Raw genomic sequence first — 56,229 nt, forward strand, 5'->3', positions numbered from 1 at the left:
GCCCCACCCTGCGCGCACATGCGGTAATCTGGTCGCTTTGCCCGACAGGAGCCAAGCGGTGAGCCGTTACTGGAGCAACATCGTTCAGCAACTCGTGCCTTACGTGCCGGGCGAGCAGCCTGCGCTCGCACACCCGGTCAAGCTGAACACCAACGAGAATCCCTATCCGCCGTCGCCGCGCGTCGTCGCGGCGATCGCACGCGAACTCGGCGAGACCGGCGACACGCTGCGTCGCTATCCCGACCCGGTTGCGCGCGCGCTGCGCGAAACGGTCGCGGCCCATCACCGCATCGAGCCCGAGCAGGTGTTCGTCGGCAACGGCTCCGACGAGGTGCTCGCGCACACGTTCCAGGCGCTGCTCAAGCACGACCGGCCGCTGCGCTTCCCCGACATCACGTACAGCTTCTATCCGACCTATGCGCGCCTGTACGGCGTCCAGACGTCGATCGTGCCGCTCGCGGACGACTTCTCGATCCGCGTCGACGACTATCTCGACGACGCCGGCGGCGTGCTGTTTCCGAACCCGAACGCACCGACCGGGCGCGCACTGCCGCTTGCCGACGTCGAGCGGATCGCAGCCGCGAATCCGTCGTCGGTCGTCGTGATCGACGAAGCGTATGTCGACTTCGGCGCGCAGTCCGCGATTACGCTGATCGACCGCTACCCGAACCTGCTCGTCGTCCACACCACGTCGAAGGCGCGCTCGCTCGCGGGCATGCGCGTCGGTTTCGCATTCGGTGACGCAGCGCTGATCGACGCGCTGAACCGCGTAAAGGACAGCTTCAACTCGTACCCGCTCGACCGGCTCGCGCAAGTTGCCGCGCAGGCCGCCTATGAAGACATCGATTATTTCAACGCAACCTGCGGGCGCGTGATCGACAGCCGGACGCGTCTGACGCATGCACTGGACGCGCTCGGCTTCGACATCGTGCCGTCGGCCGCGAACTTCGTGTTCGCGCGCCATCCCGCGCACGACGCGGGCGCGATCGCGGCGAAACTGAAGGAACGGGAAATTTTCGTGCGGCACTTCCGGCTGCCGCGGATCGACCAGCACCTGCGCATCACCGTCGGCACCGATGCCGAATGCGACGCGCTCGTCGCGGCGTTGCGCGAACTGCTGACCTGAACGAGAGAACCGGCGCCGGGCGGCGCCGATCCGAATGCGTGACGGGCGTGCCGAAGGACTCGAGCGCGCGCGCCACTACGGGGTCACGACGCGTCGTCGCCTTTATCGGCGATCAACGCGTGATACTTCTCCATCAATTGCGCGTGCGATTCGTCATGCTGCGGATCGCGCGGAATGCATTCGACCGGACACACCTGCTGGCACTGCGGTTCGTCGAAATGGCCGACGCACTCGGTGCACTTGTTCGGGTCGATCACGTAGATGTCCGGGCCCATCGAAATCGCGCCGTTCGGGCACTCGGGCTCGCACACGTCGCAATTGATGCACTCGTCGGTAATCATCAAAGCCATACTGATCTCACTTCTTCAGGCCGGCGGCCGGCTTCGCAACGAAACCGGCCGGCACCGCATTACGCGGCAGGGCCTCCGATCGCAGCGACTTTCTCGGTCAGCCACTTCTCGACGGACGGAAACACGAACTTGCTGACATCGCCGCCCAACTGCGCGATTTCGCGCACGATCGTCCCCGAGATGAACTGGTACTGATCGGACGGCGTCATGAACATCGTCTCGACGTCGGGCAGCAGGTAGCGGTTCATCCCCGCCATCTGGAACTCATATTCGAAATCGGACACGGCGCGCAGGCCGCGCACGATCACGCGCGCATTGTTGGTGCGGACGAAATCCTTCAGGAGGCCGGTGAAACTCATCACCTTCACGTTCGGATAATGGCCGAGCACCTCGTTCGCAATCGTCAGACGTTCTTCGAGGGAGAAGAACGGCTTTTTCGCGCGGCTGTCGGCGACACCGACCACCAGCGTATCAAAAATGCTCGACGCACGCCGCACGAGGTCTTCGTGCCCGCGCGTAAGCGGATCGAACGTACCGGGATACACGGCGACTACCATGTCGCTCCTCCTGTCATCACGCAAACGGGATGGCAGCCGTGCGATGCACGCGCCGCTGCCGAGATGGGCATACGTCGCCTTTGCGGCGCGCCGCCTCGTATGGAACGCGCATTATTCATCATTTTCGCGCCGCAGCAAATGATAGTGAACCGCACCGGCCTTGCCGTGCTTCACGACCTGCCAGCCTGCGAGCGCCTCGTGCGCGGCCGGATCGAGTTCCGCCCCCGTCTCGACGTACAGCGCGCCGCCCGCCGCGACGAGCGGCGCCGCCAGCGCAATGGCGCGCTCGAGGACGGCCTGATCGTCGAACGGCGGATCGAGAAACACGACGTCGAACGCGCCCGGTGTGAGCCCGGCCGCGAGCCGCAGCGCGTCCGCCTCCGCGACCTCGACCGCACGCGCGCCGAGCTTGTCCTTGATCGCACGCAGCTGCTGCGCCGCGCGCGGATGGCGCTCGACCATCACGACGCTCGCCGCGCCGCGGGACGCGGCCTCGAAACCCAGTGCGCCGGTGCCCGCGAACAGGTCGAGGCAGCGCCGGCCCTCGAGATCCTGGCCGAGCCAGTTGAACAGCGTCTCGCGCACGCGATCGGGGGTCGGCCGCAGGCCGTCCAGGTCAAGCACCGCGAGCGGCGTGCGTTTCCAGTCACCGCCGATGATGCGGATCGTGTGCGGCTTGCCGCGGCCGGAAGGGGCCGCCGGGCGGCCGGGAGAGGAACGGGACATACGGAATATCGACGACGGAGGGACCGGGCGCGCGCGGGGGCGCACCGCCAAACAGGCGCACGTTACCACAGCGGCGATGCACACTGGCGCGAGCGCCACGCCGCACTGATAAAATGCACGGTTTCGGCCGCCGTGCGCCGCGCCCGCGCGAACGCAGAACGGCCCGTCCGGTGCCCGCCCCTCACGGCGGCCCGCCCTCTTCCCGACGTCAGACCATGTTCAGCTTCTTCAAACGATTCAAGAAAACGCAGGAGCCCGATCCGGCGGAATCGCAATCGGCCGACGCGCAGCAAACGGACGAGCCGTCCGACGCGCCCGCGGTCGAGGCCCCGCCTGTGGCCGACGTGCCGCAAGCGCCCGCACAACCGGCCGCGCCGGCCGTCGTGATGACGGTCACGCCGACCAACGACGGCCGCGACGAAGTCGTCGAGACGGTCGAGATCGTCCCGCCGCCGCTGCAGGACGCCACCGCGAAGAAATCGTGGCTTGCGCGCCTGAAAACGGGGCTCGCGAAGACGGGCTCGAGCATCACCGGCGTGTTCGTCAACACGAAGATCGACGAGGATCTGTACGAGGAGCTCGAAACCGCGCTGCTGATGTCCGACGCGGGCGTCGACGCGACCGAGTACCTGCTCGGCGCGCTGCGCGAAAAGGTGCGCACCGGCCGCCTGACCGACCCGCAGCAGGTGAAGGCCGCGCTGCACGACCTGCTCGTCGAGCTGCTGACGCCGCTCGAGAAATCGCTGATGCTCGGCCGCGCGCAGCCGCTCGTGATGATGATCACCGGCGTGAACGGCGCCGGCAAGACGACCAGCATCGGCAAGCTCGCGAAGCATCTGCAGAGCTTCGACCAGTCGGTGCTGCTGGCCGCGGGCGACACGTTCCGCGCGGCCGCGCGCGAACAGCTGGCAGTCTGGGGCGAGCGCAACAACGTGACGGTCGTGCAGCAGGAAAGCGGTGATCCGGCCGCGGTGATCTTCGACGCGGTCAGCGCAGCGCGCGCGCGCAAGATCGACGTGATGATGGCCGACACGGCCGGCCGCCTGCCGACGCAGCTCCACCTGATGGAAGAGCTGAAGAAGGTGAAGCGCGTGATCTCGAAGGCGCACGACGGCGCGCCGCACGAGGTGCTGCTGGTGATCGACGCGAACACCGGCCAGAACGCGCTCACGCAGGTCAAGGCATTCGACGACGCGCTCGGCCTCACCGGCCTCATCGTCACGAAGCTCGACGGCACCGCGAAGGGCGGGATTCTCGCTGCGATCGCGCGTCAGCGTCCGGTGCCGGTCTACTTCATCGGCGTCGGCGAAAAGGTCGAGGATCTGCAGCCGTTCAGCGCGGTCGAATTCGCGGACGCGCTGCTCGGCTGAACATCGCCTGCACGCATCGCACAGGGCGCCTTCGGGCGCCCTTTTTCATGCGGGCCCGGTCATGCGTGGCCGGGGCGCGGCACGCTCATTCGGCGTCGGGCTGCACGCCGGGCTCGGCGGCCTTGAACGCATCGAGCGTCGACGCATGGTCGACGATCCGCTGGATCGTCGGATAGCGCGTCGTGTCGATCGAGAAGCGGTTCGCGTTGAACACCTGCGGCACGAGGCACACGTCGGCGAGCGTCGGCGTGTCGCCGAAGCACAGCTTGCCGGTGCGCGGATCGCTCGCGAGGCGCGTCTCGAGCGTGTCGAAGCCCGCCTCGATCCAGTGCCGGTACCACGCGTTCTTCGCTTCTTCGGGCACCTGCAGCGTGTGCTTCAGGTACTTCAGCACGCGCAGGTTGTTGAGCGGATGGATTTCGCACGCGATCTGCAGCGCGACCGCTCGCACATACGCGCGATCGACCGGCTGCTTCGGCAGCAGCGCCGGTTCCGGATGGGTTTCCTCGAGATATTCGATGATCGCCAGCGACTGCTGCAGCGTCGCGTCGCCGTCGGTCAGCGTCGGCACGACCGCATCCGGATTCAGCGCGCGATACGCGTCCTTCAGTTGCTCGCCGCCGTCTCGCAGCATGTGCACGGGGACATAGTCGAACGGCAGCTGCTTCAGGTTCAGGGCGATCCGCACGCGGTACGACGCGGAACTGCGGAAATAGCTGTAAAGCTTCATGGGATGTCTCTCGTAGTCGTATTCGGCCGGCGACGGCACGGGCGCGGCGCAGCCGGCGCGCATCGCCGGGAATCAGAGTGTAGCGCGCCGCGCGGCCTCGCCTGGCGACAGCCGCACCCGTGCGATACTCGGGGCATTCCTCACCGCTCACAGCGCGGCCCGACGCCGGCCGCCCGCCCCACGCCCCGATGACCGCCTCCCACGATCCCGCCGCCGCTCCGTTCCCTTGCGCCCGCTTCATCAAGGAAATCGGGCGCGGCCCGAACGGCGCGCGCGCCCTGTCCGCCGAGGACACGTTCGAGCTCTATCGCGCCATGCTCGACGCGCGCGTGTCGGACGTCGAACTGGGCGCGATCCTGATCGCCTATCGGCTGAAGGGAGAATCCGCCGACGAGCTGGCCGCGATGCTCGCCGCCGCGCAGGCGTCGTTCGAGCCGGTGCACGTGCAGGATGCCGCGTTCCGCCCCGTGTCGATCCCGAGCTACAACGGCGCGCGCAAGCAACCGAACCTCGTGCCGCTGCTCGCGCTGCTGCTCGCGCGCGAAGGCGTGCCGGTGCTCGTGCATGGCGTCGAGCGGGATCCCGGCCGCGTGACGAGCGCGGAGATCTTCTCGGCGTTGTCGATCGCGCCGTCGACGTCGCACGATGCAATCGAGGACATGCTCGCCGAGCGCCGCGTCGCGTTCGCGTCGATCGAGGTGCTCGCGCCGCGCATCGCCCGCCTGCTGTCGATGCGCAGCGTGCTCGGCGTGCGCAACTCGACGCACACGCTCGTGAAGATCCTGCAGCCGTTCGCGCCGGCCGGCCTGCGGCTCGTCAACTACACGCACCCGCCGTACCGCGACAGCCTGGCGCAATTGTTCCGCGACCATCCGGACGCCGCGCTCGGCGGCGCGCTGCTGGCGCGCGGCACCGAGGGCGAAGCCGTTGCCGACACGCGGCGCCAGGTGCAGGTCGACTGGCTGCACGACGGCGTGTGCGACACGCTGATCGAGGCCGAACGCTCGTCGACCGACGCGCCCTCTGTCGCGCTGCCCGAATCGCGCGATGCGGCCACGACGGCCGCGTGGACCGACGCCGTATTGCGCGGCGAAGTGCCGGTGCCCGACACGGTCGCCCGGCAGGTCGCGACGATCGTCCAGATCGCCCGTATCGCACGCTGAAGGCGCGCTCGCGAGCCGGCCCCGATCGCAGGGCATTTGACACGCGAGCGCATCCTGGCATAGAGTTGTCCTCATGCGTTCCTTTCCGAACACCCTCCGAATTACCTCCGGCCGCCTAGCGCGGCCGCTATCGCTACGACTAGCCTAAGGCTGTCGTAGCGCCGTGTGCTGTCCGCACGGTCCCTCCCAGCAGTTCCTCGCAGTACCCCTCTCGTAGTTTTTACAACCCGAAGTCGTCAGCATTCGTCCGTCTATCCGTCGGCCGACTCGCGAAGATCATCCGCATCCGCAGCGCGTTCACGTGCCGCGGAGCGAGGCAGCGCCAACCGTCGCCCATGCCGCCCGTCTTCGCTCGCGACTTGAGACCCGAGGTCCAGAAGATGCAGCGCAATCCGCAAGACAAGTACCGTCCGTTCGAGCCCGTCCGCCTCAATGGCCGCAAATGGCCGTCGCGCACCATCGAGCGCGCGCCCGTCTGGATGAGCACCGACCTGCGCGACGGCAACCAGTCGCTGATCGAGCCGATGAGCATCGAGCAGAAGCTCGAGTTCTTCGAAATGCTGGTCGCGATCGGGTTCAAGGAGATCGAAGTCGGTTTTCCGTCGGCGTCGCAAACCGACTTCGATTTCGTCCGCAAGCTGATCGACGACAAGCGGATTCCCGACGACGTGACGATCGAAGTGCTCGTGCAGGCGCGCGAGGACCTGATCGCCCGCACGTTCGATGCGCTCGAAGGTGTGCCACGCGCGATCGTGCACCTGTACAACGCGGTGTGCCCGTCGTTCCGCCGCATCGTGTTCGGGATGTCGAAGGCCGACGTGAAGGCGCTCGCGATCGACGGCACGCGCATCATCAAGGAACACGCCGCCGCGCGCCCCGACACGCAGTGGACCTTCCAGTACTCGCCGGAAACCTTCAGCATGACCGAGCTGACGTTCGCGCGCGAGATCTGCGACGCGGTCGCCCAAACCTGGCGGCCGACCCGCGATCACAAGATGATCGTCAACCTGCCGGCCACCGTCGAGGCCGCCAGCCCGAACGTGTTCGCCGACCAGATCGAGTGGATGGACCGCAACCTCGCGTACCGCGACAGCATCGTGTTGTCCGTGCATCCGCACAACGATCGCGGCACCGCGGTCGCGGCGGCCGAACTCGCGTTGCTCGCGGGCGCCGACCGCATCGAGGGCTGCCTGTTCGGCAATGGCGAACGCACCGGCAACGTCGATCTCGTCACGCTCGCGCTGAATCTCTACACGCAGGGCATCGATCCGGGCCTCGATTTCTCCGACATCGACGCGGTGCGCCGCGTCGTCGAACGCTGCAACCAGATTCCGGTGCATCCGCGCCACCCGTACGCGGGCGACCTCGTGTTCACCGCGTTCTCGGGCTCGCACCAGGACGCGATCCGCAAGGGCTTCGCGCAGCAGCGCCCCGACGCGGCCTGGGAAGTGCCGTACCTGCCGATCGACCCGGCCGACCTCGGCCGCAGCTATGACGCGGTGATCCGCGTGAACAGCCAGTCCGGCAAGGGCGGCGCCACGTTCCTGCTCGAACGCGGGATGGGCTTCACGCCGACGCGCCGCGTGCAGATCGAATTCAGCCGCGCGGTGCAGACGCTCGCCGACGCGTCCGGCGAGGAAGTGACGGGCGATGCGATCTGCGCGCTGTTCGCGCGCGAATTCTTCGACACCGACGGGCCGGCCGCGCGACACGGCAACGGCGCGCGCTGGCAGAACCGCGAGATCGCGGCAGCGCCCGCGGCAGATACCCCGCCCGACGAGGCGGTGCGACATTTGGCCGCGGGATTCGCGGCGGCCGCCGGCGCGGCGATCAACGTCGCGTCGTGCGAACACACCCGCACGACGGACGGACGGATCGCGGTATCGGTCGGCTGCCGGGTCGGCGATGCGCCGCTGCGGCACGGCGTCGGCCTGCATGCCGATGCGTCGAGCGCCGCGCTCGATGCGGTCGTCAGCGCGATCAACCGCTCGGCCTGGCACTGCGCGGATCGCCGCGCGGCGGCCTGAGCGCCCGGTTCGGTTTCAGGGTTCAAACGTCAGCGAGCGGGGCGTGACCGCCCGTGCGCCGCGCGATCCGCGCCGCACGAGGCAGTAAAAAGCGGCCCAGAAGGCCGCTTCGGTCGGGACATGAAAAGGAACGCCACGCGCGCTCATGTCTCGGTCGCGCACCGCGTCGCCTGCCACGCGAACAGGCTCCAGCGGCCCTGCTCGTGGGTATGGACCGAGGTATAGGCAATCGGGAAGACCAGGCCGCCGTTGTTCGTTTCCATCTCGATCAACGCGCGCCCGGTGACGACGCAGGTTTCATCGCCGACGGGCAGCACGTCCTGCGACTGGATTTCGATCTGGCGATAGCGGCGGCGGCCGGCGACGATGGCGTCGATGAACTGCTGCTTGGTTTCGCGTTTGCCGTTGGTGTGCACGAAGAACACCTTGTCCGACAAAAGCGTGTCGAGCGCCTCGCCGTCCCCGTCCACCATCGCCCGGAACCGATCGCGCTCGAGCGCGCGGATCGCATCGACCACCTTCGCCATCGCCTGACTCCTCGGCAACGCGCACGCCGTGCGCGGGCGTGCGGATCAGAAGTTGTACTGCAAGTAGAACTGGTGGAAATTTATACCAGGATTCGGCTCTTTGATACCCGCGTTAGACACATGTTCAAAACGGTAGCCGACCTGATACTGTTGCCGTTGGCCGAACTGCACGCCCACCCCCGCCGTCGGCGCGAACTGGAACGCGGTGCCCATCGAGAAGCGATCCGAGATCGTCGGGTGCGTCAGCAGCCTGACGCCGCCGCCGGCCTCGATGAACGGGCGGACCTCCCCGGCGCTCTTGATGAAGCGGAACATCGGCGTCACGCCGAATTCGCCGATGTTGCCGTGGACGTTCCCGCCCGTGTGCCAGTAGCCGGCATGCCCTTCCACGACGAACGCGAAGTGCCAGCCGCCGATTTCCCACCAGTTCCAGCCCGGATCCCACACCACGCCGAGGTCGGCCTTGTCGACCCCGTGGCGATCCGAAAAACCGCCGCCCGCCTGGATCCCCCATCGATCCGCGCATGCCGCGCCCGATCCGCCCAGAAGGGACGCCGCCAGCATCGCGTGCAGCGCAAGCCGGCTGCGGGGCCGGCGATTCTTCTTATTGTTCATCTGTCACTCCAACTTTGGGGGTTGAATGGAGCCAGCCGCTTCGGCCGGCTCGAGCGAACTGAATGGTATGGTAAAGGACTTTTCGGATCGGCATCACAAAGCGAAATGGCTTGCTTCCAAAACGACAAAAATTGAAATCGTCTACCGATTCCCATCAGAAACAACGGCTTACGGAACTTCGCTCCGCGCCCTCTGTCGCAGAATAGACTATCGACTCGACTTGCTCGATAGAAAAACGGGAACTCCGATGCCCACGCTTGCTCTAAGGAATTAGCACTCGGTTTCCGGGAGTGCTAAGATGGCTCCCGGAATCTCATCCGAGACCGGGGGTTTGTCCCTGATTCCAAAGGAGTTTTTAGTGAGCAACGCCCTGACCCTCCCGAACACCCTGAGCCCGACGCCGGCCAAGGCCGCATCGGCAGGCTCGCTGGCGCTCGCAGCCCAATCGATGTTGCCGGGCCAGCTCGGCAACATCGACGCGTATATCCAGGCCGTCAACCGCATTCCGCTGCTGACGGTCGAAGAGGAACGCCAGTACGCGACCGAATTCCGCGAAAGCAACAACCTCGACTCGGCACGCCGCCTGGTGCTGTCGCACCTGCGGCTCGTCGTGTCGATCTCGCGCAACTACCTCGGCTACGGCCTCCCGCACGGCGACCTGATCCAGGAAGGCAACATCGGCCTGATGAAGGCGGTGAAGCGCTTCGACCCGGCGCAAAACGTGCGCCTGGTGTCGTACGCGATCCACTGGATCAAGGCAGAGATCCACGAGTACATCCTGCGCAACTGGCGCACGGTGAAGGTCGCGACGACCAAGGCGCAGCGCAAGCTGTTCTTCAACCTGCGCAGCCACAAGAAGGGCCTGCAGGCGATGACGCCCGAGGAAATCGACGGCCTCGCGAAGGAACTCAACGTCAAGCGCGAAGACGTTACCGAAATGGAAACGCGCCTGTCGGGCGGCGACATCGCGCTCGAAGGGCAGGTCGAGGACGGCGAGGAATCGTACGCGCCGATCGCCTACCTGGCCGACTCGCACAACGAACCGACCGCCGTGCTGGCCGCGCGTCAGCGCGACACGCTGCAGACGGACGGCATCGCGCAGGCACTCGGCGCACTCGACGCGCGCAGCCGCCGCATCATCGAGGCACGCTGGCTGCACGTCGACGACGACGGCTCGGGCGGCTCGACGCTGCACGATCTCGCTGCCGAGTTCGGTGTGTCGGCGGAACGCATCCGCCAGATCGAAGCGAGCGCGATGAAAAAGATGCGCACTGCCCTCGCCGAATACGCGTAAATCGCTGCGATTTAGAGCGCTTCATCAAAAACCGCTGCCCGACCGGCAGCGGTTTTTTTTCGCCCGTCATTTCCGCTGCTTCTCATTCGCTTCTTCGTACGTTTTTCGGCCCGTTTCAGTGCGGATTAATTGACCTGATTCGTCAGGTAATAGGCCGTTTGCGGGCCCCTTCCGCATAACCTTGATCTGCCTCAAGTTTCGGCCCGTGTTTCGCGACGGTCTGCCGCAGCGCAGCACTCGGCATCGGAAAGCCGTCATTTTAAAATTGGCATGTCAGGCGCAAAAGGATTAAAACAGCTTCACGGCCGTCATAAATCCGACGTAAAGTCGCCCCAAATCGCACCTAAATCGATTCAGGATAATCACCTTGATCTCGATCAATAAAGAGCCTGCGCCTCCGCCGCGGCCGGCCGGAACGATCGGCTGGCGCGCGCGCATTGCCGCGTGGGCACGCGGCCCGACCCTCGCCCGCGACATCACCCTGGTGCTGATCGTCAAGCTGATCCTCCTGATGTCGCTCAAATACGCATTCTTCAATCATCCGCAGGCCGAGCACATGTCGTTGCCGCCTGCCGCCGTCGCCGAGAAGCTGCTCTCGGTACCGGCGCCTGCATCCACCGAGGGAGACCACCATGATAAGTAGCGAAGTCGTCGATCTGTCGCGTCTGCAGTTCGGCATCACGGCGCTCTACCACTTCCTGTTCGTGCCGCTGACGCTCGGCCTGTCCTGGCTGCTCGTCATCATGGAAGCCGTATACGTGATGACCGGCAAGCAGGTCTACAAGGACATGACCCAGTTCTGGGGCAAGCTGTTCGGGATCAACTTTGCGATGGGCGTGACGACCGGCATCACGCTCGAATTCCAGTTCGGCACGAACTGGTCGTACTACTCGCACTATGTCGGCGACATCTTCGGCGTGCCGCTCGCGGTCGAAGGCCTGATGGCGTTCTTCCTCGAATCGACCTTCGTCGGCCTGTTCTTCTTCGGCTGGAACCGCCTGTCGAAGGTCAAGCACCTGATGGTCACGTTCCTCGTCGCGCTGGGCTCGAACCTGTCCGCACTGTGGATCCTGGTGGCGAACGGCTGGATGAACAACCCGGTCGGCGCCGAGTTCAACTACCAGACGATGCGCATGGAGTTGACGAGCCTGTTCGACGTGCTGTTCAACCCGGTCGCGCAGGTGAAGTTCGTGCACACCGTGTCGGCCGGCTACGTGACGGCTGCGATGTTCGTGCTCGGCATCTCGTCCTGGTACCTGCTGCGGAAGCGCGACGTCGACTTCGCGCTGCGCTCGTTCGCAGTGGCAGCCGGTTTCGGCCTCGCGGCCACGCTCTGCGTGATCGTGCTCGGCGACGAGTCGGGCTACACGACGGGCGAAGTGCAGAAGATGAAGCTCGCCGCGATCGAATCGGAATGGGAAACGCAACCGGCACCGGCATCGTTCACGCTGATCGGGATCCCGAACCAGAAGGAAGAACGCACGGACTACGCGATCAAGATCCCGTACGCGCTCGGCCTGATCGCGACGCGCTCGATCGACGAGCCGGTGATCGGCCTGCGCGAGCTCGCGAAGCACAGTGAAGAACACATCCAGAGCGGGATGGTCGCGTACGGCGCCTTGCAGAAGATCAAGGAAGGCGACAAGAGCGACGCGACCCGCGCGCTGTTCGACCAGCACAAGCAGTATCTCGGCTACGGACTGATGCTCAAGCAGTTCACGCCGAACGTGATCGATGCGACGCCGGAGCAGATCAAGGCCGCCGCGAAGAAGACGATCCCGCCGGTCGCGCCCGTGTTCTTCTCGTTCCGGATCATGGTGTTCCTCGGCTTCCTGTTCCTCGCGACCTTCGTCGCCGCGTTCTGGTTCTGCGCGCGCCGGCAACTGCTGCAGGACAACCGCCGCTGGTTCCTGCGCTATGCGGTGTGGGCGATCCCGCTGCCGTGGCTCGCCGCGGAATTCGGCTGGGTCGTCGCCGAGCTCGGCCGCCAGCCGTGGACGATCGCGGGCATCCTGCCGACGCATCTGTCCGCGTCCAGCCTGACGGCAACGGATCTGTACCTGAGCCTCGCCGGTTTCATCGCGTTCTACACCGCGCTGTTCGTCATCGAGATCAAGCTGATGTTCAAGTACGCACGCCTCGGCCCGTCGTCGCTGCATACCGGCCGCTATCACCACGAACTCGCCGCCGCCGGCGAGCGGGCCGCGGTTTGAGCACGCTGTCGCAACCGAACAAGGAATCGCTATGGACTATGCAACTCTCAAGCTGATCTGGTGGCTGCTCGTCGGCGTACTGCTGATCGGCTTCGCCGTCACCGACGGCTTCGACATGGGCGCGACCGCGCTGCTGCCGTTCCTCGGCAAGACCGACGAGGAACGCCGCATCATCGTCAACACGGTCGGCGCGACGTGGGAAGGCAACCAGGTGTGGCTGATCACGGCCGGCGGCGCGATGTTCGCGGCCTGGCCGCTCGTCTACGCCGCGTCGTTCTCCGGCTTCTACTTCGCGATGCTGCTCGTGCTGTTCGCGTTGTTCTTCCGGCCGGTGGGCTTCGACTACCGCAGCAAGCGGCCGGACCCGCGCTGGCGCGCGGGCTGGGACTGGGGCCTGTTCGTCGGCGGCTTCGTGCCGGCGCTGGTGTTCGGCGTCGCGTTCGGCAACCTGCTGCAAGGCGTGCCGTTCAAGTTCGACAGCGACCTGCGCGTGACCTACTACGGCGGCTTCTGGGCGCTGCTGAACCCGTTCGCGCTGCTGTGCGGGCTCGTCAGCCTCACGATGCTCGTCGCGCACGGCGCCGCCTTCATCAAGATGAAGACGGAAGGCGTGATCGCGCGCCGCGCGTCGGTCGCACTGCGCGTAGCGTCGTTCCTCGCGGTCGTGCTGTTCGTGCTGGCCGGCGTGCTGATCGCGTCGTATATCGGCGGCTTCCACATCACGCACGCCGCACCGACCGACACCGTCGCGAACCCGCTGCTCAAGGACGTCGCAGCCGGCTCGGGCCTGTGGCTCGCGAACTACGGCGAGTATCCGTGGATGATCGCGGCGCCCGTCGTCGCGATCGCCGGCGGCCTGCTCGCGCTGCTGCTCGCCGGCTCGAAGCAGGAAAAGACGGCGTTCTTCTGCACGGGCCTGATGATCACGGGCGTGATCCTCACCGCCGGCTTCTCGATGTTCCCGTTCATCATGCCGTCGTCGCTCGACCCGCGCAGCAGCCTGACCGTATGGGATTCGACGTCGAGCCACATGACGCTGCAGGTGATGCTGTTCGCGGTGATCGTGTTCCTGCCGATCATCCTGCTCTACACGAGCTGGGTGTACCGCGTGATGCGCGGCAAGGTCACGCGCGAGGTGATCGAAGAGAACAAGCATTCGATGTATTGATGCTTTGAACCGGGCCGGGGCGCGCATGTGCCCCCGCCCACCGTTTCGCAAGGAGTCGGATCATGTGGTATTTCAGCTGGATTCTCGGTATCGGCGTCGCGCTGTCGTTCGGCATCGTCAATGCGATGTGGCTCGAAGCGCGGCAGAAGACGCAGGAAGCACGCGTTCGCCACGACTGACGCGCGCGGCCGATCGCGCCGCCGCCATCCCGAAGGAACCTCGCCTCGCGCGAGGTTTTTTTTCGCCCGGGGCCGGCCGGACAGGCCCGTCACACCGATGCCAATTTAGCGCCAGATTGATACCACTTGAATACCAATAAAAGGTTTCATAAGATCTTTGGACACGGCCGCTGACAGGCCGAATCCTTCCGGGTGGGGGAGACATGCGAATCCCGTATGAGGCGCGCGACTGCGCGCCGTCTCGTCGTCTGCACGCGGCGGCCAGTTGTGCGCCGTCGGCGAGCGCGACCGTCTTCGACCGTGCAGGCCGCGCACGCGCCTTGGCCCATGGGCACGTCATCACGACATCAACATCAGCAGCAGCCGCTGCCGTGCGCCGCCGATGAGGACGCACACCCGCCCGCGCCGATCCGACCGGCACGCCTGCCCGCCACCCGTTCCGTAACGCACGCGCCCGCGTGCCGACACAGCGCGGGCAGCCGCATCGCCCGCGCACCCTGTTGTCCCCGCAGCTCCGTTGCAAGACCCGTTCGCAGCGACGTCATCCCGTGACGCCGCTACGCCCCCTTTTGTCTCAGGAGTCCGCATGAACCGAACCTTGTCCACCCTGTTTGCCGGCCTGCTGATCGCGGCATTGTCGCCGGTCGCGCCCGGCGCGCTGCCGGCGTCGAGCGCGGCGGTCGCAACGGCCGGCACCGTCCGTCCACCCGTGCCGCCGGCCGATCTCGCGGCGCTGCTGTCGAACGGACTCGCGCTGCGCGTCGCCGTCGACAACAATCACGCGGCCGCGTCCGGCGTGCCGTGCGCCGATCTCGGCGCCGACGGCGCGGCCTGCGCGACCGGCCGCCTGATCCTGCAGAACCGCGGCCATCAGGCGATCGCCGACGGCGGCTGGAAGCTCTACCTGCACAGCATCCGCCGCCTGCTGCGGATCGACCGCCCCGGCTTCGCGCTGCGGCGGCTCACCGGCGACCTGTACGAACTGACGCCGCAACCGGGCTCGGTGCGGCTGGCACCGGGCGAGCGCATCGAGCTGCCGTTCGTCGCCGAATACTGGCTGCTGCGGTACAGCGACGTGATCCCGCGCCCGTACGTGGTCGTCGATGGCGCGCCGGCCGCCGTGCTCCGCTACAACGACACCGACGACGAGCTGCGCTACGTCGAATCGCTGCCGGCCGACGCGCAGAACAACTCGACCGGCAATGCGCCGCCCGTCGCCGCGCGGCCCGACGCGAGCCGCGCGCTGCCAAGCGTGAAGCGCGAGCAGCCGCTGCCCGGCACACTCGACCTGCGCGGCGTCGAGCTCGCGCTGCCGAACCTGCCCGACGCGCAGGTCGCGGCACTGCGCGAACGCGCAAGCACACTCGGTCTCGACGGTGCACGCGTGCCGGTATGGGGTGTGGTCGCGCCGCGCCGACTGCCGGCCGACATCGCGACGCCGGGCGGTTACCGGCTCGCGATCGGGCCGCGCGGTGCGTTCATCGAAGCGTACGATCGCGCCGGCCTCTACTACGGCGTGCAGACGCTCTACTCGCTCGCGCCCGTTGGCGGCGGCGCGATCCCGGCGATGCTCGTCGAGGATGCACCGCGCTTCACGCATCGCGGGATGCACGTCGATCTCGCGCGCAACTTCAAGCATCCGGCGACGCTGCGCCGCCTGATCGATCAGATGAGCGCGTACAAGCTCAATCGCCTGCACCTGCATCTGTCCGACGACGAGGGCTGGCGCATCGAGATTCCCGGCCTGCCCGAACTCACCGAGATCGGGGGACGCCGCTGCCACGACCCGAGCGAGACGCGCTGCCTGCTGCCGCAGCTCGGCTCCGGCCCGGACAACCGCTCCGGCGGCGGCTACCTGACGCGCGACGACTACGTGTCGCTGGTGCGCTACGCAGCCGCGCATTTCGTCGAGATCATCCCGGAGATCGACATGCCCGCGCATGCGCGCGCGGCCGTCGTGACGATGGAGGCACGTTACAAGCGGCTGCATGCGGCCGGCCGCGAGCAGGAAGCGAACGCATACCGGCTGCTCGATCCGCAGGACACGTCGAACCTGACGACGGTGCAGTTCTACGACCGGCGCAGCGACCTGAACCCGTGCGTGCCGGGCGCGCTCAATTTCGCGTCGAAGGTGATCCGCGAGATCGCGGCGATGCATACGGACGCGCAGGCGCCGCTTCACACCTGGCACTACGGCGGCGACGAGGCGAAGAACATCTTCCTCGGCGGGGGCTTCCAGCCGCTGAACGGCACCGACCCGAACAAGGGGCGCATCGACCTCGCCGCGCAGGACAAGCCGTGGGCGCGTTCGCCCGCGTGCACGGCGCTGCTCCAGCGCGGCGAGATCAAGTCGATCGACGAGCTGCCGACGCGTTTCGCGCAACAGGTGAGCGCGGCGGTCAACGCGAACGGGATCGACACGATGGCCGCGTGGCAGGACGGCATCAAGCATGCGAACGGGCCGCAGGACTTCAGCACGCGCCACGTGATGGTGTCGCTGTGGGACACGATCTTCTGGGGCGCATCGGACAGCGCACGCGACCTGAGCGGCAAGGGCTACCTGACGGTGCTCGCGCTGCCCGACTACCTGTACTTCGACTTCCCGTACACGCTCAACCCGCGCGAGCGCGGCTACTACTGGGGCTCGCACGCGACGGACGAGTACAAGGTGTTCTCGCTCGCACCGGAGAACCTGCCGCAGAACGCCGAAGTGATGGGCGACCGCGACGGCAACGCGTTCGAGGTCACGGGCACGGGCCCGGCGCCGCGCATCGAAGGCATGCAGGGGCAGGCGTGGGGCGAGGTGATGCGCAACGACACCTTCCTCGAATACATGGCCTATCCGCGGCTGCTCGCGCTCGCCGAGCGCGCATGGCACCGGGCCGACTGGGAACTGCCGTATGCGGCCGGCGTGCGCTTCAAGCGCGGCGACACGCATCACGTCGACACGGCCGCACTGCAGCGCGACTGGGCAGGTTTCGCGACGCTGCTCACGCAACGCGAATTGCCGAAGCTCGACCGGGCCGGCGTCGGCTACCGGAAGCCGACCTTCACGCTGACGAATCCGTGACCGGCTGAGCGGTTGCACGGCTGCGCGACGGCGCGACGGCGCGACGCAGGCGAACGCGTCACGCCGTCGCCCGCACCAAGGAAAAACGGCTTGCGACGCATCGCAAGCCGTTTTCGTTTTGCCGGCCGGCCCGAACCCGCAGCGCGGATCTGGACGGCTTCATCGCATCCGCATCAGGCCGGTTGAGCAGCCGCCCCGCTGCCCGACGGCGGCAGGCGCGCACCGAGCTGTTCGGCATAGCGTGCGGCCGCGTTGCCGCAGACGATGTGGAACGTGTCGAGCGACACCCACGCGACGTCGAGCGCACCGAGACGATCGCGATCGACCGCCGACGGATCGCGCACGACCACACGCAGGCGCGTGGTGGCCACCGCATCGAGCGATACGACGTTGGTCGCACCGCCGAACACCGCGAGCCAGCGCGTCGGCTCCGGATCGAGCGGGCCGGCGGCCGCGCCCGTGACAGGCTGTGCGGCGGCGGCCGTCGCCGTCGATGCCGCCCCTGCCGCGCCGCTGCCGATCGCGGCACGCATCTCGTCTGCAATGATGTCGGCCTCGGGCCCGATGATCACCTGCACGCTGTTGCCGCCGCGCTTGAGCACGCCGCGCGCGCCGATCGACTTCAGCTCCGGCTCCGACACCTTCTCCGGATCGACGACGGTCAGGCGCAGGCGCGTCGTGCACGCGTCGACGACCGACAGGTTGCCTGCCCCGCCGAGCGCGGCGATGTAGCGTTGCGCACGCGGCGCGGCAGCCGTAGCCGCGGCACCGGCCGCCGGTGCGACGAAGCCGCCCGATGCGTACGATTGCTCGGCCGCATCGGCCGATGCCGGCTCACGGCCCGGCGTGGCCATGTTGAACTTGCGGATGAAGAAACGGAACAGCCCGTAGTACGCGGCGCCGTACGCGATGCCGAGCGGGATCGCGATCCAGCCCTTCGTCGACAGCCCGTAGTTCAGCACGTAGTCGATCGCGCCGGCCGAGAACGTGAAGCCGAGCTTCACGCCGAGGATCTGGCAGATCGCGAGCGACAGCCCCGTCAGCACCGCATGGATCACGTACAGCACCGGCGCGAGGAACATGAAGCTGAATTCGATCGGCTCGGTCACGCCGGTCAGGAACGACGTGAGCGCCATCGAGAACAGCAGGCCGCCCACCATCGCGCGGCGTTCCTTCGGCGCTTCGTGCAGCATTGCGAGACACGCGGCCGGCAGGCCAAACATCATGATCGGGAAGAAGCCGGCCATGAAAGTGCCCGCGGTCGGGTCGCCCGCGAAAAAGCGGTGCAGGTCGCCGTGCACGATCTCGCCGCCGGCGGGCGGCGTGAAGTTGCCGAACACGAACCACGCGAGCGAATTGATGATGTGGTGCAGGCCCGTGACGAGCAGCAGGCGGTTCAGGAAGCCGAACACGAACGCACCGATCGCGCCCGCCGTCGTCAGCCACTGGCCGGCCGCGTCGATCGCATGCTGGATCGGCTGCCAGACGTACCCGAACGCGATGCCGAGTATCACGCAGACCAGCCCCGTGATGATCGGCACGAACCGCTTGCCGCCGAAGAACGCGAGGTAGTCCGGCAGCTTGATGTCTTTATAACGGTTGTACAGCAGCCCCGCGACCACACCCGCGATGATCCCGGACAGCACGCCCATGTTCAGCTTGGGATCGATGTCCTTCATGATCGCGGTTTCGATCAGGTAGCCGATCGCGCCCGCGAGCGCTGCCACGCCGTTGTTGTCCTTCGCGAAACCGACCGCCACGCCGATCGCGAACAGCAGCGGCAGGTTGTCGAAGATCGCACCGCCGGCGTCGGCGATCATCTTGATGTTGAACACGTCCGGCTGGCCGAGCCGCAGCAGGATGCCGGCAACCGGCAGCACCGCGATCGGCAGCATCAGCGCCCGGCCCAGGCCCTGTATTTTCAGAAACGGATTCCCGTTCATTCAGTCCTCCAATCCTTGTCTCGTCATTAATCGTCGTTGACCTAATTGCTTTCGTCTTGAAACCGGTCGCGAACCTGCCGTCGACGCTCAGTCGAGCGGCCAGACCTCGCGGCTTGCTGCCCTTACCGCCTGTGCCGAATCGAGCGCGAGCAGATCCTGCGCGCGCTGACGGCACAACTGGTAATCGAGACGGCGCACACGCGCCTTGATGCCCGGCACCGATACGGGGTCGACCGACAGTTCGGTCACGCCGAGGCCCACCAGGATCGGCACCGCGAGCGGATCGCCGCCGAGTGCGCCGCACACGCCCACCCACTTGCCGTGCTTCGCGGCGCCGCGCACCGCGATGTCGATCAGGCGCAGCACGGCCGGATGCAGGCCGTCGGATTGCGCCGCGAGATCGGCCTGGCAGCGGTCCATCGCGAGCGTGTACTGCGTCAGGTCGTTGGTGCCGATCGACAGGAAATCCGCGTGCTGCGCGAGCTGGTCGGCCAGCAGCGCGGCCGACGGCACCTCGATCATCACGCCGACCTCGATCGGCTCGGTGCGGCCCTGCGCACGCGCGAATTCGTCGATGCGCTTGCGCAGCCGCACGAGCTCGCCCGCGTCGGTCACCATCGGCAGCAGGATGCGCACCGCGCCGAACGGCTTCACCGCGAGCAGGCCCTGCAACTGATCGTCGAGCAGATCGGGGCGCACCTGCGCGAGACGGATGCCGCGCAGGCCGAGCGCCGGGTTCGGTTCGGGCGGCAGCGTCAGGTAGTCGACTTCCTTGTCGGCGCCGACGTCGAGCGTGCGGATGATCGCCGTGCGGCCCTGCAATGCGTCGACGATCGACTGGTAGCTCTGCTGGTGTTCGACCGCCGTCGGTGCGGCCTGGCGATGGATGAACATCAGCTCGGTGCGCAGCAGGCCGACTGCGTCGGCGCCGTTGTCGACCGCGGTGTTCGCGTCGTCGAGCGTCGCGATGTTCGCGGCGACCTCGATCGCGCGACCGTCGACCGTCGCAGCCGCTTCACCCGCCAGTTGCCGGTTCGCCTCGCGCACGCCGTCCAGACGCTGGCGCTCGTGCCGCGCGCGCTCGACGTCGAGCGCGGTCGGTGCGTGTTCGAGCCGGCCCGCGCTCGCATCGACGACGACCTGCGTGCCGTCCGGAATCGCGTACAGCGCATCGCCGACCGCAACCAGCGCCGGGATGCCGAGCTGCCGCGCGATGATCGCCGCGTGCGAAGTCGCACCGCCGCGCGCCATCACGAGCGCGGTCACGCGCTGGCGATCGAGCGACGACAGGTCGGACGGCGTGAATTCCTCGGCCGCGAGCACCGCTTCGTCGGGCAGCACACGCGCGGCGCCGTTCGTATGGCCGAGCGCACGCAGCACGCGCTTCTCGATGTCGCGCAGGTCGGCCGCGCGTTCGGCAAGCAGTGCATCGTCGAGCTTCGACAGCGTATCGATCTGCGTGCGGATCGTCGCGCGCCATGCGAAGCCTGCGCTCTTGCCGAGGCTGATCAGGTCGCGCGCCGCGTCGATCAGCGTCGGGTCCTCGAGCAGCACACGGTGCACCGCGAAGATGCCCGCTTCGCCGACCGCGCCGCGCGCCGATGCGTTGCGCACGGTTTCGGCGAGTTCGGCGTCGACCGCCTTCAGCGCCCGGTCGAGCTGGCGGCTTTCCGTGGCCGGCGTGCCGGCGGCCTGCTCGGGCGGCACGATTTCCGCATCGTCGAGACGCACCAGCGTGCCGACCGCGATGCCGGGCGCCGCGCACACGCCTGCGAGCGTGTTGGGTTCGACAGGGGCACCGACGTTGCGTGCGACCGTCTGCGGCGCGGGCGACTTCAGCCGCGCCGGTTGCTCCTCGACTTCGCCGTGCGCTTCGCGCAGCAGCTCGTGCTCGACCGCATCGACGGCCTGCTGTGCATGGGCGCCGCGACCAACGAGCTCGACCGTCGCGCCTTCGCCGGCGCCGAGGCCGAGCAGGCCGACGACGCTCGCGATCGACGCCTTGCGGCCGTCGAACAGCACGTCGACGGTCGCGTCGAACCCGCGCACGGCTTCGCGCGCCCGCGCGGCCGGCCGCGCATGCAGGCCGCCCGGTTGCGCCAGCACGATTTCACGGCGCACTTCGTTCTGCGCCGCGGCGCCGGTTTGCGCCGCCTGCACGGCCGCTTCGCCCTTGCCGCGCAGCACGAGCAGCGGCGTCTTGCCGGCCGTCGCGAAGCCGCTGGCACGATCGACGACCTCGAACGCATCCGAGTTGGCGATCGCGATCACCGACACGAGCGAATGCGCGCTGCGCGCCACCGCGTCCTGGTCGAACTCGATCAGCAGCGTGCCCGCCTCGACACGCGCGCCCGCCTCGACGTGCGCGATGAAACCCTGTCCGTTCAGCTCGACGGTATCGATGCCGATGTGCAGCAGCACTTCCGCGCCCTGCGGCGTCGTGATCGTCACCGCGTGGCCCGTGCGTGCGAGATGCGACACGACGCCCGCGCACGGTGCGACGAGCTGGCCCGCGAGCGGGTCGATACCGATGCCGTCGCCGAACATCCCGCCGGAGAACACCGGATCGGGCACGTCGGCCAGCGCGACGATCGGCCCCGTCAACGGGGAAAGCAGGACGATCTGATCGTGGGTGGGGCTCTTCAACTGGGACTCCTCGGCGCGTCTCATCGGCGGTCTCGGCTATCAGTGCGTTTCGGTGACTTTGTTCAGGTGGCGCGGCGTGTCGGGATTGCGGCCGCGCGCAACGGCGAGATCCGCCGCCATCACGTAGAACGAAAGAATGGCGGCGATCGGGTCGAGCGCCGAATGGGCGGACTGCGCAAGCGGCAGCGTCGCGCCGGGTATGCCGGCGGGCGCCGCGAGCAGCACGGCGGCGCCGCGGGCGCGCATGTCTGCGGCAAGCTGCAGCAGGCCGGCCTGCTCGGGCCCCGGCGGAGCGAACACGAGCAGCGGATAGTCGCGGTCGATCAGCTCCATCGGGCCGTGACGGACTTCGGCGCTCGAGAACGCCTCGGCCTGGATGCCGGACGTTTCCTTCAGCTTCAGCGCGGCTTCCTGCGCGATCGCGAGGCCCAGGCCACGGCCGATCACGATCATCCGTTCGACACCCGCGAGCGCGGCCACCGCCTGCGACCAGTCGAGCCGGCCGGCCTGCGCGAGCACGTCGGGCAGGCCGCGCAGTGCGGTGATCAGCGCGGCGTCGCGCTGCCAGTACGCGACGATCTGCGCGGACAGCGACAGCATCGCGACATAGCTCTTCGTCGCGGCGACCGACAGTTCGGGGCCGGCAAGCAGCGGCAACTGGTGCTCGCACGCGTCGGCGAGCGGCGACGGCAGCACGTTCACCGCGGCGACGGTGCGCGCGCCGGCTTCGCGCAGCGCGGCCATCGTATTGACGAGATCGGGGCTCTTGCCCGACTGGGAGAAGGCGATCGCGAGCTGGTCCTGCACCTTCAGCGGCGCCTGCTGCAGCGTCGCGACCGACATCGGCAGCGATGCGACCGGCACGCCGAGGCGGCTCATCGTCAGGCTCGCGAAATAGCTCGCGGCGTGATCCGAGCTGCCGCGTGCGACCGTCAGCGCGACGGCCGGCGGGTGGTCGAGCAATTGGCCGGCGAGCGCTTCGACGCGCGTGGTGTCGGCGAGCTGCGCGGCGACGACCTGGGCGGACTCGCGCGCTTCCTTAAGCATATTCGACAATCGATTCTCCTTCGACGTAGGTCGCGGTGAGGTTCAGGTCGCGGTCGAACACCGCGAGGTCGGCCCATGCGCCGCGCTCGAGGCGGCCGCGATCGGCGACGCCGAGGTAGTCGGCCGCGTAGCGCGACATCCGGTTCGACACGTCCGCGATCGGCAGGCCGAGCGACACGAGGTTGCGCAGCGCCTGGTCCATCGTCAGCGTGCTGCCGGCGAGCGTGCCGTCGGCGAGGCGCACGCCGCCGAGGCACTTCGTCACGTGCTGGCTGCCGAGCCGGTATTCGCCGTCGGGCATGCCGGTTGCGGACGTGCTGTCGGTCACGACGTACAGGCGCGGGATCGCGCGCAGCGCAGCACGAATCGCGCCCGGGTGGACGTGCAGCAGGTCGGGGATGATTTCCGCGTATTCGGCGTGGGCAAGCGCCGCGCCCACGAGGCCCGGGTTGCGGTGATGCAGCGGCGACATCGCGTTGAACAGGTGCGTGAAACCGCATGCGCCGTGCTTGAGCGCGGCCACCGCGTCGTCGTAGGTCGCGAGCGAATGGCCGAGCTGCACGCGCACGCCGCGCGCGGCCATCTCGCCGATGATCTCGATGTGGCCGGCGATTTCCGGCGCGAGCGTGACGACGCGAATCGGTGCGATCGACAGGTACTTCAGCACTTCGTCGAGCACGGCCGACACGGCCGCGTCGGGTTGCGCGCCGAGCTTGCCGGGGTTGATGTACGGGCCCTCGAGGTGCACGCCGAGCACGCGGGCGCCGCCCGGCGTGCGGGTGCGCGCGACGGTGCCGAGGTTCGCGACGACCTGCATCAGTTCGTCGCGCGGCGCGGTCATCGTCGTCGCGAGCAGGCTCGTCGTGCCGAATTGCGCGTGCGTGCGGGCGATCGTCTCGATCGCGTCGCCGCCTTCCATCACGTCGGCGCCGCCACCGCCGTGCACGTGCAGGTCGATGAAGCCGGGCAGGATGTAGGGCGCGTCGTTCGTCGCGGGATCGACGGGCTTGCCGTCGAGGGTCGTGATGCGGCCGTTCTCGCTATCGAGCGAACCGTGAATCCAGCCGTCGGGGGTAAGGATGTTTCCAGTCAGCATGACGTTCTCTTGATGATCTGGTGACGCGGGCATCCGCGTCGTGATTTGCAAATCCGTGTCGTTGCTTCACGCGTGTCGCGCGCGGGCAGTCTCGCGCGTCAGCGTTTCAGTTCGGCGACGAAGTCGTAGTAATCGTCGCGGCAATACGTTTCGCTCACTTCGATCGCGCGCTGGTCGGCGCCGTAGCCGATCCGCGTGATCACCAGCAGTGCCGAACCCGGCTTCACCGCCATCCATTTCGCGATCGCGTGCGTTGCGTTCGCCGCGCGAAAGTGCTGCAGCGCGCGCACGACGGTCATGCCGCGCGCTTCGAGGTATTCGTACAGCGACGCACCGAGCGCCTGCGGATCGGGCACCACCGCGGCCGGCAGCGTCGAGTGCTCGACGGCCATCACGATGCCGTCCGCGCGGCGCAGCCGTTCGAGCCGCGCCACCGTCGCACCGGGCGCGAGGCCGAGCCGCGTGATCTCGTCGCGGTTTGCGGCACGCAGCGTGCGCGACAGCCACACCGAATCGGGCACGAAGCCGCGCTGCTGCATCTTCGCTGTGAAGCCGACGAGACGCGACAGCGGATCGGCGACGCGCGGCGTGATGAAGCTGCCCGCCCCGCGCGCCCGCTTGATCAGCCCCTGCTCGACCAGCAGCGCGAGTGCGCGACGGGCCGTGATCCGCGACACGCCGACCGACACCGACAGCAGCCGCTCCGACGGCAGCGCCTCGCCGGCCCGCCACGCGCCGGCGTGGATCGCGCTCGCCAGGTTGCGGGCGAGCTGCAGATAAAGCGGCGTGTCGCTGAGGGGATCGGGCGCCAGTTCGGACCAGCCGGTTTCCATGTGCCTCCGGGTGTCGGACGACGATCCACGACCGTCGAAAGTGAACGCATTATATAACCACCATAATACCAGTCAACGAACTGGTATTAGCTATGCCGAAATCGCCGTAAGCCTTGCCCGGCAAGCGTTTTAGTCCTCATAAACCCTTTGTTTACAACGAAGTACGGGATAGGGATTTACCCGGATTGGTATGCAAGGGGACAGTTCCGGTACGCGGTTCGTCCGGGTTTTAGGCGGGAATATGAGACCTGGATAGGACCAATTGAGCCGACTGGTATGCACGGTTGGCGAGGCACCGCGCGTTCGGCGGCGCGCGCCGGTCGCGTCAGTGGAATTCGCGGCTCGACGTGCGCAAGCCGCCGAGCAGCGGCGTCAGATCCTCGAAGTGCTGCACGACGAGATGCCTCACGTCGCTCGCGACCTGCCACACGCCGGACGCGGCAAGCAGCCGCGAATCAAGGGTTTCGCGGCGCTGCCGCGCGAGCAGCTCGGGCCGGACGATCAGGTTCACGCAGCCCGTTTCGTCCTCGAGCGTCATGAACATCACGCCTTTCGCGGTGCCCGGCATCTGCCGTGCGGTCACGAGCCCGCACGCACGCGCGAGCCGGCCGTCGGGGCGGTCGTGCAATTCGGCCGCGGACGACAGCCGCCGCGCGCGCAGTTCGGGCCGCAGCAGCGCGACGGGGTGGCGGTTCAGCGTGAGGCCGGTGGTGTGATAGTCGGCGAGGATGTCGTCGGCTTCCGACGGCGCGCCGAGTGCGGGCTGCTCGGGTTCGTCGATCGGCGCGGTCGCGAGCAGGTCGCGTTCGGGGGCGGCGGCAACCGCTTGCCATAGCGCATCGCGGCGATGGCCGGCGAGCGTCGCAAGCGCATTCGCGGCGGCGAGCGCTTCGAGATCGCGGCGTTCGAGTTGCGCGCGACGCGCGAGGGTATCGACGTTGTCGAACGGGCCGGCCGCCGTGCGGGCGGCTTCGATGCGGCGTGCGGCGGCTTCGCCGAGGCCGCGCACGAGCGACAGGCCGAGCCGCACGGCCGGCTGGCCGTGCGGAGGCGGCTGGTCGGGCAGCGCTTCGAGCGATGCTTCCCAGTTGCTTTGCGTCACGTCGATCGGCAGCACCCGCACGCCGTGCCGCTTCGCGTCCTGCACGAGCTGCGACGGCGGGTAGAAACCCATCGGCTGGCTGTTCAGCAGCGCGGCGAGGAAGATCGCCGGTTCGTGGCATTTGAGCCAGCTGCTCGCGTACGCGAGTTTCGCGAAGCTTGCTGCGTGGCTTTCGGGGAAACCGTAATCGCCGAAGCCCTTGATCTGTTCGAAGATCTGTTCGGCGAAGTCGGGCGGATAGTCGCGCTCGCGCATCCCGTCGACGATCTTGCTGTGATATTTCTCGAGATTGCCCTTGCGCTTCCACGCGGCCATCGCGCGGCGCAGTTCATCAGCCTCGCCGGGCGTGAAGCCTGCCGCGATCATCGCGATCTGCATCACCTGTTCCTGAAAGATCGGCACGCCGTACGTACGTTCAAGTGCAGGCTTCAGGTCCTCCTTCGGATAACTGACCTTTTCGAGTCCCTGGCGGCGTTTCAGATAGGGGTGCACGGCCCCGCCCTGGATCGGCCCCGGCCGCACGATCGCAACCTCGATCACCAGATCGTAGTAAGTCTTCGGACGCAGGCGCGGCAGCATCGACATCTGCGCGCGCGATTCGATCTGGAACACGCCGACCGTGTCGGCACGGCAGATCATGTCGTAGGTCGCCTTATCATCCTGCGGAATGTGCTTCAGCGTGAACGGCTCGCCACCCGGCTCCGGCGGCCCGCGCCACGCGGTGCGCATGTCGAATGCGCGATGCAGCGCCGACAGCATGCCGAGTGCGAGCACGTCGACCTTCATCAACCCGAGTGCTTCGAGATCGTCCTTGTCCCACTGGATCACGCGCCGCCCGTCCATTGCCGCGTTCTCGACCGGCACGAGCCGCGTGAGCTTGCCGCGGCTGATCACGAAGCCGCCCGAGTGCTGCGACAGGTGGCGCGGGAAGTTGAGCAAGCGGGCGGCGAGTTCGGCCCAGGTGCGGATCAGCGGCGTTTGCGGGTCGAGCCCGGTCGACGAGAATTGCTGCAGCAGGTCGCGGCTGCCGTCGAACCAGCGATGCCCCTTTGCGACGCGATCGACCAGCATCGGATCGACACCGAGCGCCTTGCCGGTTTCGCGCAGCACGCCGCGCGGGCGATACGTCGATACGGCGGCCGCGAGCGCGGCGCGATCCTTGCCGTATTTTTTGTAGATATGCTGGATCACTTCCTCGCGTCGCTGGTGCTCGAAGTCGACGTCGATATCGGGCGGCTCACCACGCTCCGCGCTGATGAAGCGCTCGAACAGCATCGTGCTCTGGTCGGGATCGACCTCGGTGATGCCGAGGCAATAGCAGACGACCGAGTTCGCAGCCGAGCCGCGGCCCTGGCACAGGATGTTCTGGCTGCGCGCGTATTTGACGATGTCGTAGACGGTCAGGAAGAACGGCTCGTATTTCAGCTTCGCGATCAGGTCGAGTTCATGGCGGATCTGCTTTTCGACCTTCTCGGGAACACCCTGCGGATAACGATCGGCCGCGCCCGCCATGGTTTCCTGTTCCAGGTAGCTCGTCGGCGTATGCTCCTCGGGCACGATCTCGTCGGGATACTCATAGCGCAACGAATCGAGCTCGAAATCGCACGCATCGAGCATCGCGCACGTCTCCTCGATCTCGTCCGCCGAAAACAACTTCGCGATCCGCCCGCGCGTACGCAGATGCTGCTCTGCATTCGGCGCAAGCGCGTACCCGCATTCGGAGACGGGCATCCCGACGCGAATCGCCGTCATCACGTCCTGCAGCGGCTTGCACGAGCGCACGTGCATCGTCACGTCGCCGAGCGCGACGATCCGCACGCGTCGCCGCTCACCGGCCTCGCGAATCTCCTCGCGCTGTGGGCCGTCCAGCGCCCGCTGCAACTGCACGAGCCCGAGCCGCGCACGCTCGCCGAACGTTGCGCGAAACCACGCGACCTGCGCATCGAGTACATCAGCACGCACCGGATACGCGGGCACGAGAATCGCGAAGCAGTCGGGCATCCCGCGCAGGTGTGCGAATGCTTCGGGCGGCCTCGACAGCATTCGCGACGTCAGCGTGTAAGTGCCCTTCGGCGAGGCCATCCGCCGCCACGAAATCAGCTCGGAAAGATTGCCGTAGCCCTCGCGATTCTGCGCGAGCAGCACGAGCCCGAACGCACCAGGGCCGGGATCCTGGCCGGGCGCGACTTCGTCCGGCGTGATGTCGAAATACGAACCGATGACGAGCGGCAGCCCTTTCGCCTTCGCAGCGATGTGCATGCGCGGCGCGCCGGCGAGCGAACATTCGTCGGTGATCGCGATGCCGCGATAGCCGAGCTCGACCGCACGCTCGGCCAGTTCCTCCGCATGCGACGCGCCATGCAGGAACGAAAAGTTCGAACGGCAGAACAACTCCGCGTAATCGGGCAGCCCGCTGAAATCCGCCATCATCGTCGTTCACCCGAACAGGCCGTGCAGGAACCAGTGCGGATTCGCCTGGCTGCTCGTCCGCTCCCTGAACACCCAATAGCACGCGCCCTCTTCGTCCTGCGCGACGTGGTAATCGCGCGCGACGAGCTGACCGTCGAACCACCCCGCTTCGATCCGCTCGGGTGACGACATCATCCTGAGCGGCGTACGGAATACCGGCCGCTCCCCGCGCATCAGCAGCGGCAGCGGTTCGGCCAGCAACCACGCGGGACGCGGCGGCACGGCCGGCAGCCCGCCGGCCGGCTTGCCCGCTTGCGCATCGAGCGGCAGCCAGCGGTTCGCGGCCTCGGGCCGGTGATCAGCGACGGGCGCCGCACGCAATACGTTGTCCGTGCCCAGCCGCGCGGCCAGCAGCTCGATGAGCCGCGCACGCGTCTCCTTCGTGCCGCCCGGCTCGGGGAAAAGATCGTCGGCCGGCGGCGCGACCGATTCGACGCGCGTGGCCTTCAGACGCACCGCGATCACCGCGGCCGGCAGCTCGACGCGCGCGAGCCGCTCGCCGAGCAACCGCATGAAATGCGCCTCGTCACGCACCGGCGACGCGAACGCGAGCTCGAGCGGCGTCGGCGGTACGGCCTGGCAACCGCGCTCGTGTTCGAGATCGAACGTCATCGCAGCCAGCGACAGTTGCCGCGCGGCCAGCCAGCCGCACAGCTGCACGACGAGCCGCCGCGCAACGAACAACACGGCTTCGGCGTATTCGACGCGCTCCTGCAATTCGAGCCGCACGTCGAACACGGGCGGCACCGCCATCCATGCAAGCGGCTCGACCGCGTCGCCATACGCACGATCGAGCGCGGCCAGCAGCGCTGGACCGCAACGACGCTGCAGCCCCGCGCGCGGCAGCCCGCGCAGATCGGCGAGCGTGCGGCAACCGAGGCCGTCGAACCAGCCCGCATACGGACGCGCGTCGGGCAGCAGCACGCAGGGCAGCCTGTCGAGCACACGGGCAAGCGAGGCCGGGCTCGCGACGCGGCGCCGGATGCGCGCACGAGCCGACACGCGCGCGAGCAGCCACGCGCCGCCCCCGGTCGGCGCGGCGGACAGGCGTGCCGCATAGCCGAGCGCCGCGAGCGTCGCACGTACCTGGCGGCACAGCGACGGCAACCCGCCGAACAGGCGCAGGCTCGGGCCGACGTCGACGAGCAGCGTGGCTTCGTCGCCGAGCGCGACGCACGGCGAGAAGCGCAGCAACGCGAGCGCGACCGCGCGCAGCGCATCGGCCTCGCGCGCGGGATCGCGTTCGACGAGTTGCGTGTGCGGCGCGAGCGTGAGCACGCCGCCGCGCTTCATGCCCGCGCGCACGCCCTGCCGGCGCGCGGCCGCGTCGGCGATCAGCACGACACCCTGCTCGAGCACCGCACAGCCTGCGCCGCCAGCCTCGCCCGCCTCGCCGTCAGACGGAAGCGCGACGCACACGTCGAGCGGCAGGCGCGGCAGATGGATGCCGAGCAAGACGCGCATAGCGGCTCTCCACGATGGGCGACGGCAGGTCGAGCACGAGCGGCTCGCTGCGGGCGGGGCCACGCCGCTTGACGATGTCGAGCGACACGCCGCCCGGCACCGGGTACAGCGCGACGCGCAGCACGGCCGGCGATGGTTGCCGCTCGGCCGACAGCGGGCGCAGCATCACGAACAGCGTGTCGCCCGTGCGCGCGGCCGCGAGATGCAGGCGCCGCAGCGCATCGGGCCGCGCGTCCTGCCACAGCAGCAGCGCGCCGCAACAACCGGTCTTGAGTGCCTGCTCGGCAGCCCACAACGCATCGGTGTGGCTGCCGGCACGCAGCCACAGCAGTGCGTCGGACGGCACGCCGAGACTGGCGAGCGCGGTCGCATGCGGCGACTGCGGCGGCGCGACGAGCGCGAGTGGCCGCCGGGCGCTGACGGTGCGTGCGAGCGCGGGCGCGAGCAGCCGCATCTCGCCGCAGCCTGGCTGCGCGGCCAGCAGTTCGACGAGCCCGCCGACCGGCCAGCCGCCGCCCGGCAGCTCGGCCGACAGCGGCGCGAAGCCGGTCTCGATCGTGCGCGGACCGCCGCGCGCGAGCTGCGAGCCGCGCCACAGCGACGGATGAAGAGATTCGGGAGAAATGGAGGATGCGAGCATGATGCCACCCACAACTGTATGGATATACAGTATATGGCAATGCGCTCGCGTCGCACAGCACCGGTGCAAAACCGGTTTTCTTCAGAGGAAAAACGACGGGAAAGCCGGCGCGGCCGTCATGTTACGCCGCACCGGAGCAGGCGTGGCCGGATCGTGTCGCCCGGCCGGGCCTGCACGCCAACCCGCCGGCGAACCGGCACGATGCAACACCCCGCACCGCGCCGGCCCGCCGGCCGCCCGTCAGCCGAGCAGCAACGCGTCGTCGTCGAGCTGCTCGTGGCGCACCTTCTCGAACATCTGCAGCAGGTCCGGCACGTCGAGCCCGCGACGCGCGTCGCCCGACACGTCGAGCACGACCTGCCCCTGGTGCAGCATCACCGTGCGGTCGCCGTAGTCGAGCGCCTGCCGCATGCTGTGCGTGACCATCATCGTCGTCAGCTTGCTCTCGGCGACGATGCGCGCGGTCAGCTCCAGCACGAACGCGGCCGTCTTCGGGTCGAGCGCGGCGGTGTGCTCGTCGAGCAGCAGGATCCGCGACGGCCGCAGCGACGCCATCAACAGGCTCACCGCCTGCCGCTGGCCGCCCGACAGCAGCCCGATCCGGTCGGTCAGCCGGTTTTCCAGCCCGAGGTTCAGCAGCCGCAGCTTGTCGCGGAACAGCTCGCGCGACGGCCGGTCGAGCGCGGCCCGGAAGCCGCGCCGCGCACCGCGCGCCATCGCGAGCGCCATGTTCTCCTCGATCGTCAGCGCCTCGCAGGTGCCGGCCATCGGATCCTGGAACACGCGCGCAACGAGGTGCGCACGATCCCACGCGGCCTTGCGCGTCACGTCGGTGCCGTCGATCGAGATGCGTCCCGCATCGACGGCCTGGTCGCCGCTGACCGCATTGAGGAAGGTCGACTTGCCGGCGCCGTTCGAGCCGATCACCGCGACGAACTGGCCGTCGGGAATCTCGAGCGACAGCCCGCGCAGCGCGCGCGTCTCGATCGGCGTGCCGGGATTGAACGTGAGTTTCAGGTCTTGTGCGGACAGCATGTCAGGCCCCTCCGTTCTTGCGCGCGAACAGTTTCTTGCGCGTCGCCGGCAGCACCAGCGCGATCGTGACGAGCGCGGCCGTCACGAGGTTCAGATCCTGCGCCTTCAGCCCGATGAATTCGCTGTTCAGCGCGAGCGCGATGAAGAAGCGGTAGACGATCGCGCCGAGCACGACCGCGAGCGTCGTCAGCACGAGCCGGCGCGCCGGCAGCAGCGTCTCGCCGATGATCACGGCGGCCAGCCCGATCACGATCGTGCCGATCCCCATCGAGATGTCCGCACCGCCTTGCGTCTGCGCGAACAAGGCGCCTGCGAGCGCGACGAGCGCGTTCGACAGCGCCATCCCGGCGAGCGTCGCACGGCCGGTCGCGATGCCTTGCGCACGCGCCATCCGCGGGTTCGCGCCGGTCGCGCGCATCGCAAGGCCGAGCTGCGACGAAAAGAACCAGTCGAGGCCGAGCTTCGCGACCACGACGACGATCGCGAGCAGCGCCGGGCGCAGCACGTAGTCGGGCATCCAGTCGGGCTGCAGCACGGTGAAGATCGTCGGCTCGGTGATGAGCGGCACGTTCGGCCGGCCCATGATCCGCAGGTTCACCGAATAGAGCGCGATCATCATCAGGATACTGGCGAGCAGGTCCATGATTTTCAGGCGCACGTTGAGCCAGCCGGTGATGAAGCCGGCCACCGCGCCCGCGACGATCGCGATGCAGGTCGAGCTGAACGGGTCGTAGCCGGCCGAGATCAGCGTCGCGGCGACGGCGCCGCCGAGCGGAAAGCTGCCGTCGACGGTGAGGTCGGGGAAGTTGAGGATGCGGAATGAAATCAGCACCCCGAGGGCGACGAGGCTGAAGATCAGGCCGATCTCCAGTGCGCCCAGAAACGAGAACAGAGACATGATGGGGAAATCCTGTTGCTTCCCGGCCTCACGTGTACGGCCGGGCGAAGCGAACGGGCGGCCCCGGGTGGGAGCCGCCCGTCCGGCGGTGTCGTTCAGGCCCGGATCGGGCCCGCAAGCGCGGCGGTCGGGCCGCGGCTTACTTGATGACCGTCTTCGCGTCCTTGAGCAGATCCGGCGACAGCGTCACGCCCTGCTTCGCGGCCGCGCCCGTGTTCGCGAACAGTTCGAGGTTGCTGCTCGTCTCCGACGCGATCGCGCCCGGCTTCTCGCCCTTCAGGATGCGCGCGACGACCTTGCCCGTCTGGCGGCCGAGGTCGCCGTAGTTGATGCCGAGCGCCGCGATGCCGCCACGCTTCACGCTGTCGGTGTCGCCGGCGACGAGCGGGATCTTCGCTTCGTTCGCGACCTTCACGAGCGCTTCGTACGCGGATACGACGTTGTTGTCGGTGTTCGTGTAGATCACGTCGACCTTGCCGATCAGGCTTTTCGCGGCCGGGCCGATGTCGACGGTGCGCGGCGCGGCCGCTTCCTTCAGCGTCATGCCCTGCTTCGCGAGGATCTCCGCGAGCGCCTTCACGACGACGACCGAGTTCGCCTCGCCCGGGTTGTAGACCATCCCGACCGTCTTCGCCTTCGGCACGACGCGCTTGATCAGCGCGACCTGGCGATCGAGCGGCAGCTTGTCGGATACGCCCGTCACGTTGGTGCCCGACGGGCCCCAGCCCTTCACGAGCTGCGCGGCGACCGGATCGGTCACGCCCGAATAGACGACCGGCACGCTCTTCGTCGATGCAACCACCGCCTGCGCGGCCGGCGTCGCGATCGCGACGATCACGTCGGGCTGGTCGCCGACGAACTTGCGCGCGATCTGCGCGGCCGTGCCCGTGTTGCCCTGCGCGCTCTGGTATTCCCACTTGAGCTTGTCGTCGCCGTAGCCTTCCGCCTTCAGTTCGGCACGCACGCCGTCGCGGATCGCGTCGAGCGCCGGATGGTCGACGATCGACAGCACCTTGACGGTTTGTGCATGCGCGGCGCCGGCCAACGCGAGTGCGGCCACGCCGGCCGTGATCGAACGGATCGCGAAAGTCTTGAAACGCTTCATGGGTGTGTCTCCCCCGTATTTGTGTCGGTTCTGGATGATGGATTTCCGCCGCCGTCGGGCGGGCGCCGCCATGCGTACGACGCGCTGGCGAACGGCCCGCGCACGCTCCGGGAAAGCGCGCAGCGGCGAACGCACGAGGATACCATTTCCGCAGACCACCGCCTGACTCCGCGCTTTCGCGGCATGCCCCGGATCGCCGCGCCCGCCGAAGCCCGCGAACGCGCGCGAAGCCCGGCCGGCGGCGGTTTCCGTCGGCCTCGGCGCAACGCGTCAGCCGCGCTCGCGGCTTTACGTTATGCTGTCGACCGACCCCATCCACGCCATCGGAGGGCACATGAAACGGGGAGTCAGAGCCATCGCATTCGCGGCCGTCGCGCTGGCGTTGCCGGGCGCGGCGTTCGCGCTGACCGACGGCAGTGCGCAATACGACGACTGCATGCTCAATGCGCTGCGCGAAAGCCGCAACGGTGCGGCGGCGCAACTGATCCAGCGCTCGTGCGACGCGCTGTATCGCAACAACGCGATGCTGCTGCCGCGCGAGCGGCGTTTTCACGAGTGTGTCGTGCAGTCGCTGCCGGGCGTGCGCGACAACTATGCGATCCAGCAGATCATGTCGATCTGCTCACGGCGCGGCGAGATGTGACGCGGCGTTGAACGCGCCACACCGCGCGGCCGTCGCCGATCGGCCGCGCCAATGAAAAAGGGCCTGCGCGATGCAGGCCCCTTGCGTTCAACGGTCCGACCGGTGTGCGGCGTTCAGAACGACGCGACCATCGAGCCCTTGAACTGCTTCTTGATGAATTCGCGTACTTCCGGCGACTGGTACGCCTTGACCAGCTTCTTCACCCACGGCTGATCCTTGTCCTTCGCGCGCACGGCGATCACGTTTGCATACGGGCTCGTCAGCGATTCGAGCGCGATCGCGTCCTTGGTCGGCTGCAGGTTGGCGGCGAGCGCGTAGTTCGTGTTGATCACGGCCGCGTCGACGTCCGACAGCACGCGCGGCAGTTGCGCGGCGTCGAGTTCGGAGATCTTCAGCTTCTTCGGGTTCTCGGCGATGTCGAGCACCGTCGCGTTGTTGCCGCCCGTGCCCGCGCCGGCCTTCAGCTTGATCACGCCTTGCGTCTGAAGCAGCAGCAGCGCGCGGTTTTCGTTCGACGGATCGTTCGGCACCGCGAGCTTCGCGCCCTGCGGCAGGTCCTTCAGCGACTTGAACTTCTTCGAGTACACGCCGATCGGCGAGATGTAGGTCAGGCCTGCCGTGACCAGCTTGTAGCCGCGCTGCTTCACCTGGCTGTCGAGGTAGGGCTGGTGCTGGAAGCTGTTTGCATCGAGGTCGCCCGAGTCGAGCGCCGCGTTCGGCTGCACGTAGTCGTTGAACTCGATGACCTTCACGTTCAGGCCTTCCTTCTCCTTCGCGACCTTCTGCACGAGCTGCCACACTTCCGCATCCGGGCCGGCGACCGTGCCCACCTTGATCACCTTGTCTTCGGCGTGCGCACCGGCCGACAACGTCAGCGCGGCGCCGGTGGCCAGCACGGAAAATACCTTCAGGAGACTGCGACGCTTCATCTGTTTCTCGCTTTCTTGCTTGACTGAAATGGGGCGCGATACGGGTATGCCCCGACTCGCAGGAAGGGGCAAATGGTGTCACAGGAACAGCGGGAAGTGAAATACATCCCGCTCATATGGGTATGCACCGCAGCGGTGCTGGCGGGGGCTGCGCGACTTGGCCGTTAGTTGCGTTCATGCGAGCCGCGCATCGGCCCGAGCGCGTCACGCCACCGCTGCCCGGGCGGCCGCCTTCGTCTCGAACGCCGGCTCGCCCACCTGGCCGCCCACCCGGAACGCGCCGACCGCATCGCGCAGCCGCGCTGCCTGTTCCTGCAGCGACGCGGCGGCCGCGGCGGCCTCCTCGACGAGCGCCGCGTTCTGCTGCGTCACCTGATCCATCTGCGTAACCGCGCGCCCGACCTGCGTGATGCCGCTCGCCTGCTCCTCGGACGCGGCCGCGATCTCGCCCATGATGTCGGTCACGCGAGCGACGGCCTGCAGGATCTCGCCCATCGTCGTGCCGGCCTGGCCGACCAGCGCCGACCCGTTGCGCACGCGCTCGACCGAGTCGACGATCAGCTCGCGGATCTCCTTCGACGCCGTCGCGCTGCGCTGTGCGAGCGAGCGCACTTCGCCCGCGACCACCGCGAAGCCGCGGCCCTGTTCGCCCGCGCGCGCGGCTTCGACCGCCGCATTCAGCGCGAGGATGTTGGTCTGGAACGCGATCCCTTCGATCACGCCGATGATGTCGGCGATCTTGCGCGAGCTGTCGTCGATCTCGCCCATCGTGCCGATCACGCGGTTCACGACGTCGCTCCCCGTGCGCGCGATCTCCGATGCGCTGTTCGCGAGCCCGCTCGCCTGCCGCGCGTTGTCGGCGTTCTGCTTCACGGTCGCAGTCAGCTGCTCCATGCTCGCGGCGGTTTCTTCCAGCGATGCGGCCTGCTCCTCGGTGCGCTGCGACAGGTCGTCGTTGCCGGCCGAGATCTGGCGGCTCGCCGACGCGATCGAACCGGCCGACTGGCGAATCCCGCCGATCGTCGCCTGCAGCCGTGCCTGCATGTCGTGCATTGCGGCCATCATGCTCGTGCGGTCGCCCGCACGCACCGGCACCGGCTGCGTCAGGTCGCCCTGCGCGATGCGCGCGGCGAGCGCGGCCGCTTCGTCGGGCTCGCCGCCGAGGCTGCTGCGCACGTTGCGGATGATCACCAGCATCGCCGCGCTGATCACGAAGCCGATCACGAGCACGACCGCGAGGTGGCCGAGCAGCGTCCGGTAGTAAATGGTGTCAATGTCCTTCAGGAAGACGCCGCTCGAGATGTTCCAGTCCCACGGCGCAAAGCGCGTGACGTAGCTGATCTTCGGTACGGCGGTCTCGCTGTGCGGCAGACGCCCGCGGTACTCGGCGAAGCCGCTGCCGGTTTCTTTCGCGGCGTTCAGGATCGTGACGAACAGCGGCTTGCCGTCCGGGTCGAGATAGTCGCCGACCTGGGTGCCGACCAGCTTCGGCAGCGTCGGATGCATCAGCACGACCGGCTTCGAGTCCATTACGAACACGTAGCCCGCATCGCCGTAGCGCATCGCGGCGAGGCTCGCGAGCGCGTCGCGCTTCGCGTCGGCCTCGGGCAGCGCGCCGTTCTGCGCGAGCGCGTGATACGCCTTCACGATGCCGGCCGCCGAATCGACGAGATTCGCGATGCCTGCCTTGCGTTCGGCGAGCATCGTCGCGCGCGTCTCGTACGCGCTCCATGCGCCGACGCCCAGCAGACCGATCCATACCAGCGCAAGCGCGAGCCACAGCTTGCGGTTCAAACTCATTCTGCTCATCTGCGTGCCTTTGTCGATGTCGATGCGCACGCTGCGCGCGAACGGCCTGCCGCGCGCAAACGCTTGCCCAGTCATTTACGGCACCGAGGCTTACAACTTGAATACGGGCCGGCGCCGCAAACCGGCGATCGACATGCCGCCCGCACCGCACCGCGACCGCCGGCGCGACAGTCCGCGTCCGCTGTGCTAAAAAGACCGGCTGGCCGGCACACGAAGCGCCGGTGTCATTCCGGGGGCCCCATGTACGTCATCGACATTCACTACACCGCATCGCTCGAGCGCATCGACGACGCACTCGAACGCCATCGCGCATTCCTGCAGCCGCAGTTCGACAAGGGCATCTTCATCGCAGCGGGGCCGAAGGTACCGCGCGAGGGCGGCGTGATCCTCGCGGCCCGCATCGATCGCGACGAGTTGGATGCGATCCTGAAGACCGATCCGTTCGTCACCGAGGGGCTCGCCACGTATCGCGTGACGGAATTCCGGATCACGCGTGCGGCATCCGGCTTCAACGTGCCCGCACTGCCGTAACGCAACGCCTGCGCGACCTCCGCGCGATGCGCGCGCAGGCCGCTACGCCGCCCGACGGGCGGCGCATGCAAACAACGAAGAGAGAGGGAAAGCGTGACGGCGCGAAGCGGCCGTCACGTGATCGCCGGGCCGGGCGCCCGGCGGCTGCCGGTCACTCGACCAGCAGCTTCAGGTCGTGGACCCACGGGCCGGGGCCCTGGCCGTCGCGCACGAACAGGCGCAGCTTGCCGTCGCGGTCGAACACGTAGCTCGCGGCCGTGTGATCCATCGTGTAGCTGCCGGGCGTCTTGCCGGGCACCTTCGCGTAGTACACGCGGAAATCCTTCGTGACCTTCTTCAGCGCGGCTTCGTCGGCCGGCCGCAGGCCGATGAACGACGGATCGAACGCGGGCACGTACTGGCCGAGCAGCGCGGGCGTGTCACGCTCCGGGTCGACGGTGACGAACAGCACCTGCACGCGCTTCGCGGCATCGGGCCCGAGCTGCTTCAGCGCTTCGGACAACTCGGCCATCGTCGTCGGGCAGACGTCCGGGCAATGCGTATAGCCGAAGAACATCACGACGGCACGACCCTTGAAGTCGGCGAGCGTGCGCACCTTGCCGGCCGTATCGGGCAGCGAGAAGTCGCTGCCGAACTGCGTGTTGCCGGTGATGTCGAGATTCTGGAATTTCGGCGCGTTGTCGCATCCGGCGAGCAGCAGCGCTGCCGTGAATGCGCATGCGAGCATCCAGCCTTGGCGCGCGCGGCGCCCGAACCGTGATTGGAGCATTGCGTTCAAACCGTGCGGTTACACGCCGAGCAGCGGGCGTGCATAGTGATCGACGAGCAGCGCGGCGAACAGCAGCGACAGGTAGACGATCGAGTAGCGGAAGGCCTTGCGGGCGAGTTCGTCCGAGTAGTCGCGATGGATCTTCCACGCATACGCGAGGAACACCGCGCCGAGCAGCACCGCGCTCGTCAGGTAGACGGCCCCGCTCATCCCGGAGATGAACGGCATCAGCGTGACCGCGAACAGGATCACCGTGTACAGCAGGATGTGCAGCCGCGTGAACTTCTCGCCGTGCGTGACGGGCAGCATCGGCAGCCCCGCGTTCTCGTAGTCCTTGCGGCGATAGAGCGCGAGCACCCAGAAATGCGGCGGCGTCCACACGAAGATGATCAGCACGAGGATCCACGCGTCGCCCGGCACCGCGCCGGTGACCGCGGCCCAGCCGAGCGCCGGCGGCATCGCGCCCGACGCACCGCCGATCACGATGTTCTGCGGCGTCATCGGCTTGAGCAGCAGCGTGTAGATCACCGCGTAGCCGACGAAGGTGGCGATCGTCAGCCACATCGTCAGCGGGTTCGTGAACGTATAGAGCGTCCATGCGCCGACACTGCCGAGCACGGCCGAGAACAGCAGGATCTGCGGGGTCGTGATCTCGCCGCGTGCGGACGGGCGCCACGCGGTGCGGCGCATCATCGCGTCGATTTTCTGTTCGACGAGGCAGTTGATCGCGAACGCGGCGCCGGCCAGCAGCCAGATGCCGACCGTACCGCCGATCAGCACGTGCCACGGCACCATGCCCGGCGTCGCGAGGAACATGCCGATCACCGCGCAGAACACCGCGAGCTGCGTGACACGCGGCTTCGTCAATGCCATGTACTGCGAAAACCGGCTACCGGGCGATTGGGAGAGGGTGCTTTGCATGGGGGCGGTCACGCCGGGGCGGCGTCGCGCGCAGGCTGCGCGACACGGCCGGGGCGGCTTGAAAGGATGCGAAAGTTTAACATGACGACGAGCAGCAGCAGGATCGCGGCCCCGCCGTTGTGCGCAACGGCGACGGGCAGCGGCCACTGCAGCACGATGTTGGTCAGGCCCGTCACGAACTGCAGCAGGACGACCAGCAGCACGCCGTTCGCGGGCCGCCGCAGCGATTCGAAACGGCGCATCTTCAGCGCAAACGCGACCAGGTATGCGACCACGACGAACGCGAACGTGCGGTGCGTCCAGTGGATCGCGACCAGCGCGTCCTGCGTGATCGCTTCGCCGTCCTTCGTCATCCCGAGCGCGCGCCACAGGTGGAAGCCGTGCTGGAAGTCCATCGGCGGGATCCACTGGCCGTTGCAGGTCGGGAAGTCGGTACACGCGAGCACCGCGTAGTTGGTGCTCACCCAGCCGCCGAGCGCGATCTGCACGACGAGCAGCACGAGCGCCGCGAGCGCGGCCGCGCGATAGCGGCCGGCTTCGGGATCATGCGACGGCAGCGGCGTCTGCCGTGCCGCGAGCCAGCCGAGCGTGCCGAGCAGCGTGAGGCCGAGCAGCAGGTGAATCGTGACGATCACCGGCTGCAGCTTCATCGTGACCGTCCACGCGCCGAACGCGCCCTGCACGAGGATCAGCAGCAGCAGGCTCGTCGGCCACCACGGCGACACGTGCAGCGGGCGGCGGCGCAGCCGCGCGGACCACGCGATCACGACCTGCGCGATGATCAGCACGCCGATCGCCATCGCGAAATAGCGGTGGATCATCTCGATCCACGCCTTCGACATGCTGACGGGGCCCGTCGGCATCGCCTGGTGCGCGGCCGTGATCGCGGCGTGCGCGATGAACGGCGACGACGTGCCGTAGCAGCCGGGCCAGTCCGGGCAGCCGAGCCCCGAATCGGTCAGCCGCGTGAAGCCGCCGAACATCACCAGGTCGAGCGTCAGGAAGGTGGTGATCCACACCAGCTTGCGAAACTTGTTGTCGTCGGCCTTCACCCACACGTACGACAGCGGCAGCAGCGCGATGCAGAAGCCGATCAGGCCGAGTTGCAGTAGATACGCCATCGGTTCAATGCCTCTCGTCTTGCCTTAGCCGATGCTCGACCACTTCAGCAGCTTCGTCACGTCCGACTTGATCTTGCTGGGGTTCGGATCCTTCGGGAAGCGCATCATCAGGTTGCCGTTCGGGTCGACCATGTAGATGTGGTCGCTGTCCTTCGTGCCCGCGTCGGCCGGCAGCCACGCGGCCACCGCGGCCGGATCGGCGACGAGACGGCGCGTGTCCGGGTACGCGTCCAGCACCTTCTGCGGCGTCGCGCCCGCATCGCTGCGCAGCCACACCATCGTGAGCCGGTGCCGCTCGCCTGCCTGCGTGACGCGGATCTGGCGCATGAAATAGAGCTTCTTCACGCAGGCTTCGTCGCACGCGCTGCTGTCGGTCATCACGAACAGCCACACGCCGCGCAGCGACGACAGCGGCACGGTCTTGCCGGTTTCGTCGGTTACCTGCAGATCCGCGGGGATCGGGCGCTGCGGCTCGATCAGCGTGCCGTAGTTGGTCGAGCCGCCCTTCGGCTTGATCACGTAATAGGTGAAGTACGACGCGATCATCGGCGCGGCGCACACGAGACCCAGCAGCACGAGCATCCAGCGGCCGCGCTTGCGGGCCGCAGGCGACGGCGCAGCGGCCGGACCCTGACGGGAAGATTGCATGGACAAATCAGACCTCTCGAAACGAACCCGCGGCGCCGGCGCCGCGTCCTGGCATGGCACTCACGCGCCGGCCGACTTCTTCGCCGCACGCCGCGCGGCGTACAGGCCGAAGCCGAGCGCGGCCGCCGCCATCGCCCACCACTGAAACATGTAACCGTAATTGCGCTCGACGCCGGTCGTCGCCGCCGGCCAGTCGCGCACGAGCTTGTCGCCGTCGTCGCTCGTCTGCTGGATCACGAACGGCTGCAGCGGCAGCCCCGTTTCCTTCGCATATGCGGCGACGTCCAGGTTCTGCCGGATCTTCTGGTGCGCGGCCGACCCGCCTTCGCCGAGCTCGAACGCGCGCGACGCGTCAGCACGCGCGATGCCCACGATCTCGACGTCGCCCGCGGGCGTCGCGAACGGCTCGATCGCCGTGCGATCGGAAATATTGCGCGGCAGCCAACCGCGGTTCACGAGCACGACGCCGCCGCCCGTGAGTTTAAACGGCATCACGACGTAAAAACCCGGCTGGTCGTTATACGGCCGATTGTCGAGAAACACGGCTTGCTCGGGCACGAAACGGCCCTTCGCACGCACGCGATGAAACTCGATCGACGCGAGCGGCATCGGCTGCGCGCCGACGTCGACGGGCGCCGCCTGCTCGTAGCGCTCGATGCTCGCCTGCAGCGCTTCCTTCTGGTGCGCGCGCTCGCGCTGCCAGAAACCGAGACGGATCGTGACCGCGACGACGACGAGGATCAGCAGCGCGGGCAGCCAGCGGATCTTCATCATGCGGCCCGCCCGGCACATGCTGACAAGCGAGGTGCGATAATTATCCTCTTCCTTTCGAATTGCCGTCGTCCGGTTCGTGTCATGCACATACTCGTTCCCATCGCCTTCGTCCTCATCATTGCCAGCATGGGCTCGGCGCTCTACTTCATGATGCACGACCGCGGCCATACGAAACGCATGGTCTGGTCGCTCGCCACCCGCGTCGGGCTGTCGGTGTCGCTGTTCCTGCTCATCCTGATCGCGAACTGGATGGGCTGGATCCATTCGACCGGCCTGCCGATCGGGCGTTGACCGATTTGCCGCCGCGGCCGCTGTGACATTTCGCCACATGGCCGCCGCACCAAGCAAAAGCGCCGCCTGACTGAGTCGCGGCGGCGCCCGGAGGGTGAAGGCCGGCAGTCACGCTGCCCGGCCGACCCAATGAAAACGGCCCGCGCATTGCTGCGCGGGCCGTTGTTCCATTTACAGCCAGTAGACGACGACGTACAGGCCGAGCCAGACGACGTCGACGAAGTGCCAGTACCACGCGGCGCCTTCGAATGCGAAGTGGTGATCGGGCTTGAAGTGGCCGCGGATCATCCGCACCAGCACCACTGCGAGCATCGTGCCGCCGAGGAACACGTGGAAGCCGTGGAAGCCGGTCAGCAGGAAGAACGTCGAACCGTACACGCCCGAGTTCAGCGTCAGGTTCAGTTCGTTGTACGCGTGGTAGTACTCGAAGCCCTGCAGGAACAGGAAGCAGATACCGAACACGAGCGTCGCGGCGAGCCACGCGATCGCCTTCTTGCGATGATCGTCACGCAGCGCGTGGTGCGAGATCGTCAGCGTGACGCCCGACGACAGCAGGAACGCGGTGTTCAGCGTCGGGATCGGCCACGGGCCCATCGTCTTGAAGTGACCGGCGAGCGCGGCGGGGCCTTCGTTCGGCCACACGGCGGAGAAGTCCGGCCAGATCAGCTTGTAGTCGAGGCTGCCGAGCTGGTGCAGCGCGATTTCACGCGCATAGAACAGCGCGCCGAAGAACGCGCCGAAGAACATGACTTCCGAGAAGATGAACCAGCTCATGCTCCAGCGGTACGACTTGTCGACGTTCTTGCCGTAATGACCGCCTTCCGATTCGGCGATCGCGTCGCCGAACCAGTGATACAGCGTGAAGAGCAACCACAGCAGGCCGAGCAGCGCCGTAAACGGCGCCCAGTCGTGACCGTTGATCCACAGCGCTGTCGATCCGAGCATGACCAGCAGGCCGATGGCCGCGCTGATCGGATGCTGCGACGGATGCGGCACGAAATAGTACGGGGTCTGGTTTTGACCGCTCATGCTTGATTCTCCACTTCTGTCCAATTTGTGTACCGGAAACCGCTCCGGCTTTATTTCTTGCGCGGCGTGACCACCGCCGCTCCTTCCTGCACGCGCCGCCGTGGCGCCGCGCACTGCATTCTTCTTTCGTGGCCGCGGGCTTCAGCCCACGACGGCACGCACGATCAGGATCAGCACGCCGATGAACACACCGGCTGCCAACAACGCGACGATCAGCACGTGCAGCGGATTGAGCTGCGTCGCGTCGGCCTCCAGGTCGCGCCGCTTGCGCACCCCGAAGAACGACCACAGCACCGCTTTCAATGCCTGGCCGAACGACCCGCCCCGCTTGTCCCCCGTCATCGCCCCGCCTCCGTCGTCATGCATCCGGCTTCGCCGCGCCCTGCGCCGCGGTCTTGCCCGGCGCCGGCGCCGGCGTGGCCGGCGTATTCAGCTCGAAGAACGTGTACGACAGCGTGATCGTCTTCACGTCCTTCGGCAGTTTCGGATCGATCACGAACACCACCGGCATCTTGCGCGACTCGTTCGCGGCCAGCGTCTGCTGCGTAAAGCAAAAGCACTCGATCTTCTTGAAGAACTCCGTCGCCTGCTTCGGCGCGTAGCTCGGAATCGCCTGGGCGACGACCGGCCGGCCCTGCCCGTTCGTCACGTCGTACACGATCGTCGTCAGCTCGCCCGGATGCACGTCGAGGCTGTTGTGCTCCGGCTTGAAACCGAGCGGGCCGCGCGCGTTCGCATCGAACTCGATCGACACCGTACGGCTGGTATCGACCTGCGAATTCTTCACCTCGCGCTCGCTGACATCGCGCTGCACCAGGTTGTTGATGCCGGTGATCTGGCAGATCGCCCGATACATCGGGATCAGCGCAAAGCCGAAACCGAACATCAGCCCGGCCACGACGAAGAGCTTCACCAGCATCGAACGATTGAACGCGCGATCGACGGCGCCCTCTTCCGGCTTCGACATACGACAACTTCCTCGCTACTGCGTCTGTTGCTGCATCAGTGAGTGGACAGCCACCACTGCTTGATCACGACACCCACAAAAAAAACGGCGGCGATGACGAGCAGGATGAGGCCGAGCCGCTTGTTGCCCGCGCGGATCTGCTCGGGCGTTCGTCTTTGTTGTGGATTCCGGTTCATCTGACACTTCGGTTCGGCGCCCGCCGCGCCGGCCTGCGCGGCAGGCAGCGGCGGAGCGCACTGTGAAACTTACTCGACGTGCGGCGGTTGCTCGAACGTGTGGAAGGGAGCCGGGCTCGGCACCGTCCACTCGAGGCCCGTCGCGCCATCCCACGGCTTGTCCGACGCCTTTTCCAGCTCGCCGCCGCCACGGTAGGCCGGCAGCGCGACCGCGAACAGGAAGTACACCTGCGCGAGGCCGAAGCCGAATGCGCCGATCGTCGCCACCTGGTTGAAGTCCGTGAACTGCGCCGGGTAGTCCGCGTAGCGACGCGGCATGCCGGCGAGACCGACGAAGTGCATCGGGAAGAACGTCAGGTTGAAGAAGATCATCGACGCCCAGAAGTGGATCTTGCCGCGCGTCTCGTTGTACATCCAGCCCGTCCACTTCGGTGCCCAGTAGTACCAGCCCGAGAACAGCGCGAACAACGAGCCGGCCACCAGCACGTAGTGGAAGTGCGCCACCACGAAGTAGGTCCCGTGATACTGGATGTCGAGCGGCGCCATCGCGAGCATCAGGCCCGTGAGACCACCGAACGTGAACACGAACAGGAAGCCGATCGCGAACAGCATCGGGGTTTCGAACGTCATCGAGCCGCGCCACATCGTCGCGAGCCAGTTGAACACCTTCACGCCCGTCGGCACCGCGATCAGCATCGTCGCGTACATGAAGAACAGCTGGCCGGTGACCGGCATGCCCGTTGCGAACATGTGGTGCGCCCAGACCATGAACGACAGGATCGCGATCGAGGCCGTCGCGTACACCATCGAGCTATAGCCGAACAGCGTCTTGCGTGCGAACGCCGGGATCACCTGCGACACGATCCCGAACGCCGGCAGAATCATGATGTACACCTCGGGGTGGCCGAAGAACCAGAAGATGTGCTGGTACATCACCGGATCGCCGCCGCCTGCCGCGTTGAAGAACGACGTGCCGAAGTGGCGGTCGAACAGCACCATCGTGATCGCGCCTGCCAGAACCGGCATCACCGCGATCAGCAGGTAAGCGGTGATCAGCCACGTCCACGCGAACATCGGCATCTTCATCAGCGTCATGCCCGGAGCGCGCATGTTCAGGATCGTCACGACGATGTTGATCCCGCCCATGATCGACGATGCGCCCATGATGTGGACCGCGAAGATCGCGAAGTCCATGCCCGGGCCCATCTGCGTCGACAGCGGCGCGTAGAGCGTCCAGCCGGCGGCCGTCGCGCCGCCCGGCGCGAAGAACGAACCGACCAGCAGCACGGCCGCGACCGGCAGCAGCCAGAAGCTGAAGTTGTTCATCCGCGCGAACGCCATGTCGGAGGCGCCGATCTGCAGCGGAATCATCCAGTTCGCGAAGCCGACGAACGCCGGCATGATCGCACCGAACACCATGATCAGGCCGTGCATCGTCGTGAGTTCGTTGAAGAACTCCGGACGCATGATCTGCAGGCCCGGTTCGAACAGCTCGGCCCGGATGGCGAGCGCCATCACGCCGCCCGACAGGAACATGATGAACGAGAACAACAGGTACAGCGTACCGATGTCCTTGTGGTTGGTGGCGAACAGCCAGCGCCGCCAGCCGTGCGGCATTTCGTGCGCGTGGTCGTCGTGCGCGTGGTCCGCGGCTACGTCGTGCCCGATGCTAGACATGAGAATCTCCTAATGCGAATACGTCGACTAACTCAGCGACACGTCAAGCCGCCGGGCCGATCTCGACACGCCGGGCTTCCTTCGCGTCAGCCCCGCCCGTGATCGTTTCCGGCTTTTTGAGAATAATGTGGTCTTCCGCCACGCCTGCTGCCTTCAGCGCGTCGCGCACGGCTTGCGCGCGATGCTTCGCCAGTTCGGCGTTCGCGTCGGCCGAGCCCGTCTTGTCGGTAAAGCCCGACAGCGCGAGCTTCGCGTCCGGATGCGCCTTCGCATAGTCGGCCGCGGCGGCGATCGCCGCCTTCGCGTCGGCCGGCAGCACGCTCTTGCCCGTCTCGAAGTAGATCGTCGACAGTGCGGCCGAGGCCGCTGCGGCCGGCTGCTCTGCGCCCGACGCGGCTTGCGCCGCCGCCGAAGCGGCTTCCGCCGGTGCCGCTGCCGCTGCGCCCGCCGCGTCTTCCGGCATCTTGCCGTTACGCGCGTCGGCCACTTGCTTCGGCTGCAGCAGGTCGTTCTTGTGGTTGCCCCACGAATTGCGTTCGTACGTGATGACCGACGCGATGTCGAGATCCGACAGCGACGCCCAGGACGGCATCGCGCCCTTGCCGTGCAGCACGCGCTCGACGTGGCCGGCGATCGGGCCGTTCACGATCGGGCTGCCGTCCATGGCCGGGAACGCGCCGAGGCCCTTGCCGCTCACCTGATGGCAGGCCGCGCAGTTCGCCTTGTAGACCTCCTCGCCGTGCGCGACGAGTTCAGCCATCGTGTAGACCTTGTTCGGATCGACTGCGGCGCTGGCCAGCTTGGCCTTCTGCGCGGTGACCCACTTCGCGTAGTCGTCATCCGACAGGACTTCGACCACGACCGGCATGTACGCGTGCTCCTTGCCGCACAGCTCGGTACAGAAACCGCGGAACGTACCGACCTTGTCGGCCTTGAACCACGTGTCGCGCACGAAGCCGGGGATCGCATCCTGCTTCACGCCGAACGCGGGCACGTACCACGAGTGGACGACGTCGTTCGCGGTCGTGATGATGCGGATCTTCTTGTTGACCGGCACGACGAGCGGGTTGTCGACTTCCTGCAGATAGGTGTCGGTGATCGGCTTCTTGCCCATCACTTCGTCACGCGGGGTGCTGAGCGTCGACAGGAAGCCGATGCCCTCGCCCGGGCCCTTCACGTAGTCGTAGCCCCACTTCCACTGGTAGCCGGTGACCTTGATCGTGAGATCGGCGTTCGTCGTGTCCTTCATCGCGACGACGGCCTTCGTCGCCGGCAGCGCCATCAGCACGACGATGACGAACGGCACGATCGTCCAGATGATCTCGACGGTCGTGCTTTCATGGAAATTGGCGGCCTTGTGGCCCTTGGATTTGCGGTGCGCGAAGATCGAATAGAACATCACGCCGAACACGCCGACGAAGATCACCGTACACAGGATGAGCATCATCGTGTGGAGATCGTAGAGCTCCTCGGCGATCTTCGTGACAGGCGGCTGAAAGTTGATCTCGTTGACACGGGGGCCGCCCGGGCTATCACCGACCGCCAGGGCCGCACCGGCAAAGAGCAATCCGCTGCATGCCAGCACGCCCGCGAGGGCTCGCTTGATTGTTTTCATAGCATCCTTACCCAAAATTTCCATTCAAACCCTCCCCCGTCGCAAGCTACCGGCCCTATCCGCCGGTGCCCGCGCCTCGTCAGCCGCAGCGCCTGAGCGATACGCGCAGTTCGTCGGCGAACTGCGCGCGCTTGTACTGCGCGAGATGCTGCCCGATTACGACGGTCTGCCCGCGCGATACCAGCCGAATCGGATCGCGTGGCGTCGCACCCGGCTCGACCCGCACCCAGCGCGGGTTGAATTCGATCTGCGTGAGCCGCTCCGCATCCATCCGCTCGATCACGAGCCGGTGCGGATACAGCCTGATGCGTTCGTAATCGACCGCATGGCGAGCATAGATCGCAAATGCGACACCCACAGCCAGCAACTCGATTCCGGTGAAGGGCATGACGAGCCAAGCCCCTTGCCACATCAGCAATGTCGCAATCACCAGCGAGAAGCCCGCGAGCGACGCGTAAAACAGCACGAACTGGCGCGGCGACGCCGAACAGTTGCGTTTCATGAGCCAGTCTTCGAGGACCGGCTCGCCGTTCGTCGTCTCCGCCAAAACCCTCGCTGCTTCCATCGCCGCCTCACGCGAATGGCATGCGATGCATGCCTGCATCGGACTCGTCGCCCCGTATTGCGGGGACCCCGGGACGACAAGCTGACGCATTATAGGCGGGTTCAATGGCATCCACAAGCAAGCGACTATCGGCCCGGGAGCCAAGCGCGACAAGCTTTCCGGCCATTTCAGGCGACAATTCGACCCCGCTTTGCGCCGCTAATTTCAGACATAACAAAACCCCTCTTTACCGCTTTACCGATTCTTCGGACGCCCCTTTCCGATGTCCTCGATGCGCACGATCCCGTGCCCTTCGGCGGTCGTGCGCGGCACGGCCTTCCACGCGTGGCCGTAGATCACTTCGAACGTCAGCGGAATCGTGCCGTCCGCGCGCCGGCGGGCCTCCAGCGCGTCGTCGAGCGCCGCGCGAAAGCGCCGCGTCGCGCGCTGCGGCGCGTCGCGGTCGAACGGATAGGCGCCCCAGCGGCGCACGTCGGCCAGCAGGGAGCCGGGGGATTTGTAGGTGACGGTCAGCACTTCCTGATCCATCACGGGAATCTCGAAGCCGCTCTCGACGAGCATGTCGCCGAGGTCGTGCATGTCGACGAAATCGATCACGCGCGGGGCGGGCGGCGCCATGCCGAGTGCCGCTTCGGCGTCCGCGCAGGCCGCGCGCAGCTCGCGCAGCGTATCGGGGCCGAGCGTGCTGAACATCAGCAGCCCGTTCACGCGCAGCACGCGCTGCCATTCGGGCAGCACCGCGTCCGGGCGCGAATGCCAGTGGAGCGCAAGATTCGACCAGATCAGGTCGAACGCGCCGCCCGGGAACGGCAGCGCGGCAAAATCGGCCTGCGCGACGCGCGGGCCGCGCTGGCCCAGTGCGCGGCCGAGAGAGGCCGGCAGCCAGCGGCGCCAGCTCGCCTGCTCGACCTCGCGCTGCCCCGCTTGCGCGAGCATCGCGCCGGACAGGTCGACGCCGAATACGGGCGCCTCGGGAAAGCGCGCGCGCAGCGCCGGCAGGTCGTCGCCCGGGCCGCAGCCCGCGTCCAGCACGGCTGTGGGGCTCACCTTGATGTATTCGAGGCGCTCGTTCATGCGCTGCGCGATCTCGCGCGGCAGGAACGCGACCGCATCGAACGTGGCGGCACGGCGGTCGAAGATCCGCCGCAGGCGCCTTGCGTCATTGGCCGGACGGCCGGTTGAAGTCGAAGCTGGGGACATGTCGGGCACACTGGCGAAGAGCCCGAAGTATACTCGCTCGCCCCGCGGGCTTCATTGAGGCGGGGTGTCAGGAGTGTTGCGATGATCCGCAGTTCCGCCCGACGCACGATGCGCGTCGCTTTGTCGCAGGTTCGCGCGCTGGCAGCGCGCGTCGCCGCGGTCGCGCTGCCGAATCGCTGCGCACTGTGCGGCAATTTGTCACACGCCGTGATTTGCAGCGCTTGCGACGCCGCTTACTGGAACGAAGCGCGGCTGCGCTGCGACCTCTGCGCGCTGCCGCTGGGCATCGGGCCACCGCGTTTGCCCTCGCAACGCGGCGGCGCTCGCAACGGCCGCGTTACCGCATACCGGTGCGACGCGTGCCGCGCGGCGCCGCCGCCATTCGATGCGACGCTCGCGCTGGCGGATTACTGCGCGCCGCTCGACGGGCTCGCACGCGGCCTGAAGTTTCACCGGAAACTCGCGCTCGGCACCGAATTCGCCGCGCGGCTCGCCCGGTTGGTCGACGATACGCCCGGCGCCGGCGGCTTCGACCTGGTGGCACCGGTGCCGCTGTCGCACCGGCGGCTCGTCGCGCGCGGCTACAACCAGGCGTGGGCGATCGCGCGCCCGCTCGCGCGGCGGCTCGGCGTGCGCGCCGATGCTGCGCTGCTCGCGCGGGTCGCCGATACCGCGCCGCAGTCGCGGCTCGACCGGCACGCACGGCGCGACAACGTGATGGCAGCATTCGCGGTGGCGGGTGGCGTCGCCGGCCGCCACGTCGCGCTCGTCGACGACGTGATGACGTCCGGCGCGACGCTTGCGGCCGCCGCGCACGCGCTGAAGGCGGCGGGCGCCGCGCGCGTGACGAATCTGGTTGCGCTGCGCACCGCCAGGGATTAATTAGATAGAGAGGCCAGCCGCCCGAACACGGCGGCGGCCGCCACGAACCGGCCGGCCGGGAACGCGCACATGGCGCCGCCCCGGCCGGCCCAGCCAGACCGAAACATGTTCAACGTCGTCCTCGTCGCTCCCGAAATTCCGCCGAACACCGGCAACGTGATCCGCCTGTGCGCCAACACGGGCGCGCGCCTGCACCTGATCGAGCCGCTCGGCTTCCCGCTCGACGACGCGCGGATGCGCCGCGCGGGCCTCGACTATCACGAGTATGCGCAGATGCGCGTGCACCGCGACTGGGATGCGTTCATCGCGGCGGAAACGCCCGATCCCGCGCGGATGTTCGCGTTCACGACGCGCGGCTCGGGCCGCTTCCACGATCATGCGTTCCTGCCCGGCGACTGGTTCGTGTTCGGCTCGGAAACGCGCGGCCTGCCCGCCGAGCTGCTCGAGCGCTTCCCGAACGAACAACGCGTACGCCTGCCGATGCGGCCGGACAACCGCAGCCTGAACCTGTCGAACACGGTCGCGGTGGTCGTGTTCGAGGCGTGGCGCCAGGCCGGCTTCGAAGGCGGCGCATGACGCTTGCGCGGCGCACCCGGAACCGCGAGGCGCGTCACGCCCGCGCGAGCCGTGCGCGATACAGGTCGTAAATGTCGGGAGAAAAGCACGCGAACACCACGCGTGCGAGGTTCGGCGCCTGCGGCAGCATTTCGGCGACGGTGCCGACCGCGATCTCGACGGCTTCCTCGGCCGGATAGCGATAGATGCCGCAACTGATCGCCGGGAACGCGATCGACGTTGCCGCGACCTCCTCGGCCAGCTCGATCGCGCGCCGGTAGCAGGACGCAAGCAGATCCGCCTCGCCGCGCCCGCCGCCGTACCACACGGGCCCGACCGCGTGGATCACATAGCGCGCCGGCAACCCGTGGCCGCGCGTGAGCTTGGCGTCGCCCGTCTCGCAGCCGCCGAGCGTGCGGCACTCGGCAAGCAGGCCGGGGCCGGCCGCGCGGTGGATCGCACCGTCGACACCGCCCCCGCCGAGCAGCGAACCGTTCGCGGCGTTGACGATCGCGTCGACATCGAGCGTCGTGATGTCGACGACCTGCGCATCGAGCGTGGTGGAATGGATCTGCAGCATGACAACCTCCCGGAACGCCGGAGACTGTTCAAGCGTAGCGCGCTTTGACGCCGGGCGCCGCGCGCCCGACGCGAACGCGGCGCCGAACCGCGTTACTCGGCGCGCGCGTCGCGCCGCAGCAGGCCGCTGACGGCGTCGCGCGGCGCGATGCCGTCGAACAGCACGCCGCACACGGCTTCGGTGATCGGCATTTCGATCGACTGCGCGCGCGCGATGGCCAGCACGGCCTGTGCGCAGCGCACGCCTTCGGCCACGTGGCCGAGCGCGCCGAGGATATCGTTCAGCGTGCGGCCGGCCGCCAGTTGCAGGCCGACCGTGCGGTTGCGCGACAGGTCGCCCGTGGCGGTGAGGATCAGGTCGCCGAGGCCCGTGAGGCCCGTGAAGGTTTCCGCTCGCCCGCCGAGCGCGACACCGAGCCGCGACATTTCGGCGAGGCCGCGCGTAATCAGCGCGGCGCGCGCGTTCAGCCCGAGGCCGAGACCGTCGGCGATGCCGGTCGCGATCGCGAGCACGTTCTTCACCGCGCCGCCGACCTCGACGCCGACCACATCGTCGCCCGTATAGATCCGCATCGCGCCGTGATGGAACGCGGCGAGCGTGCGCTCGCGGCATTCGGCGGACGTGCTCGCCACCGTCAGCGCGACGGGCAGCGACTGCCCGACTTCGCGAGCGAAGCTCGGCCCCGACAGCACGCCGTTGCTGTGCTGTTCGGGCAACTCGGCCGCGATCACCTGGTGCGGCAGCAGATGCGTGTCGGCCTCGAAGCCCTTGCAGACCCAGACGACATGCGCAGGCACGCAGCCTGCGTCGCGCATCGCGTGACACAGCGTGCGCAACCCGGCCACGGGCGCGGCGATCACGCACAGTGCGTCGTCCGCGGCGCCATGCGCGAGCGCGGCGCCGAGATCGGCGTCGTAGCGCAACGCGTCAGGCAGCACGATGCCGTCCAGATAGCGGGAATTTTCGTGCCGGGCCTGCAGCCCGGCGATGAGCGCGGCGTCGCGCGCCCACAGAAGCGTATCGTGCCGCGCGGCCAGATGGCCCGCGAGCGCGGTGCCCCAAGCACCGGCGCCGAGAACGGCTACTTTCATACCCAGCACCGGTCCTCCGAGTGAAACGTCAGTTCAGCGTCGTGCCATTCGGTGCGCCTGCTGCGGCACCGGCCTGCTGCTGAAGCTGCGCGAGGCGTTGTTCGTACAGCGCCTGGAAGTTGATTTCCGCCAGGTGGATCGGCGGGAAGCCCGCACGCGTGATCGCGTCGGCGATGTTCGAACGCAGGTACGGGAACAGGATCGTCGGGCATGCGATGCCGACGAGCGGGTCGAGCTGTTCGTCCGGAATGTTGCGGATGTCGAAAATGCCGGCCTGCTTCGCTTCGATCAGGAACGCGACCTTGTCCTTCACCTTCGCGGTGACGGTGCCCGACACGACGACTTCGAACACGCTTTCCGCAAGGCGGTCGGCCTTGACGTCGACTTCGACTTCAACCGACGGCATGTCCTGCTCGAGGAAGATCGCCGGCGAATTCGGCTGCTCGAGCGACATATCCTTCAGGTAGACGCGCTGGATGTTGAAGAACGGTTGGTTTTCGACGTCGGACATGGTGTTTCCCTAAAAGTGGTGACGGGGCGGCCCGGCTTCTCGCCGGCCGCCACGGATGAATCCTGCGCGCCCAATCCGCGGCGCGGCCGGCGGCCATTCTGCCCTAATCAGGCCGCTTGCAGAAGCGGGACGAGCCCGCCTTCGCGGTCGAGCTTCGACAGATCGTCGTAACCGCCGACGTGCGTGTCGCCGATATAGATCTGCGGCACCGTGCGGCGCCCCGTGCGCGTCATCATTTCGTCGCGGCGGGCCGGATCGCGGTCGATCAGCACCTTCTCGATCTGCTCGACACCGCGCAGCTTCAGCAGGCGCTCGGCCTGGATGCAATACGGACACACCTGCGTGCTGTACATCAAAACCTTGTTCACTTCGCCACTCCTTGTTTGACGACCGGCATCCCGGCCTGCTGCCAGGCGGCCACGCCGCCCTCGAGCACGTGCACCTCGGCGTAACCCGCCGCCTCGACCTCGCGCGCCGCCTTCTGCGACTGCTGGCCGTTCTGGCAGACGAGCAGCACCGGCGTGCTCTTGTTCTTCGCGACCTGCACGATCTTCGTGCCGATCTCGCCCGCCGCGACCTGGCGCGCCGACGGCAGGTGGCCGGCAGCGAAATCGGCCGGCGCGCGCACGTCGATCACGACCGCGTTGCGGCGGTTGATGAGTTGCGTCGCCTCTGCGGCGGACAGGCCGCCGCGGCCGCGGCGCAGCGCGGGCCAGGCCAGCAGGCCGCCGGATACCACCAGGATCGCGATAAGGGCCAGGTTGGTGTAATTGGTAAAGAACGTCACGGAATTCCGCCGGAAAAAGAGAAATCGGATGAGGACAATCCCGCCATTATAAAATAACCGTCTTGCGCGATGGCGGGCCCGGGTCGGGTCCTGCACGACGCGCCACCGCTTCCTTCACTACCGACCGCAAGATCCATGTACAAACTCGTTCTCATCCGCCACGGCGAATCGACGTGGAACAAGGAAAACCGCTTCACCGGCTGGGTCGACGTCGACCTGACCGAGCAGGGTCGCAACGAGGCCTACCAGGCCGGCGAATTGCTCAAGGAGGCCGGCTACACGTTCGACATCGCGTACACGTCGGTGCTCAAGCGCGCGATCCGCACGCTGTGGCACGTGCAGGACAAGATGGACCTCATGTACCTGCCGGTCGTCCATTCGTGGCGCCTGAACGAGCGCCACTACGGCGCGCTGTCGGGCCTGAACAAGGCGGAAACGGCCGCGAAGTTCGGCGACGAGCAGGTGCTCGTGTGGCGCCGCAGCTACGACACGCCGCCGCCCGCGCTCGAGCCGACCGACGAACGCGCGCCGTTCAACGACCCGCGCTACGCGAAGGTGCCGCGCGAGCAGCTGCCGCTCACCGAGTGCCTGAAGGACACGGTCGCGCGCGTGCTGCCGCTGTGGAACGAGTCGATCGCCCCGGCGGTCCGCGCCGGCAAGCAGGTGCTGATCGCCGCGCACGGCAACTCGCTGCGCGCGCTGATCAAGTACCTCGACGGCATCTCGGACAGCGACATCGTCGGCCTGAACATCCCGAACGGCGTGCCGCTCGTGTATGAGCTCGACGAGAACCTGAAACCGATCAAGCACTATTACCTCGGCGACCAGGACGCGATCGCACAGGCGCAGGCCGCCGTCGCGAAGCAGGGCAAGGCGGGCTGACGCCCGTCGGCCGGGCGAGCCGGGCGGGCGGCGTCCGCTGCGGCCCGTCCGGCCCCGCCTCAGGCCCTTGTCGCGAGCGCCGCGCGAACCTTCGCGGCGCCGGCGCTGTCGAATCCGCTTTCGAACCCGCAGCGCATCCGGCGGCGCCCGCCGGGCCGGCTCCGGGCCTGTTCGACGCTTTTCGCGCCGTTCCACTGAGTTATCGGACGAACAGTTATACTTGTCCGCTACATCATCCCCGCTACCGCCACGCGCTTCCCGACCGCACCAGATCTCTATGCGAATGAAATTGAAGAACATCGGCCTGATTGCCGCGGGCCTCGCCACGGGCGTGTTCGCCACGCTGCAGGTTTCCGCATCGGCCGAGCAGACCGCCACGGCGCCGCTTCCCCTCGACCAGCTCCGCCTGTTCGCGGAAGTCTTCGGACAGATCAAGCGCGAGTACGTCGAACCGGTCGACGACAAGAAGCTGCTGACGGCCGCGATCAAGGGCATGGTGTCGAGCCTCGACCCGCACTCGTCGTTCCTCGACAAGACCGACTATGACGAGCTGCAGGAGCAGACGAAGGGCCGCTTCGCGGGTCTCGGCATCGAGATCTCGCAGGAAGACGGCCTCGTCAAGGTGATCTCGCCGATCGAGGATACCCCCGCGTTCCGCGCCGGCATCCGTCCGGGCGACCTGATCACCCGCATCAACGACAAGCCGGTGCGCGGCATGACGCTCGACAAGGCCGTGAAGCAGATGCGCGGCGAGCCGGGCACCAAGGTCACGCTGACGATCTTCCGCAAGAGCGACGACCGCACGTTCCCGGTCACCGTCACGCGCGCGATCATCAAGGTCCAGAGCGTGAAGATGAAGATCCTCGATCCGGGCTATGCCTATGTCCGCATCACGAGCTTCCAGGAGCGCACGACACCCGATCTCGCCCAGAAGCTGCAGGACATCGCACGCCAGCAGCCGAACCTGAAGGGCCTCGTCCTCGACCTGCGCAACAACGGCGGCGGCCTGCTGCAGAGCGCGGTCGGCGTGGCCGGCGCGTTCCTGCCGCCCGACTCCGTCGTCGTGTCGACCAACGGCCAGATCGCCGATTCGAAGCAGGTCTACCGCGATACGTACGACAACTATCGCCTGCCGTCCTTCGATGGCGATCCGCTGAAGAACCTGCCGCCGGTGTTCAAGACCGTGCCGATGATCGTGCTGACGAACGCCTATTCGGCGTCCGCGTCGGAAATCGTCGCCGGTGCGCTGCAGGATTCGAAGCGCGCGCAGATCATGGGCAAGACGACGTTCGGCAAGGGTTCGGTGCAGACGGTCCGCCCGATGACGGCCGACACCGCGCTGCGCCTGACCACCGCGTACTACTACACGCCGAGCGGCCGTTCGATCCAGAACAAGGGCATCACGCCGGACGTGCCGGTCGACCAGTACGCGGATGGCGATCCGGACGACGTGCTCGTGACGCGCGAGGTCGACTACACGAACCACCTGGCGAACACGCAGGATCCGAACGAGAAGAAGGAACAGGAAGACCGCGAGCAGCGCCGGATGGATCAGCTGCGCGTGCTTGAGGAGCAGAACGACAAGAAGACGCCGGAGCAGCGCCAGAAGGATCGCGATCGCAAGCCGATCGAGTTCGGCAGCGCCGACGACTTCATGATGCAGCAGGCGCTCAACAAGCTCGAAGGCAAGCCGGTCCAGGAATCGAAGTCGCTGCTCGCCGAAAGCACGAAGGGCCCGGCCGGCAAGGCCGCCACGGCCTCGAAGGCATCGGGCGCCAGCGCGAAGCCGGCTTCCGCACCGAAGCCCGCGTCGGCGCCGAAGTAAGCGCCGGCCGGCATCCGACGGGCCATCGCGGGAAGACCGCGATGGCCCGTTTTTCATG

Annotated in this window: 54 protein-coding genes; 17 read left to right on the plus strand and 37 right to left on the minus strand. The window is 67.4% G+C overall.

What is annotated here, in order from left to right; all coding sequences use genetic code 11:
* Positions 1–58: 58 nt before the first annotated feature.
* Positions 59–1,126, plus strand: a complete 1,068-nt coding sequence (gene hisC, locus FFS49_RS14330) for a histidinol-phosphate transaminase (RefSeq protein WP_105816780.1) — start codon at positions 59–61, stop codon at positions 1,124–1,126.
* Between the two features lie 83 nt (positions 1,127–1,209).
* On the opposite strand, the gene FFS49_RS14335 is transcribed toward hisC, so the two are convergent.
* The 3 genes from FFS49_RS14335 to rsmD form a co-directional block, all read right to left on the minus strand.
* A complete protein-coding gene (locus FFS49_RS14335) occupies positions 1,210–1,476 on the minus strand; it encodes a YfhL family 4Fe-4S dicluster ferredoxin (RefSeq protein WP_039346082.1) in 267 nt (88 codons plus the stop codon).
* 59 nt (positions 1,477–1,535) lie between these two features.
* Complete coding sequence (coaD, locus tag FFS49_RS14340; RefSeq protein WP_039346084.1) at positions 1,536–2,033, minus strand: pantetheine-phosphate adenylyltransferase; 498 nt, start codon at positions 2,031–2,033, stop codon at positions 1,536–1,538.
* Between the two features lie 111 nt (positions 2,034–2,144).
* Positions 2,145–2,759, minus strand: coding sequence for a 16S rRNA (guanine(966)-N(2))-methyltransferase RsmD (gene rsmD / locus FFS49_RS14345; RefSeq protein WP_039346086.1), 615 nt, complete (start codon positions 2,757–2,759; stop codon positions 2,145–2,147).
* Positions 2,760–2,974: 215 nt separating this feature from the next.
* Between rsmD and ftsY the strand changes: the two genes are divergently transcribed.
* Positions 2,975–4,129 carry a signal recognition particle-docking protein FtsY gene (gene ftsY / locus FFS49_RS14350; protein ID WP_039346088.1) on the plus strand — a complete coding sequence of 385 codons (1,155 nt, stop codon included), beginning with the start codon at positions 2,975–2,977 and terminating at the stop codon, positions 4,127–4,129.
* Positions 4,130–4,214: 85 nt separating this feature from the next.
* On the opposite strand, the gene maiA is transcribed toward ftsY, so the two are convergent.
* Positions 4,215–4,859, minus strand: coding sequence for a maleylacetoacetate isomerase (gene maiA / locus FFS49_RS14355; RefSeq protein WP_047852678.1), 645 nt, complete (start codon positions 4,857–4,859; stop codon positions 4,215–4,217).
* 188 nt (positions 4,860–5,047) lie between these two features.
* On the opposite strand from maiA, the gene ybiB reads away from it, so the two are divergent.
* Both ybiB and leuA read left to right on the plus strand, forming a co-directional pair.
* On the plus strand, positions 5,048–6,022 hold the full coding sequence (ybiB, locus tag FFS49_RS14360; protein WP_039346089.1) for a DNA-binding protein YbiB: 975 nt from the start codon (positions 5,048–5,050) through the stop codon (positions 6,020–6,022).
* Positions 6,023–6,402: 380 nt separating this feature from the next.
* Positions 6,403–8,049, plus strand: coding sequence for a 2-isopropylmalate synthase (gene leuA, locus FFS49_RS14365; protein ID WP_105816779.1), 1,647 nt, complete (start codon positions 6,403–6,405; stop codon positions 8,047–8,049).
* 143 nt (positions 8,050–8,192) lie between these two features.
* On the opposite strand, the gene FFS49_RS14370 is transcribed toward leuA, so the two are convergent.
* Complete coding sequence (locus tag FFS49_RS14370; RefSeq protein ID WP_039346091.1) at positions 8,193–8,576, minus strand: nuclear transport factor 2 family protein; 384 nt, start codon at positions 8,574–8,576, stop codon at positions 8,193–8,195.
* Between the two features lie 45 nt (positions 8,577–8,621).
* Entirely contained in the window at positions 8,622–9,191 is a 570-nt protein-coding gene (locus FFS49_RS14375; protein WP_071335111.1) for an acyloxyacyl hydrolase, read from the minus strand.
* A gap of 358 nt (positions 9,192–9,549) precedes the next feature.
* On the opposite strand from FFS49_RS14375, the gene rpoH reads away from it, so the two are divergent.
* The 6 genes from rpoH (at position 9,550) to FFS49_RS14415 (ending at position 17,115) form a co-directional block, all read left to right on the plus strand.
* Positions 9,550–10,485 carry an RNA polymerase sigma factor RpoH gene (gene rpoH, locus FFS49_RS14385; protein ID WP_039346096.1) on the plus strand — a complete coding sequence of 312 codons (936 nt, stop codon included), beginning with the start codon at positions 9,550–9,552 and terminating at the stop codon, positions 10,483–10,485.
* A gap of 367 nt (positions 10,486–10,852) precedes the next feature.
* Positions 10,853–11,128, plus strand: coding sequence for a cytochrome oxidase putative small subunit CydP (gene cydP / locus FFS49_RS14390; protein ID WP_105816777.1), 276 nt, complete (start codon positions 10,853–10,855; stop codon positions 11,126–11,128).
* A complete protein-coding gene (locus FFS49_RS14395) occupies positions 11,118–12,698 on the plus strand; it encodes a cytochrome ubiquinol oxidase subunit I (protein WP_071335113.1) in 1,581 nt (526 codons plus the stop codon). The genes cydP and FFS49_RS14395 overlap by 11 nt, the downstream gene beginning before the upstream one ends.
* 31 nt (positions 12,699–12,729) lie before the next feature.
* Complete coding sequence (gene cydB, locus FFS49_RS14400; protein ID WP_105816776.1) at positions 12,730–13,866, plus strand: cytochrome d ubiquinol oxidase subunit II; 1,137 nt, start codon at positions 12,730–12,732, stop codon at positions 13,864–13,866.
* A 62-nt stretch (positions 13,867–13,928) separates the two neighbouring features.
* A complete protein-coding gene (gene cydX / locus FFS49_RS14405) occupies positions 13,929–14,045 on the plus strand; it encodes a cytochrome bd-I oxidase subunit CydX (protein WP_011353251.1) in 117 nt (38 codons plus the stop codon).
* Positions 14,046–14,631: 586 nt separating this feature from the next.
* On the plus strand, positions 14,632–17,115 hold the full coding sequence (locus FFS49_RS14415; protein WP_105816775.1) for a family 20 glycosylhydrolase: 2,484 nt from the start codon (positions 14,632–14,634) through the stop codon (positions 17,113–17,115).
* A gap of 173 nt (positions 17,116–17,288) precedes the next feature.
* Here FFS49_RS14415 and nagE read toward each other — a convergent pair whose 3' ends face one another.
* The 11 genes from nagE to FFS49_RS14470 all read right to left on the minus strand — a co-directional run bounded on the left by nagE (position 17,289) and on the right by FFS49_RS14470 (position 33,393).
* Positions 17,289–19,058 carry an N-acetylglucosamine-specific PTS transporter subunit IIBC gene (gene nagE, locus FFS49_RS14420; RefSeq protein WP_071335115.1) on the minus strand — a complete coding sequence of 590 codons (1,770 nt, stop codon included), beginning with the start codon at positions 19,056–19,058 and terminating at the stop codon, positions 17,289–17,291.
* Positions 19,059–19,145: 87 nt separating this feature from the next.
* The gene (gene ptsP, locus FFS49_RS14425; RefSeq protein WP_105816774.1) at positions 19,146–21,728 is read right to left on the minus strand and encodes a phosphoenolpyruvate--protein phosphotransferase; all 2,583 of its coding nucleotides are present in this window, start codon (positions 21,726–21,728) and stop codon (positions 19,146–19,148) included.
* Positions 21,729–21,743: 15 nt separating this feature from the next.
* Positions 21,744–22,751, minus strand: coding sequence for an SIS domain-containing protein (locus FFS49_RS14430; protein WP_105816773.1), 1,008 nt, complete (start codon positions 22,749–22,751; stop codon positions 21,744–21,746).
* The gene (nagA, locus tag FFS49_RS14435) at positions 22,744–23,847 is read right to left on the minus strand and encodes an N-acetylglucosamine-6-phosphate deacetylase (protein WP_039346122.1); all 1,104 of its coding nucleotides are present in this window, start codon (positions 23,845–23,847) and stop codon (positions 22,744–22,746) included. Before nagA ends, FFS49_RS14430 begins: the two co-directional genes overlap by 8 nt.
* Before the next feature lie 98 nt (positions 23,848–23,945).
* A complete protein-coding gene (locus FFS49_RS14440) occupies positions 23,946–24,680 on the minus strand; it encodes a GntR family transcriptional regulator (protein WP_039346124.1) in 735 nt (244 codons plus the stop codon).
* A 325-nt stretch (positions 24,681–25,005) separates the two neighbouring features.
* Positions 25,006–28,212, minus strand: coding sequence for an error-prone DNA polymerase (locus tag FFS49_RS14445; RefSeq protein WP_105816772.1), 3,207 nt, complete (start codon positions 28,210–28,212; stop codon positions 25,006–25,008).
* Positions 28,213–28,218: 6 nt separating this feature from the next.
* A complete protein-coding gene (locus tag FFS49_RS14450) occupies positions 28,219–29,715 on the minus strand; it encodes a DNA polymerase Y family protein (RefSeq protein ID WP_105816771.1) in 1,497 nt (498 codons plus the stop codon).
* Positions 29,648–30,355, minus strand: a complete 708-nt coding sequence (gene imuA, locus FFS49_RS14455; protein WP_046196287.1) for a translesion DNA synthesis-associated protein ImuA — start codon at positions 30,353–30,355, stop codon at positions 29,648–29,650. The genes FFS49_RS14450 and imuA overlap by 68 nt, the downstream gene beginning before the upstream one ends.
* A gap of 240 nt (positions 30,356–30,595) precedes the next feature.
* Positions 30,596–31,390 carry an ABC transporter ATP-binding protein gene (locus FFS49_RS14460; protein ID WP_039346172.1) on the minus strand — a complete coding sequence of 265 codons (795 nt, stop codon included), beginning with the start codon at positions 31,388–31,390 and terminating at the stop codon, positions 30,596–30,598.
* 1 nt (position 31,391) lies between these two features.
* The gene (locus FFS49_RS14465) at positions 31,392–32,288 is read right to left on the minus strand and encodes an ABC transporter permease (protein ID WP_039346181.1); all 897 of its coding nucleotides are present in this window, start codon (positions 32,286–32,288) and stop codon (positions 31,392–31,394) included.
* Between the two features lie 139 nt (positions 32,289–32,427).
* Positions 32,428–33,393 (minus strand): ABC transporter substrate-binding protein, encoded by a 966-nt coding sequence (locus FFS49_RS14470; RefSeq protein ID WP_039346183.1) that lies wholly within the window; start codon positions 33,391–33,393, stop codon positions 32,428–32,430.
* Between the two features lie 334 nt (positions 33,394–33,727).
* On the opposite strand from FFS49_RS14470, the gene FFS49_RS14475 reads away from it, so the two are divergent.
* Positions 33,728–34,036 (plus strand): VF_A0006 family four-cysteine protein, encoded by a 309-nt coding sequence (locus tag FFS49_RS14475; protein WP_039346509.1) that lies wholly within the window; start codon positions 33,728–33,730, stop codon positions 34,034–34,036.
* A gap of 113 nt (positions 34,037–34,149) precedes the next feature.
* Here the strand turns inward: FFS49_RS14475 and FFS49_RS14480 are convergent, their stop codons facing one another.
* Together FFS49_RS14480 and FFS49_RS14485 are read right to left on the minus strand one after the other, a co-directional pair.
* Positions 34,150–34,965 (minus strand): MetQ/NlpA family ABC transporter substrate-binding protein, encoded by an 816-nt coding sequence (locus tag FFS49_RS14480; protein WP_039346185.1) that lies wholly within the window; start codon positions 34,963–34,965, stop codon positions 34,150–34,152.
* Positions 34,966–35,169: 204 nt separating this feature from the next.
* On the minus strand, positions 35,170–36,774 hold the full coding sequence (locus FFS49_RS14485) for a methyl-accepting chemotaxis protein (protein ID WP_105816782.1): 1,605 nt from the start codon (positions 36,772–36,774) through the stop codon (positions 35,170–35,172).
* 240 nt (positions 36,775–37,014) lie between these two features.
* On the opposite strand from FFS49_RS14485, the gene FFS49_RS14490 reads away from it, so the two are divergent.
* Positions 37,015–37,305 carry a YciI family protein gene (locus FFS49_RS14490; RefSeq protein WP_039346187.1) on the plus strand — a complete coding sequence of 97 codons (291 nt, stop codon included), beginning with the start codon at positions 37,015–37,017 and terminating at the stop codon, positions 37,303–37,305.
* A gap of 151 nt (positions 37,306–37,456) precedes the next feature.
* Here FFS49_RS14490 and FFS49_RS14495 read toward each other — a convergent pair whose 3' ends face one another.
* The 5 genes from FFS49_RS14495 to FFS49_RS14515 are packed head-to-tail and all read right to left on the minus strand — an operon-like array spanning position 37,457 to position 41,535.
* Positions 37,457–38,074: an SCO family protein gene (locus tag FFS49_RS14495; protein WP_071335121.1), complete on the minus strand. Its 618-nt coding sequence runs from the start codon at positions 38,072–38,074 to the stop codon at positions 37,457–37,459.
* 18 nt (positions 38,075–38,092) lie between these two features.
* Complete coding sequence (gene cyoE, locus FFS49_RS14500; protein ID WP_006477738.1) at positions 38,093–38,995, minus strand: heme o synthase; 903 nt, start codon at positions 38,993–38,995, stop codon at positions 38,093–38,095.
* Between the two features lie 8 nt (positions 38,996–39,003).
* On the minus strand, positions 39,004–40,116 hold the full coding sequence (locus FFS49_RS14505) for a COX15/CtaA family protein (RefSeq protein WP_039346192.1): 1,113 nt from the start codon (positions 40,114–40,116) through the stop codon (positions 39,004–39,006).
* Between the two features lie 24 nt (positions 40,117–40,140).
* Entirely contained in the window at positions 40,141–40,764 is a 624-nt protein-coding gene (locus FFS49_RS14510; RefSeq protein ID WP_039346194.1) for a cytochrome c oxidase subunit I, read from the minus strand.
* A 60-nt stretch (positions 40,765–40,824) separates the two neighbouring features.
* Positions 40,825–41,535, minus strand: a complete 711-nt coding sequence (locus FFS49_RS14515) for an SURF1 family protein (RefSeq protein ID WP_039346516.1) — start codon at positions 41,533–41,535, stop codon at positions 40,825–40,827.
* Positions 41,536–41,619: 84 nt separating this feature from the next.
* Here FFS49_RS14515 and FFS49_RS14520 point away from each other — a divergent pair, with 84 nt between their 5' ends.
* Positions 41,620–41,829, plus strand: coding sequence for a twin transmembrane helix small protein (locus FFS49_RS14520; protein ID WP_011353273.1), 210 nt, complete (start codon positions 41,620–41,622; stop codon positions 41,827–41,829).
* A gap of 171 nt (positions 41,830–42,000) precedes the next feature.
* Here FFS49_RS14520 and FFS49_RS14525 read toward each other — a convergent pair whose 3' ends face one another.
* From FFS49_RS14525 to FFS49_RS14555, 8 genes are all read right to left on the minus strand, one after another.
* On the minus strand, positions 42,001–42,858 hold the full coding sequence (locus FFS49_RS14525; protein ID WP_039346195.1) for a cytochrome c oxidase subunit 3: 858 nt from the start codon (positions 42,856–42,858) through the stop codon (positions 42,001–42,003).
* A 141-nt stretch (positions 42,859–42,999) separates the two neighbouring features.
* On the minus strand, positions 43,000–43,200 hold the full coding sequence (locus FFS49_RS14530) for a DUF2970 domain-containing protein (protein ID WP_046544361.1): 201 nt from the start codon (positions 43,198–43,200) through the stop codon (positions 43,000–43,002).
* Positions 43,201–43,216: 16 nt separating this feature from the next.
* On the minus strand, positions 43,217–43,825 hold the full coding sequence (locus FFS49_RS14535; protein WP_039346202.1) for a cytochrome c oxidase assembly protein: 609 nt from the start codon (positions 43,823–43,825) through the stop codon (positions 43,217–43,219).
* A 35-nt stretch (positions 43,826–43,860) separates the two neighbouring features.
* Positions 43,861–44,001 carry a cytochrome oxidase small assembly protein gene (locus FFS49_RS41975; protein WP_027789063.1) on the minus strand — a complete coding sequence of 47 codons (141 nt, stop codon included), beginning with the start codon at positions 43,999–44,001 and terminating at the stop codon, positions 43,861–43,863.
* A gap of 69 nt (positions 44,002–44,070) precedes the next feature.
* Positions 44,071–45,678 carry a cytochrome c oxidase subunit I gene (gene ctaD, locus FFS49_RS14540; protein ID WP_031401318.1) on the minus strand — a complete coding sequence of 536 codons (1,608 nt, stop codon included), beginning with the start codon at positions 45,676–45,678 and terminating at the stop codon, positions 44,071–44,073.
* A 43-nt stretch (positions 45,679–45,721) separates the two neighbouring features.
* Positions 45,722–47,317: a cytochrome c oxidase subunit II gene (gene coxB, locus FFS49_RS14545; RefSeq protein ID WP_105816769.1), complete on the minus strand. Its 1,596-nt coding sequence runs from the start codon at positions 47,315–47,317 to the stop codon at positions 45,722–45,724.
* Between the two features lie 55 nt (positions 47,318–47,372).
* Complete coding sequence (locus tag FFS49_RS14550) at positions 47,373–47,897, minus strand: DUF2244 domain-containing protein (RefSeq protein ID WP_046196288.1); 525 nt, start codon at positions 47,895–47,897, stop codon at positions 47,373–47,375.
* 195 nt (positions 47,898–48,092) lie between these two features.
* Entirely contained in the window at positions 48,093–49,058 is a 966-nt protein-coding gene (locus FFS49_RS14555; RefSeq protein ID WP_039346210.1) for a methyltransferase domain-containing protein, read from the minus strand.
* Positions 49,059–49,139: 81 nt separating this feature from the next.
* On the opposite strand from FFS49_RS14555, the gene FFS49_RS14560 reads away from it, so the two are divergent.
* Both FFS49_RS14560 and trmL read left to right on the plus strand, forming a co-directional pair.
* Entirely contained in the window at positions 49,140–49,940 is an 801-nt protein-coding gene (locus FFS49_RS14560) for a phosphoribosyltransferase family protein (RefSeq protein WP_105816768.1), read from the plus strand.
* Between the two features lie 105 nt (positions 49,941–50,045).
* Positions 50,046–50,516, plus strand: coding sequence for a tRNA (uridine(34)/cytosine(34)/5-carboxymethylaminomethyluridine(34)-2'-O)-methyltransferase TrmL (gene trmL, locus FFS49_RS14565; protein ID WP_021164234.1), 471 nt, complete (start codon positions 50,046–50,048; stop codon positions 50,514–50,516).
* A 34-nt stretch (positions 50,517–50,550) separates the two neighbouring features.
* Here the strand turns inward: trmL and FFS49_RS14570 are convergent, their stop codons facing one another.
* The 5 genes from FFS49_RS14570 to FFS49_RS14590 all read right to left on the minus strand — a co-directional run bounded on the left by FFS49_RS14570 (position 50,551) and on the right by FFS49_RS14590 (position 53,464).
* Entirely contained in the window at positions 50,551–51,075 is a 525-nt protein-coding gene (locus FFS49_RS14570) for an O-acetyl-ADP-ribose deacetylase (protein WP_047852252.1), read from the minus strand.
* A 92-nt stretch (positions 51,076–51,167) separates the two neighbouring features.
* Positions 51,168–52,166, minus strand: a complete 999-nt coding sequence (locus FFS49_RS14575) for an NAD(P)H-dependent glycerol-3-phosphate dehydrogenase (protein ID WP_039346225.1) — start codon at positions 52,164–52,166, stop codon at positions 51,168–51,170.
* 28 nt (positions 52,167–52,194) lie between these two features.
* Positions 52,195–52,677: a protein-export chaperone SecB gene (secB, locus tag FFS49_RS14580; protein WP_011353285.1), complete on the minus strand. Its 483-nt coding sequence runs from the start codon at positions 52,675–52,677 to the stop codon at positions 52,195–52,197.
* 107 nt (positions 52,678–52,784) lie between these two features.
* On the minus strand, positions 52,785–53,045 hold the full coding sequence (grxC, locus tag FFS49_RS14585) for a glutaredoxin 3 (RefSeq protein ID WP_039346228.1): 261 nt from the start codon (positions 53,043–53,045) through the stop codon (positions 52,785–52,787).
* A complete protein-coding gene (locus FFS49_RS14590; protein WP_105816767.1) occupies positions 53,042–53,464 on the minus strand; it encodes a rhodanese-like domain-containing protein in 423 nt (140 codons plus the stop codon). The genes grxC and FFS49_RS14590 overlap by 4 nt, the downstream gene beginning before the upstream one ends.
* A gap of 135 nt (positions 53,465–53,599) precedes the next feature.
* On the opposite strand from FFS49_RS14590, the gene gpmA reads away from it, so the two are divergent.
* Entirely contained in the window at positions 53,600–54,346 is a 747-nt protein-coding gene (gene gpmA, locus FFS49_RS14595) for a 2,3-diphosphoglycerate-dependent phosphoglycerate mutase (protein ID WP_012329275.1), read from the plus strand.
* 277 nt (positions 54,347–54,623) lie between these two features.
* Entirely contained in the window at positions 54,624–56,171 is a 1,548-nt protein-coding gene (locus FFS49_RS14600) for a S41 family peptidase (RefSeq protein WP_039346234.1), read from the plus strand.
* Positions 56,172–56,229 lie beyond the last annotated feature (58 nt).

Origin of the sequence: Burkholderia sp. 4NA327C6 (genome assembly GCF_005502655.1) — a bacterium.
GTDB lineage: Bacteria > Pseudomonadota > Gammaproteobacteria > Burkholderiales > Burkholderiaceae > Burkholderia > Burkholderia contaminans.

Excerpts from the sequence above, each read along its gene's own strand:
- FFS49_RS14370 (WP_039346091.1), bottom strand. The coding sequence starts at position 8,576 with ATGGCGAAGGTGGTCGATGCGATCCGCGCGCTCGAGCGCGATCGGTTC.
- maiA (WP_047852678.1), bottom strand. The coding sequence starts at position 4,859 with ATGAAGCTTTACAGCTATTTCCGCAGTTCCGCGTCGTACCGCGTGCGG.
- FFS49_RS14530 (WP_046544361.1), bottom strand. The coding sequence starts at position 43,200 with ATGACGGGGGACAAGCGGGGCGGGTCGTTCGGCCAGGCATTGAAAGCG.
- FFS49_RS14495 (WP_071335121.1), bottom strand. The coding sequence starts at position 38,074 with ATGCTCCAATCACGGTTCGGGCGCCGCGCGCGCCAAGGCTGGATGCTC.
- FFS49_RS14535 (WP_039346202.1), bottom strand. The coding sequence starts at position 43,825 with ATGTCGAAGCCGGAAGAGGGCGCCGTCGATCGCGCGTTCAATCGTTCG.
- FFS49_RS14465 (WP_039346181.1), bottom strand. The coding sequence starts at position 32,288 with ATGTCTCTGTTCTCGTTTCTGGGCGCACTGGAGATCGGCCTGATCTTC.
- ftsY (WP_039346088.1), top strand. The coding sequence starts at position 2,975 with ATGTTCAGCTTCTTCAAACGATTCAAGAAAACGCAGGAGCCCGATCCG.
- FFS49_RS14520 (WP_011353273.1), top strand. The coding sequence starts at position 41,620 with ATGCACATACTCGTTCCCATCGCCTTCGTCCTCATCATTGCCAGCATG.
- coxB (WP_105816769.1), bottom strand. The coding sequence starts at position 47,317 with ATGGAAATTTTGGGTAAGGATGCTATGAAAACAATCAAGCGAGCCCTC.
- rsmD (WP_039346086.1), bottom strand. The coding sequence starts at position 2,759 with ATGTCCCGTTCCTCTCCCGGCCGCCCGGCGGCCCCTTCCGGCCGCGGC.
- FFS49_RS14415 (WP_105816775.1), top strand. The coding sequence starts at position 14,632 with ATGAACCGAACCTTGTCCACCCTGTTTGCCGGCCTGCTGATCGCGGCA.
- FFS49_RS14375 (WP_071335111.1), bottom strand. The coding sequence starts at position 9,191 with ATGAACAATAAGAAGAATCGCCGGCCCCGCAGCCGGCTTGCGCTGCAC.
- cydB (WP_105816776.1), top strand. The coding sequence starts at position 12,730 with ATGGACTATGCAACTCTCAAGCTGATCTGGTGGCTGCTCGTCGGCGTA.
- secB (WP_011353285.1), bottom strand. The coding sequence starts at position 52,677 with ATGTCCGACGTCGAAAACCAACCGTTCTTCAACATCCAGCGCGTCTAC.
- FFS49_RS14480 (WP_039346185.1), bottom strand. The coding sequence starts at position 34,965 with ATGAAGCGTCGCAGTCTCCTGAAGGTATTTTCCGTGCTGGCCACCGGC.
- FFS49_RS14575 (WP_039346225.1), bottom strand. The coding sequence starts at position 52,166 with ATGAAAGTAGCCGTTCTCGGCGCCGGTGCTTGGGGCACCGCGCTCGCG.
- FFS49_RS14460 (WP_039346172.1), bottom strand. The coding sequence starts at position 31,390 with ATGCTGTCCGCACAAGACCTGAAACTCACGTTCAATCCCGGCACGCCG.
- FFS49_RS14335 (WP_039346082.1), bottom strand. The coding sequence starts at position 1,476 with ATGGCTTTGATGATTACCGACGAGTGCATCAATTGCGACGTGTGCGAG.
- FFS49_RS14430 (WP_105816773.1), bottom strand. The coding sequence starts at position 22,751 with ATGCTTAAGGAAGCGCGCGAGTCCGCCCAGGTCGTCGCCGCGCAGCTC.
- cydX (WP_011353251.1), top strand. The coding sequence starts at position 13,929 with ATGTGGTATTTCAGCTGGATTCTCGGTATCGGCGTCGCGCTGTCGTTC.
- cyoE (WP_006477738.1), bottom strand. The coding sequence starts at position 38,995 with ATGCAAAGCACCCTCTCCCAATCGCCCGGTAGCCGGTTTTCGCAGTAC.
- FFS49_RS14560 (WP_105816768.1), top strand. The coding sequence starts at position 49,140 with ATGATCCGCAGTTCCGCCCGACGCACGATGCGCGTCGCTTTGTCGCAG.
- nagA (WP_039346122.1), bottom strand. The coding sequence starts at position 23,847 with ATGCTGACTGGAAACATCCTTACCCCCGACGGCTGGATTCACGGTTCG.
- FFS49_RS14550 (WP_046196288.1), bottom strand. The coding sequence starts at position 47,897 with ATGCAGGCATGCATCGCATGCCATTCGCGTGAGGCGGCGATGGAAGCA.
- FFS49_RS14570 (WP_047852252.1), bottom strand. The coding sequence starts at position 51,075 with ATGCTGCAGATCCATTCCACCACGCTCGATGCGCAGGTCGTCGACATC.
- coaD (WP_039346084.1), bottom strand. The coding sequence starts at position 2,033 with ATGGTAGTCGCCGTGTATCCCGGTACGTTCGATCCGCTTACGCGCGGG.
- FFS49_RS14555 (WP_039346210.1), bottom strand. The coding sequence starts at position 49,058 with ATGTCCCCAGCTTCGACTTCAACCGGCCGTCCGGCCAATGACGCAAGG.
- ctaD (WP_031401318.1), bottom strand. The coding sequence starts at position 45,678 with ATGTCTAGCATCGGGCACGACGTAGCCGCGGACCACGCGCACGACGAC.
- FFS49_RS14485 (WP_105816782.1), bottom strand. The coding sequence starts at position 36,774 with ATGAGCAGAATGAGTTTGAACCGCAAGCTGTGGCTCGCGCTTGCGCTG.
- imuA (WP_046196287.1), bottom strand. The coding sequence starts at position 30,355 with ATGCTCGCATCCTCCATTTCTCCCGAATCTCTTCATCCGTCGCTGTGG.
- ybiB (WP_039346089.1), top strand. The coding sequence starts at position 5,048 with ATGACCGCCTCCCACGATCCCGCCGCCGCTCCGTTCCCTTGCGCCCGC.
- nagE (WP_071335115.1), bottom strand. The coding sequence starts at position 19,058 with ATGAACGGGAATCCGTTTCTGAAAATACAGGGCCTGGGCCGGGCGCTG.
- FFS49_RS14475 (WP_039346509.1), top strand. The coding sequence starts at position 33,728 with ATGAAACGGGGAGTCAGAGCCATCGCATTCGCGGCCGTCGCGCTGGCG.
- FFS49_RS14470 (WP_039346183.1), bottom strand. The coding sequence starts at position 33,393 with ATGAAGCGTTTCAAGACTTTCGCGATCCGTTCGATCACGGCCGGCGTG.
- FFS49_RS41975 (WP_027789063.1), bottom strand. The coding sequence starts at position 44,001 with ATGAACCGGAATCCACAACAAAGACGAACGCCCGAGCAGATCCGCGCG.
- FFS49_RS14490 (WP_039346187.1), top strand. The coding sequence starts at position 37,015 with ATGTACGTCATCGACATTCACTACACCGCATCGCTCGAGCGCATCGAC.
- FFS49_RS14395 (WP_071335113.1), top strand. The coding sequence starts at position 11,118 with ATGATAAGTAGCGAAGTCGTCGATCTGTCGCGTCTGCAGTTCGGCATC.
- FFS49_RS14450 (WP_105816771.1), bottom strand. The coding sequence starts at position 29,715 with ATGCGCGTCTTGCTCGGCATCCATCTGCCGCGCCTGCCGCTCGACGTG.
- FFS49_RS14510 (WP_039346194.1), bottom strand. The coding sequence starts at position 40,764 with ATGCAATCTTCCCGTCAGGGTCCGGCCGCTGCGCCGTCGCCTGCGGCC.
- FFS49_RS14505 (WP_039346192.1), bottom strand. The coding sequence starts at position 40,116 with ATGGCGTATCTACTGCAACTCGGCCTGATCGGCTTCTGCATCGCGCTG.
- ptsP (WP_105816774.1), bottom strand. The coding sequence starts at position 21,728 with ATGAGACGCGCCGAGGAGTCCCAGTTGAAGAGCCCCACCCACGATCAG.
- FFS49_RS14440 (WP_039346124.1), bottom strand. The coding sequence starts at position 24,680 with ATGGAAACCGGCTGGTCCGAACTGGCGCCCGATCCCCTCAGCGACACG.
- gpmA (WP_012329275.1), top strand. The coding sequence starts at position 53,600 with ATGTACAAACTCGTTCTCATCCGCCACGGCGAATCGACGTGGAACAAG.
- FFS49_RS14515 (WP_039346516.1), bottom strand. The coding sequence starts at position 41,535 with ATGAAGATCCGCTGGCTGCCCGCGCTGCTGATCCTCGTCGTCGTCGCG.
- FFS49_RS14445 (WP_105816772.1), bottom strand. The coding sequence starts at position 28,212 with ATGATGGCGGATTTCAGCGGGCTGCCCGATTACGCGGAGTTGTTCTGC.
- leuA (WP_105816779.1), top strand. The coding sequence starts at position 6,403 with ATGCAGCGCAATCCGCAAGACAAGTACCGTCCGTTCGAGCCCGTCCGC.
- FFS49_RS14600 (WP_039346234.1), top strand. The coding sequence starts at position 54,624 with ATGCGAATGAAATTGAAGAACATCGGCCTGATTGCCGCGGGCCTCGCC.
- FFS49_RS14525 (WP_039346195.1), bottom strand. The coding sequence starts at position 42,858 with ATGAGCGGTCAAAACCAGACCCCGTACTATTTCGTGCCGCATCCGTCG.
- trmL (WP_021164234.1), top strand. The coding sequence starts at position 50,046 with ATGTTCAACGTCGTCCTCGTCGCTCCCGAAATTCCGCCGAACACCGGC.